Raw genomic sequence first — 57,671 nt, 5'->3', positions numbered from 1 at the left:
TGGTGGTGGAAGGTTTGACGTGCCGTTTCGGCACAAAAGCCGCGGTAGATGATGCGTCATTCTCAATCGCGCCCGGCAGCTTCGTCGGCGTGATCGGCCGCTCCGGCGCCGGCAAGTCGACGCTGCTGCGGATGATCAACCGTCTGGCTGAGCCTTCCGAAGGCCGCATCCTGTTCGAAGGCGTCGACGTCACCGCGCTGCGCGGCAAGGATTTGCGGCAGTGGCGCGCCCGCTCGGCGATGATCTTTCAGCAGTTCAATCTGGTCGGCCGGCTCGATGTGCTGACAAATGTGCTGATGGGGCGGCTCGCCGAAATCCCCTCCTGGCGTTCGCTGACGCAAACCTGGCCGGAACGGGACAAGGCGCTGGCGATGTCGGCGCTCGAGCAGTTCGACATGGCGTCGCTTGCAGCCCAGCGCGCCGACCAGCTCTCCGGAGGTCAACAGCAGCGGGTCGCGATCGCGCGAGCGCTGGTGCAGGAGCCGGATATCATTCTTGCCGACGAGCCGATCGCTTCGCTCGATCCACGCAACACGAGGATCGTGATGGATGCGCTGCTACGCATCAACAAGCATTTCGGCATCACCGTGATCTGCAATCTGCATTCGCTCGACCTGGCGCGAACCTATTGCGACCGCCTGATCGGCATGTCCGCGGGCCGCATCGTGTTCGACGGGGCGCCGGCGACGCTGACCGACCTCATCGCGCGCGAGCTTTACGATCTCGAAGCCAACGACGTCATGGGCGCGGCACCCGCTCATGCGCCTGGCGGTGCTGCCGTCCCCGAGCTGGGCACTGCGGCGGCGGCCTGAGCGTTTCTTCTGTAACGGGGCGGCCGCTTGCAAACCTGCAAACGGCCTAAAAAATGCGTAACACAACAAGAGGGCACACCATGATCAATCGTCGTATCGTTCTGGCCGGCGCAGCCGCGCTGGCGTTTTCGGCCTCCAGCGCTTCTGCGCAGGACTGGAAGGGCAAATATCCGGAATTGACCTTCGCCGTCGTGCCGGCGGAAAACGCCTCGGGCGTGACCGAGCGCTGGGCGCCTTTCGTCACCTATCTCTCCAAGGAGCTCGGCGTGAAGGTCACGCTGCGCATTGCCAACGATTACGCCGCCGTCATCGAAGGCCAGCGCTCCGGCAACATCCATATCGCCAGCTACGGGTCGGCGTCGTTCGCGCGCGCGCGGATGACCGGCGTCAAGACCGATGCGTTCGCCAACGACATCAATGCCGATGGCTCGACGGGTTACTACTCGGTCTTCTTCGTCAAGGCGTCGAGCCCGTACAAGAACATCGACCAGCTGAAGGGCAAGAATCTCGCTTTGGTCGATCCGAATTCGACGTCGGGCAACAACGTGCCGCGCTTCGAGCTCGACAAGCTGGGCATCTCCGATGCCGACACGTACTTTGGCAAGGTCGTGTTCAGCGGCAGCCATGAGAACGCCATACTGGCGCTCACGCAGGGCACCGTCGAGGTCGCCGCCAATCAATGGACCACCGACAACGACTCGACGCTGGCCCAGATGCTCACCAAGGGCATGCTGAAGAACGCCGACGGCACAGCGATGAAGAAGGAAGATTTCCGGATCGTCCATAAGTCCGCGCCCATTCTCAATGGGCCCTATGCCTATAATTCGGACCTTCCGGACGGCCTGAAGGCCGGCATCGCCAAGGCGTTCGCGGATGCACCGACCAAGGACAAGGCCGCGTTCGACCGTCTTTCCGACGGCCAGAAAAAGGCCTTCAACCCCGCCACGACAAAGGATTGGGACGGCATGATCGACCTGATCAAGTTCGTGGACAATCTTCGCAAGAAGAAGGCGTCCTGATCGATCGGCGGAGCGAGACCAGGCCGGGTCCATGCGACCCGGCCTTTTCCGTTCAGGACATAACCGGCACAGCAGCCTTTCATGACATCAGCCGTATCCATCCTTCCCGCCCAGCAACTCGCGGTGCTCAACGACGCTTATCGTGCGGCGGTGGCGCGCAAGCGGCTGCGGATGACGCTGGCAACGGCGGTATTCTTTGCGGTTCTCGTCATCGCCGCGATCGGCGCCGAGGTGAATCCGGTCACGTTCGTCAACAAGATCGGAAATTTCGCCAGCTACTTCGACCGCATCGGCACGCTGGAGAGCGGCGCGCGGGTCTGGTCCGATATCGGCGAGTGGTTCTGGGGCTGGAAAAAATGGCTGGCGCTGCTCGGCGAGACCGTCCTGATCAGTTATGTCGGTACCCTGGCCGGAGCGATCCTCGCTTTTGGGCTCAATTTTCTCGCCGCTGAAAATACCTCGCCGGCGCCGTGGCTGCGGTTTACGATTCGACGCCTGATGGAGTTCTGCCGTACCGTTCCGGACATCGTGTTCGCGCTGATCTTCGTGATTGCGTTCGGTCTCGGGCCGATGGCCGGGGTTATCGCCATCATGATCCATTCGGTTGGCGCGCTAGGAAAACTGTATTCCGAAATCGTCGAGAACATCGACATGAAGCCGGTCGAGGGGGTGCGATCGACCGGTGCGAGCTGGATATCGTGCATACGCTTTGCGGTCGTGCCGCAGGTCGCGGCGGGTTTTGCCAGCTACACGTTGCTGCGCTTTGAGATCAATGTGCGCGGCGCTTCGGTGATGGGTTTCGTCGGCGCCGGCGGCATTGGCCAGGAACTCGTCGTCGCCGTCAGGAAATTCTTTTATTCCGACGTCAGCGCGATCCTGCTGATGATCATTGTCACCGTGTTCCTGATCGATATCGGCACCGGATGGGCGCGCGGGCGGCTGTTCGGCAAGGAGGCACGGTCATGACACGGTTGCTGGCACCGGACTCCGGGGATTTGCGCGGCCGCTATCCCGAAGTCTTCGACCGGCCGGCTTCCTCCCGTCTCGCGATCCCCGCGATGCTGCTCGCTGCATTCGGGATCTTCGTGTTCGGGCTGGTCGAGCTGGAGTTTTCGCCGGCGCGGATGCTGGCCGGGTTGAGCCAGCTCGGCTGGATCACGATGATGATGATCCCGCCCGATCCCGGCGGTTCGCTCCCGGTCTATCTCGTTGCGCTCGGTGAAACCCTGTCGATCGCGATGCTGGGTACGACCCTTGCCGCGTTGCTCGCGCTGCCGGTCAGTCTGCTCGCTGCAAGGAATATCGTTCCGTCGGGTATCTTCCGCTTCCCGGTTCGACGCTTTCTCGATTCGATCCGCGGCGTCGACACGCTGATCTGGGCGCTGGTCTGGATCAACGTCGTCGGCCTCGGGCCCTTCGCCGGCGTGCTGGCGATTGCGGTGGCGGACTTTGGTGCGTTCGGCAAATTGTTCTCCGAAGCGATCGAGGCCGCCGACAAGAAGCAGGTCGAGGGCATCCGGGCCTCCGGCGGCAATGCGCTGCACGAAATACGGTTTGGGCTGATGCCGCAAGTGCTGCCCGTGATCGCAGGGCAGGTGCTCTATTTCATCGAGTCGAACACCCGCTCGGCGACCATCATCGGCATCGTCGGCGCCGGCGGCATTGGATTGCAGCTGGCCGAGCAGATCCGGGTGCTGGAATGGCAGAAGGTGTCGTTCCTGATCCTGATGATCCTGGTCGCGGTGGCCGCGATCGACTGGATTTCCAGCAAGCTGCGGTTTGCGATTATAGGCAAGCGCGCGGTGGCTTGATGGCGGTGCGTAGGGTGGGCAAAGGCGCTCTTGCGCCGTGCCCACCATTCTTGTCTCGGATGCTGAGAGGTGGGCACGCTTCGCTTTGCCCACCCTACAAGCTAACCGGTCAATCGCTCTCCACCAGGAACTCGACGCGTTCGGCGGCAAAGCGCGAGCGCTTGGTCACGATCGGCGTGCCGTCGGGATCGACGTCGGTGCTGTCGACCACCAACACCGGACGGCCCAGCGCAAGATCAAGCCGTGCGGCGTCGCTGGCGTCGGCTATGGCGGCAGTGATCCGGGTGGAAGACCTGCGGTAATCGCGGATGCCGTAATGTGCGACCAGCTTGGTCATCGAGCGCACGCTGGCGAAGACCTGTCCCGCGTCAGGGAAGCGCTCGGCGGAGAGCCATGAGGTGCTGACGCAGATTGGCGTCCGGTCGGCCAGCCGCAGCGCTTCGATCCGGACCAAGGGTGCGCCCGTCTTCAGTCCGAGTTCCCGCGCCAGTTCACGTGTAGCGACATCGTCGGACGCTTCGATCAACTGGCCACGCGGTTCGTGGCCGCCGGCGCCGACGATTTCGGAAAACCGCGTCCGCGAGCGCAGTGGATAGGCGAGGCGCTGGGTCTCGACATAAGTGCCGCTGCCGCGCTCGGCGCGCACCAGCCCGCGTTCGGCGAGCGTCGCCAGCGCCCGGCGCACGGTATGGCGGTTGACCCGATAGGTCTCGGCGATCTCCATCTCGCCCGGCAGCTTTTCACCCGCGGCGAAGCGGCCCTCGGCAATGCCGCGCTCGATCCCGTCGGCGACTTGCCGCCACAACGCCACACCGGTGGCCGCATCCTGCATGCTCATGGTGTGAATATATCCGGGACGGTCATCCGAAAAAACAACCCTGTTGTCACCAAACAGTCATGGCGTTTGATTATGAAGTTGTCTATTAGCATAGACAACTTGATTCCGGCAAGGTGGATATGACGGCAACCGAGAACGACAAGCAGGCGCAGCGCAAGGCAGTCATGGCGGTGCTGGCGCACTCCGATCCATCAGAGATATCCTGCCGTCTGGCAGCGATCACGCTGCCTGATCACGAAAATCTGCGCGAGCCGGAGAACGGCCTCGTGATGGTGCGCGGCCGTATCGGCGGCGACGGCTCCGCCTTCAACCTCGGCGAGGCCACGGTATCGCGTGCGGCGGTGCGGCTTTCGACCGGCGAAGTTGGCTTCGGCTACACGCTCGGCCGCGACCGGGAAAAAGCGCGGATGATCGCGCTGTGCGACGCCATGGTGCAGTCGGATGAGTTCGCCGGCCTCGTCGAGACAAAGGTGATCGCGCCGCTGCGCGCGGCAATGACCGCCACGCGGAACCGCAAGGCGGCGGAAGCCGCGGCGACGCGGGTCGATTTCTACACCTTGGTGCGGGGTGAGGGCTGATGACGACGGTTGCCGAACTGCCCGCAGGATTTGCCGACAAGGTGTTGTCGGCGCAATCGACCTTCCGCTCGGTGATGGATGCGATGGCGCGTCCCGGCAGCGTGCAGCGCATTGCGGCCGTCGCCGGCACGCCCGCCGCCATGATGCGCGGCACCGCGGCCATTGCGCTGACCCTGTTCGACCATGATACGCCGATCTGGCTCGACAGCCGGATGTCGGCAACGACGGACGTTGCCAAATGGCTCAAATTCCACACCAGCGCGCCTGTGATCGCGGATTCTTCGATCAGCAGCTTTGCCCTGATCGGCGGCCCCCGCGAGCTTCCGGCGCTCGATCGGTTTGCGTTCGGCAGCAATGAATACCCGGATCGTTCGACGACATTGATCCTGCAGGTCGACAGCCTGATGCAGGGGCCCGCCCTCGAACTGCGGGGCTCCGGCATCGACGGCACTGCGATCCTGCAGGCCGCGATCCAGCCGCACGATCTGTTCGAACGGCTCGCAGTCAACGTGGCGCTGTTTCCGCGCGGCATCGATGTCGTGCTGGTCCATGACGATGCGATTGTCGCGATACCGCGCACCACGCGGCTGGTCGCGAGGGGAGGCTAGTTATGTACGTTGCCGTCAAGGGAGGCGAACGCGCCATCGAGAACGCCCATCGGCTGCTGGCGCATGAGCGGCGCGGCGACCGTGACGTTCCCGAGGTCTCGCTGTCGCAGATCTCCGAGCAGTTGTCGCTCGGCGTCGACCGCGTCATGACCGAGGGCTCGCTGTACGATCGCGAGCTCGCGGCGCTCGCGATCAAGCAGGCGCGCGGCGACATGATCGAGGCGATCTTCCTGGTCCGCGCGTTCCGCGCCACCCTGCCGCGCTTCGGCGCCACCGAGCCGGTGGATACCGGCGCGATGCAGGTGCGGCGGCGGATTTCCTCGACCTTCAAGGACATTCCGGGCGGACAAATTCTCGGGCCGACGTTCGATTATACCCATCGTTTGCTGGACCCACAGCTTGCCGAGGGGTTTTCTCCGGAAACGCCGGAGATGAGCGAAGCCTCGCTCGCGGCGACGCCGCGCGTGACCGACATTCTTGGCCGGGACGGCCTGATCGAGCCGTCGCCGGCAGCGGATCCGGAGACGCCGGTCGGCGACCTCACGCGCGAGCCGCTCAGCTTCCCGGCGGACCGTGACCTGCGCCTGCAGAACCTGGCGCGCGCCGACGAAGGCTTTCTGCTGGCGCTTGGCTATTCCTCGCAGCGCGGTTACGGCCGCAACCATCCGTTTGCCGGCGAAATCCGCTTCGGCGAAGTCGAGATCGAATTCATGGCCGAGGACGTCGGCTTCGCCGTGCCGCTCGGCGAGATCGCGATGACCGAATGCCAGATGGTCAACCAGTTCAAGGGCTCGGCCACCGAAGCCCCGTGTTTTACGCGCGGCTATGGGCTGGCGTTCGGGCAGAGCGAGCGCAAAACCATGTCGATGGCGCTGGTCGACCGCACGCTGCGCGCCCGCGAACTCGGCGAGGAAGTGATCGCCCCGGCCCAGGACGAAGAGTTCGTGATGTCGCATTCGGACAATGTGCAGGCGACCGGCTTCGTCGAACATCTCAAGCTGCCGCATTACGTCGACTTCCAGTCCGAACTCGGCCTGCTGCGCAAATTGCGCAAGGAGTTCGCGGAAGCCACGGAAGCGCCGCCGATGCAGGAGGCCGCGGAATGAACGCGCCGACGTATAATTTCGCCTATCTGGACGAACAGACCAAGCGGATGATCCGCCGCGCGATCCTGAAAGCGATCGCGATCCCCGGCTATCAGGTGCCGTTTGCCAGCCGTGAGATGCCGATGCCCTATGGCTGGGGTACCGGCGGCGTGCAGGTGACGGCGGCGATCCTCGGTCCCGACGACGTGCTGAAGGTCATCGACCAGGGGTCTGACGACACCACCAACGCGATCTCGATCCGCAAATTCTTCGGCAAGACCGCCGGCGTTGCGACCACGACCGCAACCGCGGACGCCACCGTGATCCAGACAAGGCACCGGATTCCCGAAGCGCCGCTGCATGGCGGGCAGGTGTTGGTCTATCAGGTGCCGATCCCCGAGCCTCTGCGCTTCCTCGAGCCGCGCGAGACCGAGACCAGGCGCATGCATGCGCTCGGCGAGTACGGCCTGATGCATGTCAAGCTGTACGAAGACATCGCGCGCTTCGGGCATATTGCGACGTCCTATGCCTATCCGGTGAAGGTGAACGCGCGTTACGTGATGGACCCGTCGCCGACGCCGAAATTCGACAATCCCAAGATGGACAATTGCCCGGCGCTGCAATTGTTCGGGGCCGGGCGCGAGAAGCGGATCTACGCGATCCCGCCACATACCACCGTGGTCTCGCTCGATTTCGAGGATCATCCCTTCACGCGCTACCGGTTCGACGCGCCCTGTGCGCTGTGTGGGGCCGGAGATTCCTATCTCGATGAGATCGTCACCGACGACAAGGGCGGCCGGATGTTCGTCTGTTCCGATACCGATTATTGCGAGAGCCGCCAGTTGGCCGGGCATCGCGGCAGCGAAAGCGCGGCGCCGCACAAGGAGAGGGCGCATGGCTGAGCAAACCCTCGACGATCAACCACTGCTGGTCGCCGAAAACCTCGGCAAGACCTATGGCCGGCTGATCGCCTGCCGCGACGTGTCCTTTGCGCTCTATCCTGGCGAGGTGCTGGCTGTGGTCGGCGAGTCCGGGTCGGGCAAGTCGACGCTCTTACAACTGTTGTCGGCGCAACTGGCGCCGACCGCGGGCAGCGTCTCGTACCGGATGCGCGATGGCGTGCTGCGCGATCTGGCGGCGCTTGGCGAGGCCGAACGGCGCCTCCTGTTCCGCACCGACTGGGGCTTTGTGCATCAGGATCCCGCGCAGGGCCTGCGGATGGCGGTCTCGGCGGGGGCCAATGTCGGCGAGCGGCTGATGGCGGTGGGCTGGAATCACTACGGCCGCATCCGCGACACCGCGTCGTCCTGGCTGGAGCGGGTCGAGATCGACACCGATCGTATCGACGATGCGCCGCGGACCTACTCCGGCGGCATGCGGCAGCGGTTGCAGATCGCGCGCAACCTCGTCACCGAGCCGCGGCTGGTGTTCATGGACGAGCCGACCGGCGGCCTCGACGTATCGGTGCAGGCGCGGCTGCTCGACCTGATGCGCAACCTCGTCAGTGAACTCGGCCTTGCGGCCATCGTCGTCACCCACGATCTTGCGGTCGCGCGGCTGCTGTCGCATCGGGTGATGGTGATGAAGGGCGGCCGGGTCATCGAAACCGGATTGACCGATCAGGTGCTCGACGACCCCCGCGAGCCCTACACCCAGTTGCTCGTCTCCTCGATTTTGCCGGCATGAGTTAGGCCAATGACCGCGATGATCGACATAACCAACGCCGAAAAAACCTTCACCATGCATCTGCAGGGCGGGGTCGAACTGCCCGTCGTGCGCGGGGTCTCGTTTCAAGTCGCGCCCGGCGAATGCGTGGTGCTGTCGGGCCCGTCAGGCGCCGGCAAATCCTCGATCCTGAAGATGATCTTCGGTAATTATCGCTGCGACGGCGGGCGGATCGGCATCCGCCACCAGGGCGCCGTGATCGATCTTGCCACCGCCGAACCGCGGCAGGTGCTGAGCGTGCGCCGGTCCACCATCGGCTATGTCAGCCAGTTCTTGCGGGCGGTGCCGCGCGTGGCGACCATCGACGTGGTGGCGGAGCCCCTGATCGTGAACGGGATCGCCCGTGCGGAGGCGCGGGAGCAGGCCGGCACGCTGTTGCGCCGGCTGAATATCCCCGAACGGCTATGGGCGCTGCCGCCCTCGACGTTCTCGGGCGGCGAGCAGCAGCGCGTCAATATCGCCCGCGGCTTCATATCCGATCTGCCGATCCTGCTGCTGGACGAGCCGACGGCATCGCTCGACGCCGCCAATCGCGCCGTCGTGGTTGAATTGATCGATCAGAAGAAACATCAGGGGGTGGCGATGGTCGCGATCGTCCATGACGACGAGATCCGCCATTTGATCGCGGACCGGATCGTCGATGTGACGTCGTTTGCCTCGGCGGCATAGGGAAGAGAAGTGAGATGAGCGCAACGAAGCACGAAACCATTTTGGGCAATGCCGGCATCGTCCTCGCCGATCGCGTGATCGCGCGCGGCTGGGTCGCCATTGCTGACGGCCGCATCGCCGAATTCGGCGAGGGCGATGCCCCCGGGCGAGCGGAGGATGCCACCGGCGATCTCATCATGCCCGGCCTGATCGAGCTGCACACCGACCATCTCGAAGCGCACTACGTGCCGCGGCCAAAGGTGTTCTGGGATCCGATCGCCGCAGTCGTCTCTTATGACGGACAGTTGGCGACTTCTGGGATCACCACCGTACTGGACTCGCTGCGGGTATGGCGCGAGGACGGCGCCGAGGAGGTCGATGGCAGGGCAGGCGTGCTCGCGAAGGCGATCACAACGGCGCGTGAGGAAAACCTGCTGCGCGTCGATCACTTCCTGCATCTGCGCTGCGAAATCCCGATGCCGAGCGTCGTCGAGGAAGCCAAGGAGCTGATCGACCGGCCGGACATCCGGCTGATGTCGCTGATGGACCACACGCCGGGGCAGCGCCAGTTCCGCGATGAAGGAAAGCTGCGCGACTATTACCGCGGCAAGAACGGCGGCAAGACCGACGCCGAGCTCGACGTGCTGTTCGAGCGGCGCTTTGTGTACCAGAAGACCTATGCCGCGGCCAATATGCGCGAGATCGTGGCCCTCGCGCATCAATACGCGATACCGCTCGCCAGCCATGACGACACGACGGAGGAAAACGTCATCGACGCCGTGCGCGACGGCGTCGCGGTGGCCGAGTTTCCGACCACGATGGAAGCCGCACGCGGCTTGCACCAGGCCGGCATCGGCATCCTGATGGGCGCGCCGAACGTGGTGCGTGGTGGTTCGCACTCCGGCAACATCGCCGCCGTCGATCTCGCGCGCGAGGGATTATTGGACATTCTGTCGTCCGACTACATTCCCTCGAGCCTGTTGATGGCCGCCTTGCAATTGCCGCGGCATGTTCCTGCCATTGATCTCGCCTCTGCCGTCCGCACCGTCACCAAGGCGCCGGCCGAGGCGGTGGGACTTACGGACCGCGGCGAAATCGCGATCGGCAAACGCGCCGATCTGATCAGGGTGCATGTGGCGCGCGACATCCCGGTGGTGCGCAGCGTCTGGCGGGAAGGGCAGCGTGTGGCATGACCGACATACTCACGACATCAACGGGCCATGCGGACGCGATCGGACCGGGCCGGCTCATCCTGGTGGTCGGGCCGAGCGGCGCCGGCAAGGATACGCTGCTTGGGCTTGCCAAGGCGGCCTGCGCCGATGATGGCACCATCGCATTCCCGCGCCGCGTGATCACGCGGCAGGCCTCGGCTTCCGAGGACAATGAAGAGGTCAGCGCCGGCACGTTCGAGGCGGCGCTGGCGCGCGACGAATATGCCATGCACTGGGAAGCGCACGGCCACCGCTACGCGATATCGCGCGCCATCGACGACGAAATCCGCGCCGGGCACAGCGTTGTCGCCAATGTTTCGCGCACCATCATTTCAGCGATGCGCCGCGCCTATGCCGACGTCACGGTGATCTCGATCACCGCGCCGCCGAACGTTCGGGCGGAGCGCCTGGCGATGCGGAGCCGCAGCAGCGACGGCAGGATCGAGCACCGGCTGAGCCGGACGGTGGACGAGGCCGCGCCTGACGTCACCATCGTCAACACCGGCAGCGCCGAGTTTCACGCGCGTCAGCTGGTGCGGGCGATCAAGGGCGAGAAGTGGGACGAATAAACGGGGGGGACGTAAATGTCTGTTGTCACGACGATCGAACAACTCGAGGCTCTCTACGGTTTTCCCGGTGAGGCCTCCATAGTCAAGGTTACCGATCGCGTCACGCCGTCCTATCGGACACTGATGGATCAATCGCCCTTCGTGGCGTTGGCGACCTGCGGGCCGGAGGGCCTGGATTGTTCGCCCCGCGGCGATCTGCCCGGCTTCGTGCGCATTCACGATGAGAAGACCCTGATGATGCCGGATCGCCGCGGTAACAACCGCTGCGATTCCCTGCGCAACATCGTGCGCGACCCACGGGTGGCGCTGCTGTTCCTGATTCCGGGCTCGGGCAGCACGCTGCGCGTCAACGGCCGCGCGCATGTTTCCGCCGAGCCCGAGCTGCTGGCGTCGTTCAAGATGGACGGCAAGGCGCCGCGCACCGTCATCGTTATGACCGTGGACGAGATCTATTTCCAGTGTGCCCGCGCCATCGTCCGCGCCGATCTCTGGAATCCCGACAAGCGCGTCGATCCAAAGACCTTGCCGACGCCAGGCGATATTCTGGCGGAGATGAGCGACAACACCGTGGGCGGCGAGAAATACGACCGTGAATGGCCGGAGCGCGCGCGGCAGACGATGTGGTGAAGGCCGGTTAGGGGACGCCGTTCGCTTTCCGGTTTTATAGCTACGCCTCCACTCCGGCAGGTCGGTTTCTCTTCGCTGATTTCCGCACATGCGTTGCTGCGTTGTGTGGGGATATCGGCCGCCATCCTCATCTATTTGGGGGAAGCCGCCCGGCTTGACCGGCCCCACGATTATCGTGACACTTCGGATTGCCAGTCTCCGCGGGGGCGGAGGTGGCATTTCCAATAGGGAGGTTTTGATGGTTCGTTTTTCAGCTATCGTTGCAATTGCGTTTGCGTTCGCTGTTTTCGTCGGGGGATCGCTTGCGCAGGCCCAGAAGGCCTCAGACCCAAAGAGCCAGCCCGGTAGCGGCCAGTGCCGGCTTTCAAACGGACAAAAATGCTGATCTGATTCGACCAGCCAGCGCGTAGCGCAGGTGGTTCTGGGCTCGCCGGCCATGCCGGTGAGCCCATTTTCGTGCCGGCTACTACCCTTGATTCGCGGCCGCGGGGCCCTGATTTGTGGCGCTGTTGATGAAAGCGTTGAACCGCAGGGCGCCCTCGGCAAATCTCTTCAGAAACTCGGCCGTGCTCGCCTCGGTTTCGGGCAAGACATTGTCCACAAGCCCGCCACCCGCAACGGACCCAAGTTCCTCAACGCTCATTTCGCAGTTCTTGCTGGTCATTGTCTCGCACCATCTTTGCGATGTCTCGGCAGGCTCCGATCATGGCGGATCGCGATCAACGGAGATGTGACGTAAATCACGAACGAAGGAGGCCGCCGGAGTGGTAGCTCCTTTCACGTTTCTTGCCCGGTTGAGTGTTCTGAATGGGTCCGCAGGACGGGCACTAGATTCCGTGGCTATGTCGTATCTTCAGAATCTGAACTGACGTCGGAAGCTCGATCAGAAAATCCTTGTCGCGCTCCAGGTGATGAATGCTGGATGGGTCTCCACCGGTGAACCTGCTCATCGATTCCAGGCTCTCCCAATACGAGATGGTGACAAACTCGGTCTCGTTTTGTCTGTCCTCCCTGAACGTCTGGACGGCAAGGGCCTTCTCGATCAGCGGCTTGATGCCGACCTCGTAATTATAGGCCTCGTACTCGTCCGCCACATCTGGAGTGGTCCTCCCGCGCCAAACGCGGGCGATCTGAGGTTTGGTCATGTTGGGCCTCCGTTCGGAGAACCCGCTTCTGGATTAACCGTTCCAACACCTCAATGGGCACCGAATCCCCCTTTGTTTATTGAGGGCCTGCCATCCAGGCACATTACCGGTTGTTCAGAATTCCGCCGACGAAACAAGCTTGAAACAATCGTGAAACCAAATCGCCATGAACCCCTCGAAATCTTAGGCCGACTAACTATCGAACAGGAGATGATGACGATGATTAAAGTTGGCTCGAAGGAAGAAGTTGCCCTGCTGCTCGCATTGTTTGGCGTGCTCGATCTGCCGGTACAGGCGCCGAAGAAGCGCAAGTGACACTGCTGGTCGCCCCACTGTTGTTTGTGTTGCTGGGCGTAGGGGCTGTCAAAGCCAAAAAGGCAGGCCTCTCCGGCTGGGAGGTCTTCCTCATGGTGGCCGTCGGCAGCCTGTGCATTCTCGTGGTGACGTTGGGAATCCTGATGTGGGGATTTCGCAACTTCGGTTAATTGCTGGTGCGGGATGGGCCAAGCTCCATCCTGATGCAGGCGCGACCCGATCGATTCTGTTTGGACAGTCCCAAACCACCGTGCTGGCAGCACCCCACTGCGAACATCAGTTCTGGTTCGCCCATCACCCTTAGACAATTTTCCCGGCAAGGTCGCAGCGCGCAACGCCTGTGGCCCATGCCCCGCGTTTTTCGAAACGCGCCAACCCCACTTGCCCCATCGGGAATGGCGAGGCTTTTTCGTCGGCGCAAATGCGAATGCTATCGTTCCCGAGGGGCGCCTGTGGGTTGCCGGACTGTCGGCTATGTGCCCCAGCCTGCTGACCTATTCGGTCCAAATGCGCTCTCCGCACTGCTTGCATTCAAACATATGAATGACAACTCCGCTTTCAGATTCCATGATCGTTTTGAGAAGCGAGAGTCTTCCTGCGCAGAAGCGGCAGTCATGGTTTGATAGATCCCGAGCCGTGGCAATCTTCTCAGCTCGAAATAGCTCCATGACGCCCCCTTCCCACGTAGGGTAGGATACGGAGTTCCGGTTTCGTGAGGCGTAAATGGGCAACAAGTGTTGCCCTTGGCGACAAAGTTAAAGACGAAGGTCAGTTGTCCACAGCAATCCATCGGCGCGCGCCGCCGTTGCTGAGGCGGGCCCTTGCGCTTGTCGATGGTGCACGGGCTGGCTACCCCCTCGCTGCCCAAATGACACTGCTGGTCGCTCACCGTTGTTTGCGTTGCTGGGCGACGGAGCCGTTGAAGCCAGAAGGGCAGGTCTCTCCGGCTGGGAGGTCGTCCTCGTGGTCGCGGTCGGCAGGCTGTGCATTCTCGTGATGACGTTGGGAATCCTGACGTGGGGATTCCGCAACTTCGGTTCGTTACAGGCGTGGGATGGGGCCAAGAGCCATCCTGATGCAGGCGCGACCCGCTCGATATTCATTGCAATCTAAGATCGATCAATCTGGACGCCTTATCGATCGCGTTTCCGTATCGCAACATGAGACAGCTTTATTGATTCCTGGATCGATTCCAATTCTTTTGGGCGGATCGCAAATCGCCGACAGAGAATGTGGATGACACCAGCTTACGACCCATGGACCGCGGCACGCGGCGCTGAAATCATCGCGGAGCATTCCCACCTCGAGGGCGCGACGCTGGTGATCCTGCATGCGCTGCAGGAAGCATTCGGGTACGTGCCGGAGCCGGCGATCCCGATGGTGGCATCGGCGCTCAACCTGTCGCGCGCCGAGGTTCACGGCGTATTTACCTTTTACCATGATTTCCGTCGCGAGCCTGCCGGCCGGCATGTTCTGAAACTCTGCCGCGCCGAAGCCTGCCAGGCCGCCGGCGGCGACGTGCTCGCCGCGCGCGCCGAGGCGAAACTCGGGATTGCGCTGGGCCATACCACCGCCGACGAGCGCGTCACGCTGGAGCCGATCTACTGCCTTGGCCTGTGCGCTACCGCGCCGTCGGCGATGCTGGATGGCCGCGTGGTTGGCCGGCTTGACGAAGCGCGCATCGATGCGCTGGTCGCGGAGGCACAGCGATGACGCTTCGCATTTACGTTTCACGCGATGCCGGCGCGGTCGCGGTCGGTGCCGATGACGTGGCGGAGATGGTGGAGCGCGCCGCCACCAGCCGCGGCATGGCGATCGAAATCGTCAGGACCGGCTCGCGCGGGCTGTATTGGCTCGAGCCGATGGTCGAGGTCGCCACCGCGCAGGGCCGTGTCGCCTTTGGGCCGGTGACGGAGGCCGATGTAGCCTCGGTGCTCGATGCGATGGCGGCAGACGCTCCGCATGCCCTGCGGCTCGGCATCGCCGACGAAATACCCTGGCTGAAGCGGCAGACCCGTTTGACGTTTGCGCGCTGCGGCGTGATCGATCCACGCTCGGTCGAGGATTATCGCGCTCACGACGGCTACAAGGGGCTCGAGCGGGCACTGACGCTTGGTTCCGAGGGGATCCTCGCCGACGTCACGACCTCGGGATTGCGCGGCCGTGGTGGCGCGGGTTTCCCGACCGGCATCAAATGGAAGACGGTGGCGCAGGCCAGCGCCGACCGCAAATTCATCGTCTGCAACGCCGACGAAGGCGACAGCGGAACGTTTGCCGACCGCATGATCATGGAGGGCGATCCCTTCGTCGTGATTGAGGGCATGACGATCGCGGGTGTCGCGGTCGGCGCCACCTATGGCTACATCTACATCCGCTCGGAATATCCGCATGCGGTCGAGGCGATGAATGCGGCGATCGAGGCCGCCAGGCGCGCCGGCTATCTCGGTGCGCGCGTCGGGGGCTCTGGCCACAGCTTCGACCTCGAAGTCCGCGTCGGCGCCGGCGCCTATGTCTGCGGCGAGGAAACCTCGCTGCTGGAAAGCCTCGAAGGCCGCCGTGGCATCGTGCGCGCCAAGCCGCCATTGCCGGCGCACAAGGGCCTGTTCGGCAAGCCGACCGTGATCAACAACGTGCTGTCATTTGCGGCAATTCCCTTCATCCTGGCCGGTGGCGCCAAGGCCTACGCTGATTTCGGCATGGGCCGCTCGCGCGGTACGATGCCGATCCAGCTCGCCGGCAACATCAAGCACGGCGGATTGTTCGAGGTCGCTTTCGGCATCACCCTCGGCGAACTAATCGACGACGTCGGCGGAGGCACCGCGAGTGGCCGCCCGGTGCGCGCCGTGCAGGTCGGTGGACCTCTCGGCGCGTATTTTCCCCGCGAACTGTTCGACACGCCGTTCGATTACGAAGCCTTTGCGGCACGCGACGGCCTGATCGGCCACGGCGGCATCGTGGTGTTCGATGACAGCGTGGACATGTCCAAACAGGCGCGCTTTGCGATGGAGTTCTGCGCCGTCGAATCCTGCGGCAAGTGCACGCCGTGCCGGATCGGCTCCACGCGCGGCGTCGAGACGATCGACAAAATCAGGTCCGGCGAGCGTGTGGCGGAAAACATCGCTGTGGTCGAGGATCTCTGCAACACCATGAAGTTCGGCTCGCTCTGCGCGCTGGGCGGTTTCACGCCGTATCCCGTCATGAGCGCGTTGAAGCATTTCCGGGAAGATTTCGGCCCGGCACCGGCCCGATTGCAGGCCGCGGAATAGGAGAGGGCGCAATGTCATTGATCCATGAAACCGACTTTGGAACACCGCGCTCCAGATCCGAGACGATGGTCACGCTGACCATCGACGGCAACAGCGTCACCGTGCCCGAGGGCACCTCGATCATGCGCGCGGCGATGGAAGCCGGCACGCAGATCCCGAAACTCTGCGCCACCGACATGGTCGACGCCTTCGGCTCCTGCCGCCTGTGCCTGATCGAGATCGATGGCCGCGCCGGCACGCCGGCATCCTGCACCACGCCTGTCATGAATGGCCTTGTGGTCCACACCCAGACCGAGCGGCTGAAGAAGCTCCGCAAGGGCGTGATGGAGCTCTACATCTCCGACCATCCGCTGGATTGCCTGACCTGCGCCGCCAATGGCGATTGCGAATTGCAGGACATGGCCGGCGCCGTCGGCCTGCGCGACGTGCGCTACGGCTATGAAGGCGAGAACCATGTTTTCGCCAAGTCGCATGGCTGCGACAACGACGACTGGATGCCGAAGGACGAGTCCAACCCGTACTTCACCTACGATCCGTCGAAGTGCATCGTCTGCTCGCGCTGCGTCCGGGCCTGCGAGGAAGTGCAGGGCACCTTCGCGCTGACGATCTCCGGCCGCGGCTTCGACAGCCGGGTGTCGCCCGGCATGAGCGAAAGTTTCCTAGGCTCCGAATGCGTGTCCTGCGGCGCCTGCGTGCAGGCTTGCCCGACCGCGACGCTTACGGAAAAATCGGTGATCGAGATCGGCCAGCCGGAGCATTCGGTCGTGACCACCTGTGCCTATTGTGGCGTCGGCTGCACCTTCAAGGCGGAAATGCGCGGCGAGGAAGTCGTGCGCATGGTGCCGTACAAGGACGGCAAGGCGAACCGCGGTCATTCCTGCGTCAAGGGCCGCTTCGCCTGGGGCTACACCACCCACAAGGAACGCATTCTCAAGCCGATGATCCGAGAAAGCATTGACGATCCCTGGCAGGAGGTGTCGTGGGATGAGGCTTTCAGCTTTGCTGCCGCCAAGTTCAAGGGCATTCAGCAGAAGTATGGTCGCGACGCCGTCGGCGGTATCACCTCGTCCCGCTGCACCAATGAAGATGTGTACGTCGTGCAGAAGCTGATCCGCGGCGGTTTCGGTAACAACAATGTCGACACTTGTGCCCGCGTCTGCCATTCGCCCACCGGTTACGGCCTGTCGACGACATTCGGCACGTCCGCGGGCACGCAGGATTTCGACTCGGTCGAACATACCGACGTGATCATTGTGATCGGCGCCAATCCGGCGGCTGCGCATCCCGTCTTCGCCTCGCGCATGAAGAAGCGGCTGCGTCAGGGTGCGAAGCTGATCGTGATCGATCCCAGGCGCACCGAAATGGTCGAGGCTCCCCATCTCAAGGCGGCGCACCATCTGCCGCTGATGCCCGGCACCAACGTCGCCGTGCTGACCGCGCTGGCGCACGTCATCGTGACCGAAGGACTCGCCGATGAAGCCTTTGTGCGCGAGCGTTGCGACTGGAGCGAGTTCGAGGACTGGGCCGCCTTCGTTGCCCTGCCGAAGAACTCCCCGGAAGCAACCGCGATCATGACCGGCGTCGACCCCAAGGAATTGCGCGCCGCGGCACGGCTGTTCGCCACCGGCGGCAATGGCGCGATCTATTACGGGCTCGGCGTCACCGAGCACAGCCAGGGCTCCACCACCGTGATCGCCATTGCCAATCTCGCGATGGTGACCGGCAATATCGGCCGGCCCGGCGTCGGCGTGAACCCGCTGCGCGGCCAGAACAACGTGCAGGGTTCCTGCGACATGGGTTCATTCCCGCACGAATTGCCGGGCTATCGTCATATCTCCGGCGAGGCGGTGCGCGACCAGTTCGAGGCGATGTGGAACGTCAAGCTCAATCCCGAACCGGGCCTGCGCATTCCCAACATGTTCGATGCCGCGATCGAAGGCACCTTCATGGGCCTTTACGTGCAGGGCGAGGACATCCTGCAGTCCGACCCCAACACCAAGCATGTGGTGGCGGCGCTGTCGTCGATGGAATGCGTTATCGTGCATGATCTCTTCCTCAACGAGACCGGGAACTACGCCCATGTGTTCCTGCCGGGATCGACCTTCCTCGAGAAGGACGGCACCTTCACCAATGCCGAGCGGCGCATCCAGCGCGTTCGCAAGGTGATGACGCCGCGCAACGGCCTCGCCGACTGGGAAGTCACCCTCGGCCTCGCCAAGGCGATGGGCTATGAGATGCACTATGATCACCCCTCGCAGATCATGGACGAGATCGCGGCACTGACGCCGACCTTCGCCGGCGTATCCTACGCCAGGCTCGAAGAACTCGGTTCGGTCCAGTGGCCCTGCAACGAGGAGGCGCCGGAGGGCACGCCGGTCATGCATATCGACGGCTTCGTTCGCGGCAAGGGCAAGTTCGTCATCACCGAATACATTCCGACCGACGAGCGCACCGGGCCGCGTTTCCCGCTGCTGCTGACCACCGGCCGCATCCTCAGCCAGTACAATGTCGGTGCGCAGACGCGCCGCACGGACAACGTCGTCTGGCACAGCGAAGACCTGCTTGAAATTCATCCGCACGACGCCGAGCAGCGCGGCGTGCGCGACGGCGACTGGGTGCGGCTCAAGAGCCGCGCCGGCGAGACCACATTGCGGGCGGAGATTACCGACCGCGTGGCACCGGGCGTGGTCTACACCACCTTCCATCACCCGGACACGCAGGCCAACGTCATCACGACGGACTATTCGGACTGGGCGACCAATTGTCCTGAATACAAGGTTACGGCGGTGCAGATCTCGCCGTCGAACGGTCCGTCGGACTGGCAAAAGGCCTATGACGAGCAGGCCCGTCACTCGCGTCGTATTGCGCCTGTCGTGGAAGCCGCGGAGTGACCATGCACGACCCGGTTCGCATGCTGGATCGTCTGGTCTGGCGCGACATTGGCCAGACCGATGGCGCGAGGATCGTGCCGGTGGAAACCGCGCTTGCGCTAACCTATAATGGCGGCACTTACGCCGTCATGATGGGGACGCCGCAGGATCTTGCGGATTTCGCCATTGGCTTCAGCCTCAGCGAGGGGATCGTTCGATCGCCTCGGGAGATCGAATCCCTCGACATCGTCTCCCTCGACGACGGCATCGAGCTGCGAATGTGGCTGGCGCAATCGAAAGCGGACCAGCTCAGCGAACGGCGGCGGCATATTGCAGGGCCCACCGGCTGTGGATTGTGCGGCATCGATTCCATCGCGGAGGCGGTCCGGCCGGCGGCCGTCGTCGCGCAAGGCCGATCATTCTCGCCACAACAGGTCATGGCGGCGATGCAGAGCTTGCCGCCCTTGCAGAAGATCAATGTCGAGACCCGCGCGGTCCATGCCGCGGCGTTCTGGACGCCCGCACGCGGCAATGTTGCACTGCGTGAGGATGTCGGCCGGCACAACGCGCTCGACAAGCTGGCGGGGGCGCTGGCGCAGGAGGGGACTTCCCCTGGCGAAGGCATGGTGCTGCTGACCAGCCGCGTCTCGGTCGAGATGGTGCAGAAGGCCGCGGCGATGGGCGCGCCGCTGATGGTTGCCGTCTCCGCGCCGACGGCGTTGGCGGTACGGACGGCGGATGCCGCCGGCATCACGCTTGCCGCCATTGCCCGTAGCGACGGGTTCGAAGTCTTCACCCACCCCGGCCGGATCAGCGCCGGCGTCGCCGCTGAGGGAGCCGCCCATGTCGCCTGACCGGCTGATCTACATGGCCAATCAGATTGGAAAGTTTTTCCAGAGCCAGGGCCACGACAAGGCGGTGCCGGGCATTGCCGATCATATCAGGAAGTTCTGGGATCCGAGGATGCGTAGCGCGATCCTGGCCCATCTCGACACTGGAGGGACAGGACTGGATCCGGACGTGATGAAGGCGATCGAGGCGCTGAAGACAACGCGATCCTGACTGGCTTCGCCCCCCTTTGGGTAACCGGTACTTATTCTGCTTTGTGATGAAGGACACCACCTGTACGTGCCGGACCGGCACGGCTAAGGTGTAAAAAAAGCAGGAGGCCGGGGGGAATTCTTTGCGGGGGGAAGCGGCACGGAAAAGCCAGGAGAAGCTGGGCGATCCCGAATTTGGACCGTGGCTCGCGCAGGCGTCGATCCTGGTGGTCGATGACGAACCCGGCATGCGCAACTTTCTGGTGCGCACGCTCGGACCGCTTTGCAAACGCATCGAGGAGGCCGCCGATACCGAAGAGGCGTCGCGCAAGCTCGATGCCAACTACTTCGACGTCGTCATTCTCGACAATGTGATGCCGGGCCGTCATGGGGTCGATTGGCTGACCGAGCAGCGCGCGATCGGGTTCTTCGCCGATGCGATCCTGATGACGGCCTTCGCCGATCTCGAAACGGCGATCCGCGCCCTGCAGGCCGGCGCCGTCGACTTCGTGCTGAAGCCGTTCCGCTCCAACCAGATACTGAACGCGGTCGCACGATGCCTGCAGCGAAACAGGCTGCAGCGCGAAAACTACGTACTGCGCTACGAGCTCAGGTCGGCTTCGGATCACATGCTGCTGCGCGACCGGCTGCTCGGCGAGTCGCCGGCGATCCGGCGCGTGCGCGAGACGCTGGCCCGCGTCGCGCCGTTGCCCACCTCGGTGCTGCTGACCGGCCAGTCGGGCACCGGCAAGGAAGTCGCGGCGCGTTCGCTCCACTCACTCTCGGACCGGGCTGACAAGCCCTTCGTACCGGTCAATTGTGCGGCAATTCCGCCTGACATGATGGAGAGCGAGTTCTTCGGTCATCTGGAAGGCGCCTTCACCGGTGCCAAGGGAAGCCGCGCCGGGCTGTTCACCCACGCGCAGGGCGGAACGCTGTTTCTCGACGAGGTCGGCGAACTGCCGCTGGCGATGCAGAGCAAGCTGCTGCGTGTACTGGAGGATCGCCGCGTGCGTCCGGTCGGCTCCGAGCGCGAGGTCCCGGTCGATCTGCGGTTCATCTTCGCAACCAATGCGGAACTGGAGAAGGAGGTAGAGAAGGGACGTTTCCGGGCCGATCTCTTCTTCCGGATCAACGTCATGCAGATCCGTCTGCCGCCGTTGAAGGATCGCGAAGACGACGTGCAAACGCTGGCCACGGTTTTCATGCGCAAGCTTTCGCAGCAACTGGGCATGCCGCAGGTTATGATCGGCGATTCCGTGAGGGCGTCGCTTGCCAGGTATGATTGGCCGGGCAATGTGCGCGAGTTGCGCAATGTCATCGAGCGTACGTTGATCCTCGGACAGTTCCCCGACGATTTTGGCGGCAACGCCGTCGAAACGCCCGGCACCGACAGCCTCGCCGAAATGGAGCGGCGCCATATCCTGGCCGTGCTGAGGGAGACCGGCGGCAACAAGGACGAGGCGGCGCGAAGGCTCGGCATTTCACGCAAGACAATCGATCGCAAATTCGCCCTGTCGAATGCTTAAGCGCCCCGAAACCCCGTTGTCACCCGTTCGGGGACGCTCGGTCCGCTTCCGCCTTCTCGCCATCGCCCTGCTGCCGATGCTGGTTATCTTGCCGCTGCTGCTTGGCGTTGCCGTCGTCAGATGGAACGAGAAATTCAACGCGGCGCTGATCTCGAAGGTCAACGGCGATCTCACCATCGCCCATCAGTACCTGGCTCGAATCCTCGAATACACCAGCGAGCACCTGCAGGCGCTCGGTCTCTCCGCCCGCTTTCGTGACGTCGTCGCAGCGGAGAGCAGTGCAGACCTCGACGCGCTGCTCGAGGACAGGCGAAAGGCACTGGGTCTCGATTTTCTCTACCTTGCGGATGGCGACGGGAAGATCATGGCGTCGGCGCCCAAAATTCCCTTGCCGTCGATCCGGCACGATTGGCCGGTTGTCGTATCGGCATTGAAGGGTACGCCGTCAATCGCGATCGACATATTTGCCAATAGCGAACTCGGCGACATCGCGCGCGGACTTGCGGAGAGGGCGAGGCTCGAACTCGTACCGACCCCGAACGCGGTCCCGACCGACCGGGACGCGGAAACCCGCGGCATGGTGGTCCATTCGGCCAGCCCGGTTTCTCTGAACGGTCGGCAGCAGGCGGCGCTCGTCGGTGGGCTGCTGCTGAACCAGAACCTCGTGTTCATCGATACCATCAACGACCTGGTTTATCGCGCTGCGAGCTTGCCTGCGGGAAGTCAGGGAACGGCCACGCTGTTCCTGGACGACGTGCGGATTACCACCAATGTGCGCCTGTTCGAGGACCGGCGCGCGCTCGGCACTCGGGTGTCGGGCGCCGTGCGGTCGACGGTGCTGGACCAGGGCAAAACCTGGCTCGACAGCGCCTTCGTCGTCAACGACTGGTACATCTCGGCCTACGAGCCGATCATCGACAGCTACGGCAAGCGGGTCGGGATGCTCTATGTCGGCTTTCTCGAAGCCCCGTTCATCAAGGCCCGATATACCACGCTTGCAATCATTCTGATCGCGTTTCTGGCCATCACGGCGGCGATCGTGCCGATTTTCCTTCGCTGGGCGCGCGCGATCTTCAAACCGCTGGAGCGGATGACGGATACGATCGACAAGGTCGAGAGCGGCGATCTCGGCGCGCGCACCGATCTTCCCGTCGTCAACGACGAGATCGGGGTGGTGGCGTCGCATCTCGACAGTCTGTTGAGCCGGCTGCAGGTAAGGGACCGTCAGCTTCGGGAATGGAACGAAGAACTCAACGCACGGGTCGACGAGCGCACCCGGGAGCTCCAGCTCGCGAACCGGCAGCTCGAAGCCACGACCAAGCAATTGATCGTGTCCGAAAAGCTCGCCACGATCGGCGAGGTCACCGCGGGTGTCGCGCACGAGATCAACAATCCGATCGCGGTGATGCAGGGCAATCTCGACGTCATCCGCGACGTGATGGGCGAGAAGGCCAATCTCGCGCGAACCGAATTCAATCTGCTCGACGAGCAGATTCACCGCATCAGCCAGATCGTGAGCCGGTTGCTGCAGTTCGCCAAGCCGGAGGAATATGCCGGCTACGTCGAGCGCCACGCCGCGGACAATGTCATCTCGGATTCGCTGCCGCTGGTCCGCCACCTCTTGAACAAGGCCAGGATCATCGTGGTCAGGGACGACCGTTCCACCCGGCTCGTGCTGATGAACCGGACGGAACTGCAGCAGGTCATCGTCAATCTCATCGTCAACGCCATCCATGCCATGCCTGACGGCGGCATGCTGACGCTCCGGACATCAGACACGGATCTCGATGACAGGCCGGGCCTCGCCATCGAAATCATAGACACCGGGGTTGGGATGGCCCCGGAAGTGATGCAGAGGGTCTTCGACCCCTTCTTCACGACCAAGCGGCGCGAAGGAACCGGACTTGGGCTTTCCATCAGCCAGACGCTGGTAACGCGGCAGGGCGGCAAGATCTCGGTCGAGAGCGAGCCCGGGAAGGGGACCGCATTCACGGTCTGGCTGCCGGAATCTAACTGAAGCCCGACGGACAATTTGTCCGCTCAGTCAGGACATTATGTCCCGATTGCCGTGATCGACTCTCCTAACTGTCTGAATTTGCTTGGTCGTCCGATTGGCACGGCAGTTGCTCCTAAGAAGAAAAGCCGGGGGCGTGTGCAACGCACCCTGAGCTGCAAAATCTTGGGGGGATCTGCATGTCGTTACAAAAACAATCAACAAGCTAGCGGGCGAGTAAGGCGCGGTCTCGTGCCCGATCTGGCTGGTTATCCGCTCCGCGCACTTGCGGTGGCGCCAGGCCAGCGAGCCGTTGAACCTAGTCCATCGTCGTACTCAGCAGTTTTCGCCGATCGCGAGTTCGCGATCAGCTTCGCCTGCGCGCCGCGATAGCAGCGCAGGCGGAGCACCAATTTGCCAGGCATTGAGGACTCCAGTAGATGGCGATCGAAGTAGAACCAGACACTTTTCCAAAGCTGCTGCTTCGCCATTCAAAGCTGCGCGGCGAGCGTCCGGCGCTAAGGGAAAAGAAGCGCGGCATCTGGCGTACCGTGACTTGGCGCGAACTGGCTGACGAGGCGGCCGCGCTGGCGGCGGCACTGTCGGCGCGCGGCTTGCAACGCGGCGCGCACGTCGCGTTTGTGGGCGACAACCGGCCGCGCCTCTATACGGCAATGTGCGCGGCGCATTGGCTGGGCGCGGTTGCGGTGCCGCTCTATCAGGATGCGACGGCCGACGAAATGGTCGCTCCGGTGCAGAGCGCCGAAATCACCCACATCTTCGCCGAGAACCAGGAACAGGTCGACAAGCTGCTGGAGATTCTGCCCCGCTGCCCAACGGTTCGCAGCATCGTCTACGACAAGGACCGGGGCATGCGCCATTACGACCGGCCTGAGCTTGTCAGCTACGATACCCTCTTGAAGCAGGGCCGGGAGCTTGCCGCCGCGAAGGGGAGCGACCTGCAGGCAGAGGCCAGGCGGGGCAGCGGCCAGGATGCGGCCTTCCTGTTCCTCACCTCGGGCACCACCGGTCCCGCCAAAGGCGTTGTCCTCACCCATGGAGCGCTGATCGGCCGTGCTCTGGTGGCCGCCGCAACCGAGAGCCTGACCGACACCGATGTAGCCATGGCCTATCTGCCGCCGGGCTGGATCGGCCAGAATCTTTTCAGCTACGTCCAGCCGATGGTCGTGGGCTACTGCGTTTGCTGTCCCGAATCGTCGGACACGATGCTCGCCGACATGCGCGAGATGGGCCCGACCTATTTCCTGGCGACACCTCGCGTGCTCGAAGCCCTGCTTACGCAGGTAACGATGCGCATGGAAGATGCGGGTGGCCTCAACCGGCGCCTGTACCGGAGTGGAATGGCCGCAGCCCACCGTATTGCTGCGTGCGCTTCGACCGGCGAGGCGGCATCCCTTGGCGACCGCCTCACGAAGTCCGTGTGCGATCTCTTGATCTATGGCCCGCTGCGCGACGTCCTCGGACTGAGCAAAGTGCGCGTGGCGTTCACCGCCGGCGATGCGATCGCTCCTGATCTTGTGACCTTCTTTCGCACCCTCGGCATCAACCTGAAACAGCTCTACGGCTCGACCGAGACCGGGTTCTTTGTGGCGATGCAGCGCGACGGACAGGTCAAGCCGGATACGGTGGGGCCGGCAGCCGACGGCGTCGAACTGAAGTTCACCGCTCAGCGTGAAATCCTGGTGCGTTCACCCGGGATGTTCAGCGAGTACTACCGCGATCCGGACTCCACGAAGCGGGCCAGGGATGCCGAAGGCTGGTTTCACACCGGTGACGCCGGCTATCTGGACGATGACGGGCATCTGCGGATCATCGATCGCGTCAAGCATATCGGTGCCCTGAACGACGGCACCCCCTATGCGCCCCGGCTGCTCGAAAACAGGCTCAAGTTCGTCTCCTACGTCAAGGACGCCGTGGTTTTCGGCGACGGGCGTGACATGGTCTGTGCGCTCATCGACATCGACATGGCCGCGGTCGGCAGATGGGCCGACAAGCGGAGCATTTCCTATACCGGGCACGCCGATCTCGCGTCGCAGAACGAGGTGTACGGGCTGATCGCCGACAGCATCGCCAGGGTCAATGCCGACCTGGCGCAGGACGATGCGCTGTCGAAGGCGCAGATCCACCGCTTTCTGATTCTGCACGGCGAGCTCAGCGCCGATGACGGTGTGCTGACCCGCACCGGCAAGCTGCGCCGCACCGTCATCGCCGAGCGCTACCGGCCGCTGGTGGACGCCATGTATGGGGGGCACGCGACGGTGAGCGTCGATGTCGCGGGTGGCCATACGGGCGCGGCAACAACCGACATGAAAATCCGCGACGCGAAAGTTCTCGCGGGCACGAAGATCAGGAGCGCAGCTTGAGCACGTCCACCGTTTTGCAGTCGTCGCAGCGTGCTTTCGCGGTCGGCGCACCGATTCTGGAGCTTGACTCGATCTCGCTGAGGTTCGGCGGCGTCAAGGCGCTGACCAACATCAGCTTCAATGTGCTCGAGCATGAGGTGCGGGCGATCATCGGTCCGAACGGCGCCGGCAAGAGCTCGATGCTCAATGTCATCAATGGCGTCTACGTCCCCCAGGAGGGCACCATCACGCTCCGGGGCGAGCGTCTCGCGGGGATGACGCCGACCGAAGCGGCCAACCTCGGTATCAGCAGGACCTTTCAGAACATCGCCCTGTTCAAGGGAATGTCGGTTCTGGACAACATCATGGCGGGGCGCGTCCTGCGTGCGCATGCCACCTTCATGGAAGTGGCCCTGCAATTGCCCCGTGCCCGGCGCCAGGAAGCCGAAAGCCGGGAAGCCGCCGAGGAGATCATCGAATTCCTCGAGATCGAGCACATTCGCAAGACCCCCGTATCGCGTCTGCCCTACGGCTTGCAGAAGCGCGTGGAATTGGGACGCGCGCTTGCTGCGGAGCCCAAGATCCTGCTGCTCGACGAACCGATGGCCGGCATGAACATCGAGGAGAAGCAGGACATGTGCCGCTTCATTCTCGACGTCAACGATCACTACGGCACCACCATGGTGCTGATCGAGCACGACATGGGCGTGGTGATGGACATCTCCGACCGCGTCGTCGTGCTCGATTACGGCAAGAAGATCGGTGACGGCACGCCCGACGAGGTGCGGTCCAACCAGGATGTCATCGACGCATATCTCGGCGTCGCACACTGAGGAACCGCAATGTTCGATATTTCGTTTTTCATCGAGGTTCTGGTCGGCGGGTTGCTGTCGGGGATCATGTATTCGCTGGTCGCCCTCGGTTTCGTGCTCATCTACAAGGCCTCGTCGGTCTTCAACTTCGCGCAGGGATCGATGGTGTTCTTCGCCGTCCTGACCTTCGTCGGTGTCATGGAGAAGGGGTTACCGTTCTGGGCGGCGCTGCCGGTCGCCATCGGTGTGATGGTGCTTGTCGGCATGGCTACCGAGCGGTTCGTACTGCGCCCGCTGGTCAGTCAGAACGAAGACACCTTGCTGATGGCGACAATCGGGCTTTCGTTCGTCATCGAGGGTGTCGCGCAGCTTGTTTGGGGCGTGGACGTGAGAAACCTCGATCTCGGTATCCGCGACGAACCGATCAACTGGGTGATGGACAAGACCGGCATGCTGATCAGCCAGCTCGACATCACGGCCGGCATCGTCGCGTCCGTGATGGTGGCTTCGCTGGCGCTGCTGTTTTCGCGTACCAAAGTCGGCCGCGGCTTGCGTGCGGTTGCAGATGATCATACGGCGGCGCTCTCGATCGGCATTCCGCTCAAGCACATCTGGATGCTCGTATGGGCGACGGCCGGCGTCGTCGCGCTGGTCGCGGGCATGTTGTGGGGCGCGCGCAGCGGCGTGCAGTTTGCGCTGGTATGGGTGGCGCTGAAGGCGTTGCCCGTCCTGATTATCGGCGGATTCACTTCCGTGCCCGGTGTCATCGTTGCCGGCCTTCTGGTCGGCGCTTCGGAAAAGATTGTCGAGGTCTATTTCGGGCCGATGTTCGGCGGCGGCGTTGAAGTCTGGTTTCCGTACGTTTTGGCTGTTCTGTTCCTGCTGGTGCGGCCGGAAGGCTTGTTCGGCGAAAAAATCATTCGACGCGTCTAACGACCCGGCCAACCAAGGATACAAGCATGTTCTACAGAGAAGCCGGCCAGTTCCGCACCAGCTACGCGCAGGACTCGCAGATCCTGCCGCTGCGGCAGGACCGCATCGGCATGGCGATCCTGTTGGTTGCCGCCGCACTGATCCCTTTCGTGGCCAATGCTTATTGGCTCAGCGCGATCCTGATCCCGTGGCTGATACTGTCTCTGGTGGCGCTCGGTCAGAACATCCTGATGGGCTATGCGGGTCAGCTCTCGCTCGGCTCCGCCGGCTTCATGGCCGTCGGCGCCTTCGCTTGCTACAATTTCATACTGCGCGTGCCCGGCATTCCGTTCGTCGCTGCGGTCGTGCTGTCGGGTATCTGCGCCGCGCTCGTCGGCATCGCCTTCGGCCTGCCCAGCTTGCGCATCCGCGGCCTGTATCTCGCCGTGGCGACCCTCGCGTCGCAGTTCTTCATCGTATGGTCGCTCGACAAATTCGCGTGGTTCAAAAACTACGATCCGGCAGGCGTCATCACCGCCCAGAAGATCATGATACTGGGCCACGACTTCTCCAGTCCGCGAGAGAAGTACTGGGTGGTTCTGGTGTTCGTGCTGGTCCTGGCGCTGCTTGCCAAAAACATGGCCCGTGGCAGCGTGGGGCGCGGCTGGATGGCAGTGCGCGACATGGACGTTGCCGCGGAGGTGACGGGACTTTCGCTGCTGCGCACCAAGCTGCAGGCCTTTGCGATCAGTTCATTCTACTGCGGCGTCGGCGGCGCGCTGTTTGCATTCGCGTATCTGCAAACGGTGGAGCCTTCCGCGTTCACGATCGAGCTGTCGTTCCGAATCCTGTTCATGGTCATCATCGGTGGCCTCGGTACCATCATGGGCTCGTTCCTGGGGGCCGGCTTCATTCTGCTGATGCCGATCTTTCTCAACGTGTTCTTCCACGCCGTGTTCGGCAAATCAGTCGATGCGAGCATCGCCTCGGCGCTCGAACAGATCATCTTCGGGGTCATGATCATCGCGTTCCTGATTTACGAGCCGCTGGGGCTTGCGCGGCTCTGGCAGCTCACAAAGGAGCGGCTGCGCCTGTGGCCGTTCAAGCACTAGATCGATTCGACGGATCAACAAGAAGAAACGGTACACGTCAAACGTATCGCAACATCGGGAGGAACTAGGATGCTTAGCAAGAAGATACTTCGCCGGGGATTGTCCGGGGGCGCGGCCGCGGGTGCCATCCTGGCAGCGGCAATCGTGTCCACGCCAGCGATGGCTCAGCAACCGGAACAATATTTTCCGGTGGCAAGCATGCGCGTCGGTCCCTACAACGCCATGGGCACCGGTATTTTCGGCGGGGTTATCGACTATCTGAACTACGTTAACATCAAGCACGGCGGCGTGAACGGCGTGAAGCTCGTCTACGAAGAGTGCGAGACGGAATACAACGCGGCCCGCAGTGTCGAATGTTACCAGCGCCTCTTGAACAGAGGCGATCAGAAGATGCTGCTGTGGGATCCCTATGGCACGCCACTGGCCTATGCGGTGATCGGCCGTGTAGCGGCCGATAACGTGGTGCTGGCGCAGGCCGGGTACGGCCGCACCGACGCCGCCGACGGTCGCGTTTGGCCGTGGGTATTCGGCGCGACCGCCAATTACTGGTCGCAGATCGCCATGAAGCTGAACTTCATCCAGCAGAAGGAAGGCGGCATCGAGAAGATGAAGGGCAAGACGATCGTGCACCTTCACATCGACACAGCCTACGGCCGCGAACCGCTCCCGGCGATGCGCCAGATCGCGAAGGTCTGGGGCGTCAACCTGATCGAAATCCCGATTGCTCCTCCGGGCCTCGAGCAGCAGTCGCAATGGCTGCAGATCCGCCAGGCGAAGGCCGACTGGGTTACGTTCTGGGGCGCCGGCGCCGGCATGAGCGGCACGGCCCTCACGACCGCGGCCCGCGTCGGCTTCCCGCGTAACAAGATCATCTTCGTCACCTTCGGCGGCGCCGAAGAAGACATGATCGCCGGCGGCCCACAGGCAAAGGACACCAACGTTGTCGCGATGGTCTTGCCGGGCAAGCAGTTCCCGCTGATCGCCGACATTGAGAAGGTCCTGTACAGCGAAGGCGCTGGCAAAGGCAATATGCAGAACCCGGCCCGCGTCGGCACGATTTACTACAATCGCGGGGTCATCGCGGCGGTCAACTACGTCGAGGCGCTGCGTAATGCGCAGAAGATCCACAACAAGGTGGGCAAGCCGGTCAACGGTGCGGAATTCCGCGATGGCTACGAAGCGCTCGATTACACGAGCGAGGCGAAGCGCAAGGAGCTCGGTATCGACGGCATGCTTCCGCCCTACAAGCTGACCTGCCGTAATCACGAGGGGGCCGGCACGTTCCACATGATGCAGTGGGACGGAGCCAAGTTCCAGATCGTGACCAAGGACTGGATGGGAGCGAACGATCCGAAGATGATCCGCGCGCTGATCGAAGAGTCCGCGGAAAAGTACGCCAAGGAAAACAACATCACCTTGCGCGACTGCCCGAACTGATCGGCTGAAGATGACTTTGGAAGAAAGACTTGGGATGGGAGGGCCGTGCCCTCCCATCCTTCAACTCCGCGAAGTTTTCACCGAGGTAAATCGCCATGAACGTCGCTTTGAAATCCGCTGCCGATCGTCCCGCCGCCACTGGCGCCGGCCCGATCCTTGCGGTGAAAAACATCGAGGTGATCTACAATCAGGTGATCCTCGTGCTGCGGGGGGTTTCTCTCGAGGTGCCGCAAGGCAAGATCGTGGCGTTGCTTGGCGGCAACGGCGCCGGCAAGAGCACGACGCTGAAATCGATCTCGACGCTATTGGCATCGGAGCGAGGTGCGGTGACCAAGGGATCGATCGAATTCCGCGGTCAGCGAACCGACCAGCTCACGCCCGGCGAACTGGTCGGTATGGGTATGGTGCAGGTGATGGAGGGACGGCGCTGCTTCGGCCATCTGACGGCCGAGGAAAACCTGATTACCGGCGCCTATGCGCGGTCGATCAGCAGGGCGCAGCTGCGCGAGGACCTTGACCGGATCTATGCTTACTTTCCGCGGCTCAAGGTGCGCCGGACCAGTCTTGCGGGTTACACGTCGGGCGGCGAGCAGCAGATGATCGCGATCGGCCGCGCGATGATGGCGAAGCCGAGCATGCTGCTGCTCGATGAGCCGTCGATGGGCCTGGCGCCGCAGATCGTGGCCGAGATCTTCGAGATCGTTCGCGACCTCAACCAGAAGGAAGGCGTCAGCATCCTGCTGGCCGAGCAGAACACCAACGTCGCCCTGAAATACGCCGACTACGGCTACATCCTGGAAAGCGGCCGTATCATGATGGACGGCCCGGCCAGGGCTTTGGCGGAGAACAAGGACGTCAAGGAGTTCTATCTCGGGATGTCTTCGGATGGCCGCAAGAGCTTTCGCGACATGAAGTCCTACCGCCGCCGCAAGCGCTGGGTTTAACCGCGTCGCGGATGCAGATGATCAATGGCCAGCGGTCGGTGGTCTTGCGCGCTCGGGCGGCATCCGCAGCGAACCGCCGGAATTCAAGTTTTGGCCGATTTCATGGTGAGCGCGGAGGGACTCGAACCCTCGACCCCATGATTAAAAGTCACGTGCTCTACCGCCTGAGCTACGCGCTCACTCGACGCGCTGTGTAGGGGGCGGACCCCTGCGGGTCAATAGCACCGGCGCCAGAAAATGATGGGCTGTGCGATCCAAATTCCTGAGGTTCGGCTTGCGGTTAGTTCGGCTTCTTCAAGCAGGCTGCGCCGATCGATTCACCGTCCGTTAATTGGCTTCCCGGCGAATCTCGGATGCGACCGGCTGGGAGGGGCGCGCGACCGTCGGCAGCCGGACCGGCCGGATCCCGATCAGTTCCGCCGTCCGCACCGCGCTGTTGCGCCAGAAGGCGAACGAGTTGGTGCGGGAATTTTCCAACAGCGCGATCGCGACCGCAGCCAGGAACGGCAGGCTTTGCAACACCAGCACGGCAGCGAACACGTAGATTTCGTGCACCTGCTTGTACCCGTTCGTGACGACCAGCACGGCAGCGCCAATCAGCAGCAGCACGCCGATCACGGCTTCCCAGAACGCCTGGAATTCGATCGACATCCGCGACAGGCCGCCCTTGGAGGTGCGGGCAAAGGCGAGGTGCTCGGTTATCAGGCCCTGGGCAACGGCGCGCGACACGGTCCATTGCACGCTCATCGCCGCGATCATGGCGCCCAGCATCTGGCCGGCCTTGATCTTCACGCGCAGGCGATAGAGCGCGATGAAATGCACCAGCGAGACGACGAACGAGGCGATGATCGGAAATGTCAGGATCTTGTCGGGAACGGCGATGTCGGCAAACGCCACGATCGGAACCCAGATCAGATTGAGGATCGCAACCACCACGCCAAGGCTCTCGGCGCCGAGCCAGTTCAGCCAGCCGAGCGAGAATTCCCGGCGTTGATCGGGGGTAAGCCGGCTTGCGCCGGGCAGGAAGCGCCGCCAGTGCTTCTTGACGATCTGGAAGCCGCCATAGGCCCAGCGATGGCGCTGCTTCTTGAACGCTTCATAGGTGTCGGGCAGCAGGCCCTCGCCATAGCGGACGTTGGTGTAATGCGTCAGCCAGCCCTGTTGCTGGATGGTCAGCCCGAGATCGGTGTCCTCGCAGATGGTGTCGCTGGACCAGCCGCCAGCCATATCCATCGCGGAACGGCGGATCAGGCACATCGTGCCGTGCACGATGATCGCGTTGAACTCGTTGCGCTGGACCATGCCGATGTCGAAGAAGCCGGCATACTCGCCGTTCATGATGTAGTGCATCAGCGAGAGGTCGCCGTCGCGATGCTCCTGCGGCGCCTGCACCAGGCCGACGCGCGGGTCCGCGAACACAGGGACGAGGTCCTTCAGCCAGTCCGGATGCACGACATAGTCGGCGTCGATGATGCCGATGATTTCGGCGTCCGCCGCGGTGCGCTCCATCGCGATGCGAAGCGCGCCGGCCTTGAAGCCCTGCACCTTCTCGGCGTTGATGAACTTGAATCGTTCACCGAGCGTACGGCAATGATCCTGGATCGGCTGCCAGAATGCCGGGTCGGGCGTGTTATTGATGATGCAGACGCATTCGAAGTTCGGATAGTCGAGCCGCGACACCGCATCGAGCGTCTGCTTCAGCATCTCGACCGGCTCGAAATAGGCGGGAATGTGGATCGACACCTTCGGGAAGGCGACGTTCTCGCCGATGGTGGCGGGCGCCAGCGGCGCGCTCTTGGTAATCAGCCGGCGTGGGCCGCGGCCGAAGGCGACCGCCGCAATCTCCTCGATTCGCGCCATCGCGATCAGGACCAGCGGCACCAGCAGGATCAGGCCCAACGTCAGCGCGAAGGCCGAGCCGAATACGAAATAGTGCCCATCCCAATAGGCAAACACGGTGGCCGTCCAGGCGCCGACGCCGTTTGCCGCGGCCGACAAGATAACGGCCTGCATGACTGTCGGGCGGTCGAGGCGCAGGATCGGCAGCGATAGCAGGATGCCAACGAGAACGGCGATCAGCGCGAGCTTCCAGTAGTTCTCGTTTACGATCGGGCCGGTCCAGGCGAATTTCGGTTCGCGCGACGCGTTCAAAATGCCCCAATAGGGGCCGACGCCGCCTTCGAAGAATTTCCAGGGCTGATCGATCGCCTCGACGATGTTGTAATCCATGCCGATCGCGTCGGCCCGGGCGACGAAGTTGCGCAGCACGGAAGCCTGCTGGAACGGGCCCGGCTCGGCATTCCTCAAATTATAGCCCGCGCTCGGCCAGCCGAATTCGGCGATGACGATCCGCTTGCCCGGGAATTTCTCGCGCAGTAGCTGGTAGAGGTAGACCGCCTGGTCGACGGCCTGCTTGTCCGTGAAGTTTTCCCAATAGGGCAGCACGTGGGCGGCAATGAAGTCGACGGACGAGGCCAGTTCCGGATTGTCGCGCCAGATGTTCCAGATCTCGCCCGTGGTAACGGGAACATTGACCGATTTCTTGACCCGCTTGATGAGGTCGATCAGGTCCTCGACCTTTTGCTCGCCGCGGTAAATCACTTCGTTGCCGACGACGACGCCAATGACATTGCTGTTGCGCTTGGCGAGGCTGATCGCCGCGTCGATTTCGCGTTCGTTGCGGTCGGAATTCTTGTCGATCCAGGCGCCGACCGTGACCTTGAGGCCGAATTCGGCAGCGATCGGCGGAACCAGTTCTACGCCGCCAGTCGAGGAATACAGGCGGATCGCCCGCGTCATCGTCGACAGCTTCTTCAGGTCGGCGCGGATTTTCTCGACTTGCGGAATATTGTCGACGTCGGGATGCGCAGATCCCTCAAACGGCGCGTAGGAGACACTCGGCAAAATGCCGCGGAAATCGGGCGCCGGCTGCTTTTCCTGGAACAGACCCCACAACGCAGCGTGAGCTGCAGTCACAAACAGCAGAACGGCGACGACGGCGCGCATCGGTGGTTAAACCATAACGGGGCCTGCATGGGGGAAAGCGAACCCGTCCCCTAGGTTCGACCGGCACGGCGGCGAGATTAAGGATAATCCTGCCGCACGAATTCACAACTGATATGACGCCATGGCGTTTTAAGGGCGCGGACTTGAACAAACGCTGAATAATCCCGTTCGTTCCGTGCGAGCGTTGCCGTTGGTCCGACTGGCGATTTACTTCGCCGGTGCGGGGCTGGCGCTGGGGGCCGGCGAGGGGGATGCGGCTGGCGCTGGCGCCGCATTGCCGGCGGCCGCCGGCGCGGCCGGGCTGGCGGCAGCTGCAGCCGCCTGGGGCTGGGCCCCCGGATTGATCCAGCAAGCGTGGATACGGCTCGACAGGGTTTCGGCGACCTTGGGGTCGATCTGGCCGCCAAACCGGGTCAGGCAACGGAAGGTGGCCTGAACGTGGCCGCCGGGGCAGCCGAACCGGTCATAGAGGTCGAGGTGCCGGAACGCGGTATCGAGGTCGTCGAGCCACATCAGGCGGACGACGCGGCGGCCGAGCCAGACGCATTCCGGGTTTCCGGCCGGACCGTTGATGGCCTGCGTGGCCTCGACGAATTCGTCGGTCTTGCGCTGGTTGTCCCGGTTCACGTCGGCCGCATTGGCCGCCGGGGGCTTGCCGGGCTGGTCCGGGGCGGGGGTGCCGCTCTGGGCCAAAACCCCGCCTGATCCGATCAGGAGGACAAGGCCTGCAACGGCGAGGTGGCGCAAAACCGCACTTTTGAGATCAGGCCCACTTCGACGCATACATTCCCCGACTTGTTACATGGCCGCTGAATTACCGAAAAGGCAATTCCCACGGCTCGTGATGGCTTGGCTAGTTGCCGTCCAAATAGGTCTCCATTGCGGCGGAGACGCTGCCAGATTCCCATGACGGTTATTTCGGAATTTGTCCAGCAAAGTCACAACTTTATCGTCACGTGGTAAAATCGTCGCAGGGAAGAGGTGGAGGAGGACTTTGATCTGCCCTTTGGACTAGCACTGGACCAGCTCTTTGGATGAGCTGTTTGGATTAGGTCTATCCTCCTGATAGATCACTCTTGGCAGAACGCCGGTGACCGGCTAATCGACGGTCCCCGCCCGGAGGATGGAACCGATTTCTTCTCGTACGCCGCTGGCGCTTCTCCTGACATCGCTAGGTATGATCGCGGCTTTGTGGTGGTGGCTGGCCACCCCGATCACGCTCGTGCGCGCCCCGATCGATCCCAACGCTAAATTGCAATGCGTTTCCTATGCGCCGTTCCGGGGCGAGCAGACGCCGCTGGTGCCGACCACCCATATCGATGCCGAACAGATCACCCAGGATCTGACGCAACTCGCCAAGATCACCGATTGCGTGCGCACCTATTCGATTGAGAACGGGCTCGACCAGGTTCCGGCCATCGCCGCCAAGGTCGGGCTCAAGGTCATTCAGGGCATCTGGCTCAGCAGCAACCGGATCAAGAACTATTCGCAGATCGCTATCGCGGTCGGCCTGACCAAGGAATATCCGGGGGTCATTACCGCGCTGGTGGTCGGCAACGAAGTGCTGCTGCGCGGCGAGATGACGACGTCGGATCTCGCGGCCTACATCCGCGCGGTCAAGCCGCAGGTCACCATTCCCGTCACCTATGCCGATGTATGGGAATTCTGGCTGCGCAACCGTGAGATCTACGACGCCGTCGACTTCGTCACGATTCATATCCTGCCGTATTGGGAAGACATGCCGGTGCGCGCAAAGTTTGCCGCCTCCCATGTCGATTCGATCCGCAAGCGGATGGCGGTCGCCTTTCCGGGCAAGGAGATCCTGATCGGCGAGACCGGTTGGCCCAGCGCCGGGCGGATGCGCGAGGGCGCGCTGCCGTCGCGCACCAACCAGGCGCGCGTGGTTTCCGAAATTCTCGACCTCGCCAAGCGCGAAGGCTTTCGCGTCAACCTGATCGAGGCCTACGACCAGCCGTGGAAGCGCCAGCTCGAGGGCACCGTCGGCGGCTATTGGGGCCTGATCGACGCGGCGCAGCGGGCGGTGAAGTATCCGCCCGGTGAGTCCATCAGCAATTTTCCGTTCTGGAAGCTGCAGATGGGATGCGGCATGGCGCTCAGCTTTTTCGTGTTCCTCGCGGGCTGGCTGACGTTGCGACGGCGGCCCTGGCAGCCGCGGCTGGCCGCCTGGCTCGCGGTCGGCACCTCGGCGACGATTTCCGGCATGCTGCTCGGCGTCGCCGCCGACAAGATGTTCTATGAGAGCTACGGCACCGGCGGCTGGCTGCAATGGGGCGCGCTGCTGGCGGCCGCGATCGCATCGCCGATGCTCTGCGCCAACGCTGCGATGTCGGGACGGCCGCTGCCGACCTTCCTCGAATTGCTCGGCCCGCGCGATGGCCGGACCGGATCGGTGCTGTCCGTGCTGCTCGGCCTGACGCTGGTTGTCGCCACGGTGATCGGCGCGGAGACCGCGCTCGGTTTTGCGTTCGATCCGCGCTATCGCGATTTTCCGTTCGCTTCGCTGACCATGGCCGTGGTGCCGTTTGCCGCCTTGATGCTGGTCAACCGGCCGAAGGAGGGCACGCGCCCGATCGCCGAATCGGCCTTTGCCGGACTGCTCGTGGTGGCCACGCTCTATATCGCGTTCAACGAAGGCCCGCAGAACTGGCAGGCGATGTGGACGTGCGCGATCTACTTCCTGCTCGCGCTTACGCTGTGGCGGGCGCGGGCCGCGCAAACCCCAAAATAAGCAGCCCGATCGCGATCCCCGACAGCACGACATTATAGAGCACGATCCCGAGCCCGGCTGCGATCAGCCCGCCGGTCAGCAGCACGATCGACGGCCGCATCACGTGAAGCACCGCGATGATCAGGGCGACGATGCCGAACACCGAATTCTTGAACAGGGTGGTGGCGAGCGTGCGGGCCTTGCAGATCATCGTCTGCAGGCCGGCGTCGCACGCCAGCGCGACGGTCGAGAACTCGACCGCGAGATAGCGCAGATAGAGCGCGTAGCCGACGGTGATGAAGCCGACCACCAACAGGAACTGCACCTGATAGGGCGTCAGCCGGAACGGAGTTTTTTTCACAGCGGCATTTTCTCGAGCTTGGATGGATGGATGGCGGGGCGAATATGGTCGGGAATGGCCGCCGGGACAAGCCACCACAGGACATTAAGGGGTAGCAAAAACAGATCAGAGTCTGGCCGCAACCCCTTGTATTGCAATGAAATATCTATTGGCCCCGCTTGCCGAACCAGGACGAGACCGCGGTCGTTGCCGACGTTTCCGGCTTCTTTGCCGGGTCCTCCACGACGACGGCCGCTCGTTTCGCCACCGCACCCCGCCGGCGCGGTGCGGGTTTTGCGCCGGGCGCTGGCGCCGGGTTGTCGCCGGTCAGCGACAGCCGTTGGCCGTCGAAGATCGCCGTCTCGCAGTTCCGCTTGTTTTCGGTCAGGACGGCGCAGATCCGGGCGGCAGCTCCGGCGTCGTTGATGGGACCGGCCACCAGCCGAAGCTGCATGCCGAGCCCGTTGGTGCTTTCCTTGATCACGATGATCGGGCGGAGCGCGGCAAGCGGCGCGTTCGATCTCGATTTCAACAGCCCGCGCCACAGCGCGCGCAGGCCGGGGACCGAATTGGCGGTACCGAGATCGACCCCGAATTGAGTCCGTTGGATTGCAACCTTCGGACCGGTTTCCTCGTCGGTCTCGGCGTCCGTGCCAGGAGCGGCCGCCATCACTTCCGGGATCGGGCTCGCGATCACCGAACTCAGGGGCTTGCTGGGTTCGACCAGTTTGGTGGCGGACGGATCGGGCGGCGCCATGAACGACTGCGAGGCGACCAGCGGCGTAGCCGGCGTCGCAGCGTCGGCCTTCACAGCTTCGATCTTCACGGTATCGATTTTCGCCGTATCGGACTTAACCGCTTCAGGCTTTACCGCCTCAGCTTTGGCCAATTCAGGTTTGGCGGCTTCAGACCTTATCGGGTCGGTCTTCTTTGCTTCGATCTTCGGCAGCTCGGTCTTGATGGTTTCCCTGGCGGTCTCCTTGCCAAGGTCTTTAGCCGGATCCTTGGCAACGGATGAAACCGCCGCCGGGCCGGGTTCGGCAGCAATTGGATTGGCAACGGGTTTGTCAGGCGTTGCCGCAGCCGTCTGCGTCGTCACCGGCGCGACGGTGGGGGCGGGAGTTTGCGCGGCCTGGATAGCCTGGGGCTCGGCCGGCGAAGCCGCAGCGGGCGATGCCGCGGCGGAATTCTGGCGTGCGATGGACCCGGTCACGGAGTCCAGCCCGCGTTCCAGGCCGGTGACGCGGGCATAGAGCCGGTCGCGATCGCTGTTGAGCGTATCGATGGCCGCGGCGAGCCGCCGCGCCTCGCGTTCCGTTTGATTGGCAACATTCTGGATCTGCTGCGCTCGCTGGCTGAGATCGGTCGCGGCCATCTGGTCGCGCTTCCATCCAAACTGGGTCTGGTTGGCCATCACGGCGACGACGACCGCGGCCACCGCACCGACGCCCCACGATCCGAGCCGCCACAGCGCGCGGCGGTCGAGATCCTCTTCCTCGGCCAGAAAGCCGCTCAGCACGCCGCCGGTATCGTCCGTCTCGAGGCCGCCAGCGCGATGGTCGGAATTCCTGGCCAAACGTCCTTGGCCCTCCCGAGGCCTGCCGAATCACAGGTCAAACATTAACAGGAATTCTGCCATGATCTTGAATCCGGAACTTTGCGGGACGGCGAATCGGGTTTCCACTCACAGCGAAAACACCTAAAGACGGCGCCGTTGCCTTTGGCCTGATATTTGAGGACTTCTCATGACTGCTCGATCCAGCCTGACGGTGGTGCTCGCGGCCGGCGAGGGGACGCGGATGCGCTCCTCGCTGCCCAAGGTGCTGCACCCCGTCGCCGGCCAGTCGCTGCTGGCGCATGTGCTGAATGCCGCCCCGAAAGGCGCGGGCGCCTCGGTCGCCGTCGTGATCGGACCGGACCACAAGGCGGTCGCCGACGAGGTTGCGCGGATACGCCCCGATGCCGCGACCTTCATCCAGCGCGAACGGCTCGGCACCGCGCATGCGGTGCTGGCGGCCCGCGAGGCGCTGGTGCGTGGCGCCGACGACCTGATCGTCGCCTTCGGCGATACGCCTTTGATATCGGCCGAGACCTTTGCGCGAATGCGCGCGCCGCTGGAGACGGGCGCAGCCCTCGCCGTGCTCGGTTTTCGCGCCGCCGACCCGACCGGTTACGGCCGCTTGCTGATCGAAGGCGATCACCTGGTGGCGATCCGCGAGCATGCGGATGCCAGCGCCGAGGAGCGCAAGGTGACGCTGTGCAATGCCGGGGTGATGGCGTTCGACGGCAAGAAGGCGCTCTCGATCCTCGAGCGGATCGGCAATGCCAACAGCAAGGGCGAGTATTACCTCGTCGATGCGGTAACTCTCGTCAGGGACATGGGATTGGAGGCCGTCGTGATTGAAACCAGCGAGGATGAAGTCCGCGGAATCAATACCAAAGCTCAGCTCGCCGAAGCCGAAGCGGTCATGCAGGCGCGGCTGCGCAAGGCAGCGCTCGACGCCGGCGTGACGCTGATCGCGCCGGAAACCGTGCATCTTGCCGCCGACACCACCTTCGGCAACGACGTCACCATCGAGCCGTTCGTGGTGATCGGTCCCGGCGTCACCATCGCCGACGGCGCGGTGATCCATTCGTTCTCGCACATCGTGCAGGCCTCGATCGGCAAGAAGGCGTCCGTCGGCCCGTATGCGCGGCTGCGGCCTGGCACCTCGCTCGGCGATGGCGCGCGGATCGGCAATTTCGTCGAGACCAAGGCCGCTCACCTCGAAGCCGGCGTCAAGGTCAACCATCTCTCCTACATCGGCGACGCCCATGTCGGCGCCAATTCCAACATCGGCGCCGGCACCATCACCTGCAACTATGACGGCTTCTTCAAGCACAAGACCACGATCGGCGAGGGCGCTTTCATCGGCACCAATTCGTCGCTGGTGGCGCCGGTGAAAATCGGCAAGGGCGCCTATATCGGTTCGGGCTCGGTCATCACCAAGGACGTGCCCGACGATGCGCTGGCCGTCGAGCGCAGCCCGCAGAACAACCGCGACGGCGGCGCGGCGCGCTACCGCGAGATGAAGCTGCGGGCGAAGGCGAAGAAGGAAGGTTGAGGGCGAGGACACGAGCTCTCTCCACGTCATTGCGAGCGCAGCGAAGCAATCCATATTTCCGCTTGCTGAGGCATGGATTGCATCGCTGCGCTCGCAATGACGGGGGATCGTGCGACTCCACACGCAGCTGTCGTCCTCCGCGAAAGCGGGGGACCCAGTACGCCGCGGCTTCTCGGTTCAATCATTGCGGTCTCTGGAATACTGGGTCCCCGCCTTCGCGGGGACGACAATTGTGGGTGTGACACACCTCGACGTTCTCGCGACGCATTGCGCCCGAGCTTTGCCTAGAAATTCTCCGCCCTCTCCAATCAGAGGGCGCAGGGAATGCCGGATGCGCGCTGCACCCGCGGTCTCGTGTGCGATTGTGCTAAGAAAGCTGCACACGAGCATACAGGGCAGCGGAGAGCATCCGACATTCCCTGCGCAATGGCTTTACGGCTTATAACGCGCTCTCCCCGGTGAGACGGCCTCTATTGCCACCGTCGCCTCGCAGATCGCTCCGCAAGACTTGACGCCGTTACGGGCGCCAGGACCACACGCTTTCGCCGTACGCTTCAGCCGCGACCGTCCATCGCAACTGTTACGTCCACCGCAGCCCGCCCCTCGTCGTGACGACGGCCGACGCCCCTCTGAGTGGGACGGGATAACGCAAACTCGTAGAGATGATTTGCCCGACGGCGAAAGCGAAATATTTTTTGTTTCGGGGCTTGACACGATTTCCGTAAATCAGAAGTGATTTGCCCGTCGGGTTGTTTTGTCGCAGTCAGCGTCCGTGCGGCAGATCACGGAAGTCTTGTGTTGCAGTATTGGTGCGAGGCGTCGGGGGTGCCCGGGTATCGGACGTCTCGATCTTCTTGGGATGGACGGAGCAGGGAGGCGGCTAGGATTGATTGCCGGGGATCGAGGCTAGGGATCGCTCCGGACGTCTCACGCCCTCGCCCTTCTGCGGGAATAGGGCAAAGAAAAAGGCTCCCAAAACGGGAGCCTTGTTCGTCTGGAGGGGCGGACTTGCCTAATTCTGCCAAGACCTCGATCCGGAGGACAGGGCTGCATTCTTCGACACCCAATATCGGATCATGCCCATTAGATCGCGGGGAGAATATCCGAGGGTCTTGCAAGCCCGCAGACACGCATCAACGCTCTTGGTCTTCATGTAATAAGCTTTGACGCGTTTAGCTCCTGAGGATCGCAGATCCGGACGAGGAGTCATGACGACCTTATGTTTCGTAGCCATCGGTTGTTCCCTTCCATGAATGAGGCTCGCATTTTAGACCATTTGCTCACGAAATGGGGAGCACTCAGAGTCATTGTTAGGGGATCGTGGATGGGAGCTCTGGGAGAGAGTTGATTGTCGGGATTGAGGATTGGGGGAGGCGGAGTAGCGCATGCTACCGTGGAGGATCGGCGGAGGGGCCAATCACCGCCATTAACGAAAGTATATTGCGACTGCAAGTTGCAACGATGCGCGCGGTATGATCTGCTTGGAGTTTGAGACTTTCAACAGGGGTGGACTTAAATCACTCCGCACTGTTTGGAGGGCGGGCGGGGGCGTCAGCGGATTTCGTGTGGACAAGCGTGTTATTCGCTAGCATCCGCAGAAATTGCAATACTCCCCGGAGGCAAACGATTCGGGGCGAACCAGTTGCTACAGATTACGTCACCAAAGATCATCCCGACTGCAACATTTCTGAAGGGAGATGTGTTGGCGGTCTTGGAAACGCTACCGAAGGCAAAATACGACCTGATCGTCACGTCTCCGCCGTACAATATCGGAAAAATATACGAGCGTTCTACAAAGCTGACATTCGAAGAATACGTCGAATGGCTCGATAAGATCATCGGCAAGTTAGTCGACGCGGTTCAGGAACACGGAAGTATCTGTTGGCAGATTGGGACGTTCATCAAGAACGGCGAGGTCTTCCCAATCGACATTTACACATACGACAGCTTCAAACGGCGAGGTATGAAGCTGCGGAACAGAATTGTCTGGCGTTTCAATTTCGGGCTCCATTCGAAGAGGCGATTGTCTGGAAGGTATGAGACGATCCTCTGGTTCACAAAGTCCGATGACTATCGCTTCAACCTCGACGCAGTGCGCGTGCCGCAACTTTATCCTGGCAAAAGGCACGCCAAGAGCCGGGCGAAACAATCCGGACAGCCGAGCGGAAATCCGCTAGGCAAAAATCCATCAGACTACTGGGAATTCTCAGCCGAAAAACATCTCCAGCGCGATCCAGTCTGGGACATTCCAAATGTAAAAGCCAATCATCCTGAGAAGACAATCCATCCTTGTCAATTTCCGGTCGAGCTTGTCGAGCGATGCGTTCTCGCATTCACCGACCCGGGCGACACGGTATTGGACCCCTTTATGGGAACGGGAACGACGGCCATTGCTGCGATGATGCACAATCGCCATGCTGTCGGCATTGATAAGGATAACGCCTTCATCAAGATCGCTCGCAGGCGAGTAAAGCAACTATCCGATGGAACGCTAAAAGTCCGTCTCAGCGGAAAGAAGACGCATCAGCCAAAGCAGAGCAACAAAGTCGCGCGAGTGCCCAACGAATGGAAATCTCTCCCAAAGCGCGAGCTTTGATGTCATGGTCAAAATCGCAAAAAAGAAGAAGAAAAAGAAAAAGGTAAAACTTTCAGCGGCCGAGCGAGAGCAACGTCGGCTCAAACAGACGCATTTTCGCGAGGTGCGTTCGATCTTCACAACGTGTGAGTTTGAACGGGTTCCTTCCGCGTCGGACAAGGAGATCGAGTATCAAGGTACGAAGAGCGATTTCGATGACATATTTCTCCTTGAGAATATTGTCATCGTCAGCGAGTGCACCGTTTTAACGAGCGGCATCTCGGACCATCTGAAAAAGAAGAAGGTTCTTTACGACAAGATCAACGACGACATTCCCGCATTCTTGGCTTACATGGATGCAAAGTTTCCAGAATTTAAGGCGGCAAAAAACCCAAAGTATCAGCCCCACCATTTTCAATTAGTGATCGTTTATTGCTCGCGATATCCGATTACAAGCGAATTGAAGGCCGAGGTGCCCGGCGTCACATATCTTGACTATCACATCGTTCAATATTTCAAATCGATCACGGACCGGGTCAAAAAATCTGCGCGATATGAGCTCTTCAAATTTCTAGGCCTTTCGCAAAATCAAATCGGAGCGAACTCTATCTCGCCCGTGATGTCCACGGTCTACCATAAGGGCTCGGTCCTGCCGGAGGGGCAATCTCATTTTCCTCCGGGGTACAAAGTAGTTTCCTTTTACGTTGCGCCAGCAGTACTCTTGGAGCGCTGTTACGTCTTGCGAAAAGACGGATGGGGCGATGAGGACGGGCTGTATCAAAGAATGATCAGCCGAGCGAAGATTGAGGCCATCCGAAAATATTTGCTCGGCGAGAAGCGCGTATTCATTAATAACATCATTGTCACCCTGCCCAGCAATACACAGCTAACGAATGACGAGGGTCAAACCATTGATCCTTCGAAAATCACGCAGACGCAGCCGGGAACTATTCAGCTTCCATCCGAATATAATTCGATCGGCTTGATTGATGGTCAGCATCGAGTGTTTTCATACCATGAGGGCGGCAAAGACGAAGCCGCAATTAGCCTCCTAAGAATTCAACAGAATTTGTTGGTAACCGGCGTCATCTATCCGCAGGGCATTTCAAAAACAGATCGCGCGAAATTTGAGGCGACTCTGTTTTTAGAAATCAACGCAACGCAAACCAATGCACGATCTGAGCTGAAGCAGGCGATCGGTGTCCTCCTCAAGCCCTTCTCGCAAGACTCAATCGCCAGGCAGATTGTAAACTTCCTCAATGATAAGAGTGCGCTGGGTGGACATTTCGAACGATATTTCTTTGACAAAGGAAAAATCAAAACGACAACCATTGTCAGTTACGGCGTGAAGCCACTGATCAAGCTGAGTGGCGTGGACACGCTGTTCAAGGCTTGGAAGGACCCTAACAAGCAGACATTGATCGATGATCCAAATGAACAATTGGCGCAAGCTTACATTCAGTTCTGTTCGAACGAGATCAATACTTTCATTTCTGCAATAAAGTCGAATGTGGACGCTAACCGCTGGACGGCCGATCAGAAGGTGACGGGCCGGATGCTAACGACGACAACCATAAATGGATTTATAGTTTGCCTTCGATTGCTTATCGAACATCAGAAGCTGCACGCATTTGAGTGGTACAGAACGAAATTCAACGCCAAAGACCTCAACAAATTTCAGTTCTCAAAGTACAAATCGAGTCAGTATGGAAGCCTCGGACAAGACCTTTACGATGCTTATTTTAAGTAATGGCTTTTTGCAGACTAGTCCGTGACTTCCTGATGTGCAGGAGCGCGCGCTCTGGGCTCGGCGACAGCAGGCTTGCTACTTTGCTTGCGCCTCGGCTGCTTCGTGGGTTGGGAGGCCGATGCCTTAGAAACCTCACCTTCGCCACGAGGTCAGGCACCCGCTTTGGATCGCTTCGTGAGATATCTTGGACACATAAGAACGCGAGAGCTTTCCCAATGACGGAAAGCCACTCTGGATCAAGCTCATTGGGCAAGAATCACCTTTACCGTTCTGGTGGTGCGAGTCACCTGCGACAATCGCTCATATGAAATACAATGAGTTTCAGCCGGCAGGAGTTAATAAAATCGGGTTATCCCGTACCGCACGGCGCAATCCACAGACCGCGAGGTATCAGGAGCCAGGATCTTTCTGGGCTGCTTCCTGTCGTCGTTTGGTTCGGGCGGTCAGGTTTGCCCGTTGCCGGGGGTTCTGAACGTACTGGACGGTTCTGTAGGGGTCCAATGTCCACCAATCCGGGGTCAGCGTAACCTTCTTTTGCGCACGGTACCGGGAGGGCATATTCCCGATCTGGGTAAAAACGATCCGGGTCATGATTGCCGAAAATCTGGCGAACATTTCGTCGATCGTATCGCTTTCTTCAACCCGCGTCTTTCCATCGCTCACCAACTTGGCAACTTCGTCGAACCATTCGTCGTCAGCGATGTGAACGGTCGATTTAACCGACAACGCGACCGCATCGAGAATTCGGCAGCATTGCTTGCGCCACTCGGCCATCGACGCAGACATTTTGACTTTCATGAACTCGTCGTTGCCAAACAGCTCTTCGATGACGCCTTTCATTGCATAGAAGTGGGACAGGCCATGCCTGATGCCCGCTTCTTCGCGCGTTAGCTTGCGTCTTGGTTTCGGCTTGATAGATATGGGCTCAACGATCGTTCGGGTTATGACGATTTTGGCAGCCATGATTCTCAACCTTGGGAAGCTAGATTATACTCCTGGTTGAGATGGTAAGAAGAGCGCGCGTATGGCTATTATCTAAACGGCGCACCGTTTCTGTGACCACGCTTCCCAAGCGCGCTTGAGCAGCTAGAGGTTCTGGTCGTCGATGAACAACCAGTGCCATTTACCTGCGAGTCATACGCGCGGCGGGCCGGCCAGGGCGCCAGCCTATTCACTTCGTTAAGCTTTCCGCTTAAGACTGTCTCAATCCGCAATAATTATTGAGTAGGTGGGCGGCGGCGTTTCCCGTTAAGGGAACGTGGCGTTGCTTCGGCAAATTTTCGACGATTTGGGGATATTAAACCGCATGTGCGGCATTGTCGGCATTCTCGGACACGCTCCGGTCGCGGAGCAGTTGGTGGATTCGCTCAAACGCCTGGAATATCGCGGCTATGATTCGGCCGGCGTCGCCACGCTGGAAGGCGACCATCTGGCGCGGCGCCGCGCCGAGGGCAAACTGAAAAACCTCGAAAAGCGGCTGGAGGCCGAACCGCTCGCCGGCCACACCGGGATCGGGCATACCCGCTGGGCCACCCATGGCCGGCCGACCGAAAACAACGCGCACCCGCATGCGACCGAACGTGTCGCCGTGGTCCATAACGGCATCATCGAGAATTTTCGCGAACTCCGCGAGGCGCTGGAGAAAAAGGGCGCGGTCTTCAAGACCGAAACCGATACCGAGATCGTGCTGCATCTGGTCGACAATCTGCTCGGCCAGGGCGTCGGTCCCGTGGAAGCGGTGAAGGCGGCGCTCTCGCAGCTGCGCGGCGCGTTCGCGCTCGGCTTCATCTTCGCCGGCGACAATGATCTGATGATCGGCGCCCGCAACGGCCCGCCGCTGGCGATCGGTCACGGCGACGGCGAAATGTATCTGGGGTCGGACGCGATTGCGCTGGGGCCGCTGACCAATACTGTCAGCTATCTCGAGGACGGCGACTGGGTGGTGCTGACGCGCAAGGGCGCCACCATCTACGACAAGGACAATGCGATCGTCCATCGCGACGCGATCAAACACACGGCGTCGAGTTCGCTGGTCGACAAGGCGAACTACCGCCACTTCATGGCCAAGGAAATCCACGAGCAGCCCGAAGTCGTCGGCCATACGCTGGCGCGTTACGTCGACATGGTGACCGACCGCGTGATGCTGCCGGTGACGCTGCCGTTCGATTTCAGGGGTGTGCAGCGCATCGCGATCGTCGCTTGCGGCACCGCGAGCTATGCCGGCCATATCGCCAAATACTGGTTCGAGCGGCTCGCCCGCGTGCCGGTCGAGGTCGATGTCGCCTCGGAATTCCGCTACCGCGAGGCGCCGCTGCGCAAGGGCGATCTGGCGATCTTCATCTCGCAATCGGGCGAGACCGCCGACACGCTGGCGGCGCTGCGCTATGCCAAATCGCAAGGCGTGCACACACTGTCCGTGGTCAACGTGGCAACTTCCACGATCGCGCGCGAGAGCGAAACCGTGCTGCAGACGCTGGCGGGGCCGGAGATCGGCGTCGCCTCGACCAAGGCGTTCACCTGCCAGCTGATGGTACTGGCGGCGCTCGCCGTCGCCGCCGGCAAGGCGCGCGGCGAATTGTCCGACGAGGACGAGACCAAGCTGGTCCATGGCCTCGTCGAAGTTCCCCGCCTGATGGCCGCGGCGCTGACGACCGAACCGCAGATTGAAAAACTCGCGCGCGACATCGCCAAATGCCGCGACGTGCTCTATCTCGGCCGCGGCACCAGCTATCCGCTGGCGTTGGAAGGCGCGCTGAAGCTGAAGGAAATCTCCTACATCCACGCCGAGGGCTATGCCGCCGGCGAGCTCAAGCACGGCCCGATCGCGCTGATCGACGAGAACATGCCGGTCGTGGTGATCGCGCCGCATGACCGGGTGTTCGAAAAGACCGTCTCCAACATGCAGGAGGTCGCCGCCCGCGGCGGCAACATCATCCTGATGACGGATGCCAAGGGGGCTGCGGAAGCGACCATCGAATCCCTGGTCACCATCGTGCTGCCTGACATGGCTGCGACCTTTACGCCCATGGTCTATGCGGTCCCGGTGCAGCTTTTGGCCTACCATACCGCCGTGGTGATGGGCACCGACGTCGATCAGCCGCGAAATCTGGCCAAATCGGTCACGGTCGAATAGCCGCAGGGGCATGCTTGCCGGCATCTCGGGCCTTCAAAAACCTGCTAGGATGGCTTAGCTGGAACAAGACCGGCTGCCCCCGCGACCTGGAACCGCAATGAATCCCCAAGATCTGCCCCCGTCCGACCCGGCCGACGTCCCGCCGGAAGCCCCTCGCGGGCTAATGGCCCGTTTCCGCAACTATTTCCTCACCGGCCTCGTGGTCGCCGGACCGATCGCGATTACTTTTTACCTGACCTGGTGGTTCGTCACCTGGGTCGACGGCCTGGTGCGGCCGTTCGTGCCCATTACCTACCGGCCGGAAACCTATCTGCCGTTCGGGCTGCCGGGTTCCGGGCTGGTCATCGCCGTGGTGGCGCTGACGCTGCTCGGCTTCCTGACCGCGAACCTGATCGGGCGAACGCTGGTCGATCTTGGCGAACGACTGCTCGGCCGCATTCCGGCGGTGCGCGCGATCTATCGCGGCGTCAAGCAGGTGTTCGAGACCTTGTTCTCGGGGAAGGGGTCGAGCTTCCGCCGCGTCGGCCTGGTCGAGTTTCCCTCGCCGGGGATGTGGTCGATCGTGCTGATCTCGCAATCGCCGAGCGTGGAGATCTCCAGTCGCCTTCCCAGCAATGACGAGCACATTTCGGTGTTCCTGCCGTGCGCGCCGAACCCGACCACGGGGTTCTTCTTCTACGTGCCGAAGAGCAAGATCCTCGAAATCGACATGAGCGCCGAAGACGCCGCAACCCTGATCATGTCCTGCGGCGTGGTGCAGCCGGGCTCCGATCCGCAAAAGAAGATCGCGGCACTGGCCGCGACCGCGCAGGCCGCGCAAGCAGCGCGTGCCGCCAACGCCGCGAATGCAGGCACGCTGCAGCCGGCGAAGGTGGAGTAGGGCACCGCGCCAAGCCCACAGTCCTCATCCTGAGGAGCGGCCTCTTGGCCGCGTCTCGAAGGATGGGCGGCGGCACCGTGGCCTCGTGGTTCGAGACGCCGCTTCGCGGCTCCTCACCATGAGGAGAACAGCTACCCCGCCCCGATCAGCGGTATCGCTTCATCCCGCTCGTACAAATACAGCAAGCACCGCAGCGCTTCGCCGCGGTCGCCTTTGAGCTTCGGATTGTCCTTCATGATCCGCAGCGCTTCGTCGCGGGCCTGGGTGATGAGCTGGCCGTGGACTTCGGAGCGCGCGATGCGGTAGCCGGGCAGGCCGCTTTGCCGGATGCCGAGCACGTCGCCTTCGCCGCGCAGTTTCAGGTCTTCCTCGGCGATCCGAAAACCGTCCGACGTTTCGCGGATCACTTTCAGCCGCGCGGTAGACATCTCGTTGAGCGGCTCCTTGTAGAGCAACAGGCAGGTGGAGGCTTCCGAACCGCGGCCGATGCGGCCGCGCAATTGATGCAATTGGGCGAGGCCAAAGCGCTCGGCATTTTCGATCACCATGATCGACGCGGCGGGGACGTCGACGCCGACTTCGACCACGGTGGTCGCGACCAGAAGACCGATCTCGTGGGCGGCGAACTGCGCCATCACGCGGTCCTTTTCAGTGCCCTTCATCTGGCCGTGGACGAGCCCGACGCGGTCCCCAAAACGTTGCTGCAGCCGCTCGAAGCGCTCGGTGGCGTTGGTGAGGTGCTCGATGCCCTCGGCCTCGGATTCCTCCACCAGCGGACAGATCCAGTAGACCAGCTTGCCGGCCTTGAGCGCGCGGCCGACGCCGTCGATGACTTCGTCGAGCCGGCTGTTGGGGACGGTGCGGGTATCGATCGGCTGCCGGCCGGCCGGCTTTTCGCGCAGTTCCGAGACGTCCATGTCGCCGAAATAGGTCAGCACCAGCGTGCGCGGGATCGGCGTCGCGCTCAGCACCAGCACATCGACAGCGTCGCCCTTGTTGGTGAGCGCGAGGCGTTCGCGCACGCCAAAACGATGCTGCTCGTCGACCACGGCGAGCGCCAGCGACTTGAAGATCACGTCGTCCTGGATCAGCGCGTGGGTGCCGACCAGGAAATCGATCTCGCCGGCTTCCAGCTGCGCCAGGATTTCCCGCCGCTCCTTGCCCTTTTCGCGCCCCGTGAGGATCGCCACCCGCATCCCAGCGCGCTCTGCGAGCGGCGTGATGGTCTTGATGTGCTGGCGCGCCAAAATTTCGGTCGGCGCCATCAGCGCGGCCTGCTTGCCGGCCTCGGTTACGGCGGCGGCCGCGAGCAGGGCGACCACCGTCTTGCCGGATCCGACGTCGCCCTGTAGCAGCCGCAGCATCCGCACCGGCTGGCGCAGATCCTCGGTGATGGCGGCGACCGCGTCGCGCTGCGACGCCGTCAGCGCATAAGGCAAAGCGTCGATGATCCTGCTGCGCAGCTGGCCGTCGCCGGCATGGCGGTCGCCGGCCGGCCGGCGCAGTTGCGCGCGCACCAGCGCCAGCGCCAGTTGACCCGCCAAAAGTTCATCGAAGGCGAGTCGCGACCAGAACGGGCCATCGGGGAGGATGTCCGTCAGCTCGACCGGGATATGGATCCGGGTGAACGCTTCCCGGATGGGCGGGAAGTGGCAGCGGCGGACGACTTCCGGACTGATCCATTCGGGCAGTTCAGGGAGTTTCTGCAGCGCCTGGGCCACCGCGCGGCGCAGCGAACCGAGGGCGAGGCCTTCGGTCAGGGGATAGACCGGATCGATGCCGGTCAGCTTCGCGAACGCCGCTTCATCGACGATGTTGGTGGGGTGCACGATCTGGGGAATCCCGTCGTACATCTGCAAGGTGCCCGACACGTAGCGCTTCTCGCCTACGGGAAGCAGTTTTTCGACATAACCGGGTTTGGCGCGGAAGAACGTCAGCACCACGTCGCCGGTGTCGTCGCTGGCGTAGACGAGGTAGGGCGCGCGCGAATTGCGCGGCGGTGGCGGCCGATGGCGATCGACGGTGACCTCCAGTGTCACCACGGTTCCCTGCACGGCTTCACGGATTTTTGGCCGCGCGCGGCGATCGATCACGCTGGCCGGCAGATGCAGCAGCAGATCGACCAGCCGCGGCGTCTCGCTGCGGCCGAGCAGATAACGCAGCAACTTGTCCTGCTTCGGCCCGACGCCAGCAAGCGTCGTGACCGGAGCAAACAGCGGATTGAGCAGAGGAGGGCGCATTTACTGGTCCGTCATGCGCGGGCTTGACCCGCGCATCCATCATTCTTTGAAATGAATCTTACGAAGCAGATGGATTGCCGGGTCAAGCCCGGCAATGACGAATTCTTCGAGCATGAAGGGCTGACGTTCTCCCGAACGGACCCCGCCTGGCACGTCCACGGCTTTTTTGGTGTCGGACTACGATGCCTGAAACGCGCTGCCCTTGAACCGCTTGACCGGGCTGCCGCGCTCGAGGCGATCATGCGCGGCGTGCGCATCATTCCGGGCCGTGATCGCTTCGAGCTCGCCCTGCAGCCTGATCAGTGCCGCAATCCGCTCCAAACCCAGCGCCTTGTTCCGATGCTGCGAGCGTTCCTCACGCGCCACGACGGAAAGTCCAGTTGCGATGTGGATGGCACGCGCGGCGCTCTCGGTCTTGTTCTGATGCTGGCCGCCGGGGCCGCCGGCCCGGAAGGCTTCAAAGCGAACGTCGTGCGCGGCCAGCGCTTTCGGCGCTTCGGGCGGCGCCGGAAGTTCGAAAACGCCAATGAACCAGTTTTTGCGCTTGTGATGCGGCCGCAGCGGGCTTTGCGCCACCCACTGGATCGAACCGATCCAAGGCCGTGCGAAGGCCGCGGCGGCGTCGCCGTGGATCACCGTTATCGCCGACGCCGGACCATGCCCGTCCGGATTCGGCCCGTTCACGCAATCGGTATCAAGACCGAGCGCGGTCGCTTCGGCGGTGAGCGTCGCGAACGCCTTTGCGAGCGCGATCCGGCATTCCGCCGGACCGCGTCCGCTGGTGAGGAGAAGCCGGATCATCGGCGATCCTCCTTCCAGGATTTTTCGCGCTTGCCGCTGCTCAGCGCGACGCTGGATTGCGCCTTCTTGAACGTCACCAGCGGCCGGAACGTCGCCACCACGCGCGCCAGGCCGAACTCGACGAGGTCGGCGATCACGCGGTCGATGTTCTTGTAGGCCTCCGGCGCCTCTTCCACGAGCAGGCCGCGATCCCCGCAGACGACGATGCCGCCATAGGGATTGCGCTCCAGCCGTGCCACGTCGGATTTCTTGCCCCGCACGCGGCCGTGCATGGATGCGCGGTCGTATTTGCGCCCCGCACCATGCGCGAGCGAAGCGAGCGCCTCGGTCTGCATCGCCGCCAGCGGCTCCACCAGATAGGACAGCGTCCCCCGCGATCCCGGCACCGGCACCAGCCCGCGATCGGAAGCCGCCGCGCCCTTCCGGTGCAGCGCCATGACCTCGCCATCGGTCGAGCTCTGACGCTCGACCATGTTGTGGGCCAGATCGTTGACAGGACGCAGTTCCGCACGCGCAGCCACTGCGGCCCGCTCGGCGATGATACGACGGTTGAGCTTCGCCCATCGCACGGCGTGATCATGCGCGTCCATGTAAGATCCGCCGTCGTCACTCGCGGGATCGAGCGCTGCTTGCCCGTTCGACAGCACGCGCTCCAGGATCGAGTAACCGAGGCCCCGCGAGCCGGAATGGACCAGGACAAAGGCCTGATCCCGGTCCAATCCCGCCTGCGCGGCCGTCTCCGGCGCAAGGATTTCCTCGATGGCCTGGATCTCGCAGAAATGGTTGCCGCCGCCGATGCTGCCGAGCGAAGCATCGAACGGCGTGGCGTCAAGACCGGCGTCGGCCAGGACTCCGGCGACATCGCCGTCCCAGGGTTGATCGAGCGGGCTCAAGCGCTCGGCCAGCTGGTCGAGCCGCAGCTTGCGGGCTGCGATGTCGAGCGCAAACAACCCCATGCCGCAGCCGATGTCGGACCCAACCAGCTGCGGATGAATCCGGTCGGCCAGAATGGCGCAACCTACGGGACCATATTTGCCGGGATGCAGATCCGGCATCGCGGCGACCGCCCGGACTCCAGCCAGGCCAGCGACCTGTTCGAGTTGAAGCGTGGCATTGCCCTCGATCCAGGATTTGGACGAGGCGAAGACATGGATCGGCGCACGGCCGTCCATCTTGGGAGAAGTGCCCATTTGAAAGCTTTCAGAAAGATTTGGGTTAGTCGACGCGCACAGCGCAGCTCTCGCTGACTTGAGCGCGTGATTTCCCAAGCGGCGCGGCTGACGCACGCGCCCTTAGGCGATGCCCTCGACGGGGCGGCGAGACAACGTCATCGAGCCTTCTCCCTGTTGATCGTGCCAAAATCGGTCACTGATCGCGCAGACACATACCGGCGAAACGCAAAAGCTGCAAGTCCGCCGCGACCTCCTGTTGTCGCACGCCAGAGGCGCGAGGTTCACATGCATCAAGTTCACTTGAATTTTCACTTGGATTTTCATTTGGATTTGCGCTTGAAACGCTACTGACATTCGCTGCGGCCATGGCTATATCAAGCCCGCCCGGCACGTCCGGGCTTTTGGCGTTCGGATGGGAATGGGACAATGACGGGTTCGACACGATCGAGCGGTGGCCTCGATGACCGCCGCAAGCGGCTTTTGTTTCGCTGCTGGCATCGCGGCACCCGTGAGATGGATCTCATCCTTGGGCGCTTTGCCGATGCGGAGATCGCTGATCTGTCTGATGGCGACATGGCCGAACTGGAACGGCTGCTCGAGGTGCCCGATCCCGATCTCTATGCCGCGCTGACCGGCGAAAAGCCGCTCGATCCCGAATACGCCAGCGCGCTGTTCGATCGCATCAAGGCGCGTCGCGCCGTGGACCACGACGCATGAAGTCTCCAGTCAAGTCGCCCGCCGCGCTATTGGCCCCCGGCCGCGCGCTGACCTTTGCCAATGTCGCCGAGGGCGCGGAAGGGCTGGTCGTTGCTGACCTCGCACGCGCGGTCGCTGCCAAGCCGAAGCCGCCGGCGGTAAGCCTTGCGGTGGTGTGCCGCGACGGCCCCCGTATGCAGCAACTGGCGCGGGCGCTGGAATTCTTTGCGCCCGATCTGCCGGTCATGCAGTTTCCGGCCTGGGACTGTCAGCCCTATGACCGGGTATCGCCGCATGGCGGCGTCCTGGCGCAGCGCCTCACCACGCTGGCGCGGCTGTCGCGGCTTCAAGGCAGCGACAAGCCGCTGATCGTGCTGACCACGGTGAACGCCGTCGTCCAGCGCGTTCCGGCGCGCGAGGTGGTGGCGGCGCAGGCGCTGTCGGTCGCGCCCGGCCACGTCGTGCCGATGGACTCCATCGTCGCCTGGCTGGAGCATAATGGCTACAACCGCTCCTCGACCGTGCGCGAGCCCGGCGAATACGCCGTGCGCGGCGGCATTCTCGACCTCTTTCCGGCCGGGCTCGACCAGCCGGTGCGGTTCGATTTCTTCGGCGACAGTTTGGAATCGATCCGCACGTTCGACGCCGAAACCCAGCGCACGCTGCTCGACATGCGCGCGCTCGATCTGGTGCCGGTCTCCGAATTCCAGCTGGTCACCGAAACCATCCGCCGCTTCCGCATGGGCTATGTCGCGACCTTCGGCGCGCCTCAGCGCGACGATCTGCTCTATGAAGCAGTCAGCGAAGGCCGCCGTCATCCCGGCATGGAACACTGGCTGCCGCTGTTCCAGGAGCGGATGGACACGCTGTTCGACTATCTCGACGGCGCGCCGGTCGCGATCGAACCTCAGGGCGAGGACGCCGCGCGGGAACGCTTCAAGCAGATCGCGGACTATTACGAGGCAAGGCGCGAGGCGCTGGAGCATCCCGGGAGCGGCGCGATCTACAAGCCGCTGCCGCCCGATCGGCTGTATTTGACCGAAACGGAATGGACGACACGATTGGAAGAAGCCGCGCTGGCGCGGCTGACGCCGTTCGCGGTGCCCGACGGCAGTTCTGACGTGTTCGATGCCGGCGCCCGGCAGGGTCGCAACTTCACGCCGGAGCGTGCCGACAGCTCGGTCAACGTGTTCGAAGCCGTCGTCGCCCATGTGCTGGCGTTGCAGGCGCAGCGCAAGAAGGTGGTGGTCACGCTGTGGAGCGAAGGCTCTCGCGACCGCATGGGCAGCATGCTGCGCGACCACAAGCTGCTCAACCTCACCAGCGTCAACACCTGGCGCACGGTGCAGGCGACGCCACGCAACGAGGCCATGCTGGCGGTGGTCGGGATGGAATCCGGTTTCGAGACCGACGACGTCGCGGTCATCAGCGAACAGGATATTCTCGGCGACCGCCTGGTGCGGCCGCGCAAGGCGAGCCGCAAACTCGACAATTTCATCTCTGAAGTCACGAGCCTCGCCGCCGGCGACCTCGTGGTGCATGTCGAGCACGGCATCGGCCGTTTCATCGGGCTGCAGACGCTGGAGGTCTCCGGCGCGCCGCATGATTGCCTCGAGCTGCATTACGCGGCCGAGACAAAGCTGTTCCTCCCCGTCGAGAACATCGAGCTGCTGTCGCGCTACGGCTCCGACCACGCCAATGTCGAACTGGACCGGCTTGGCGGCGGCGGCTGGCAGGCACGCAAGGCAAAACTCAAGAACCGCATCCGCGAGATCGCGGGCGAACTGATCAAGATCGCGGCCGAACGGCATCTGCATGAAGCGCCGAAAATGCCGGTGCAGGCGCATGTCTATGACGAGTTCTGCGCACGCTTCCCCTATGAAGAGACCGAGGACCAGCTTGGCGCCATCACGTCCACGCTGAAGGACCTCGAAAGCGGCCGGCCAATGGACCGGCTGATCTGTGGCGACGTCGGCTTCGGCAAGACCGAGGTGGCGCTGCGCGCCGCCTTTGCGGTCGCGCTCGACGGCAAGCAGGTCGCCGTGGTGGTGCCGACCACGCTGCTGGCGCGGCAGCACAGCAAGACCTTTACCGAACGTTTTCGTGGCTTTCCCGTCAATGTCGCGCAAGCCTCGCGGCTGGTGGCGGCGAAGGAACTGACGCAGGTCAAGAAGGGACTTTCGGAAGGCAATGTCGACATCGTGGTCGGCACCCATGCGCTGCTCGGCAAGGCGATCAAGTTCAGGGATCTCGGCCTCCTGATCGTCGACGAGGAACAGCACTTCGGCGTCAGCCACAAGGAACGGCTGAAGCAATTGCGCGCACAGGTCCACGTGCTGACGTTGAGCGCGACGCCGATCCCACGCACGCTGCAGCTGGCGCTGACCGGCGTGCGCGATCTCTCGATCATTGCGTCACCGCCGGTGGATCGCCTCGCGGTGCGCACCTTCGTGGCGCCGCACGATCCGCTGATGATCCGCGAGGCGCTGCTGCGCGAGCGCTACCGCGGCGGGCAGGCGTTTTATGTCGTGCCGCGCATCGAGGACCTCGCCGGCGTAAAAGACTTCCTCGACAAGAACGTCCCGGAAATGAAGGTTGCGGTCGCGCATGGCCAGATGCCGCCGACCGTGATCGAAGACATCATGTCGGCGTTCTACGACGGCAAATACGACATCCTGCTCTCGACCACGATCATCGAATCCGGGCTCGACATTCCCTCTGCCAATACGCTGATCGTGCACCGTGCCGACATGTTCGGCCTGGCGCAGCTCTATCAGCTGCGCGGCCGGGTGGGGCGCTCGAAACTGCGCGCCTATGCGCTGTTCACGCTGCCGGCGCAGCAGAAGATCACCGGACAGGCCGAGCGGCGGCTCAAGGTGCTGCAATCGCTGGAGACACTGGGCGCCGGCTTCCAGCTTGCTTCCCACGATCTCGACATCCGCGGCGCCGGCAACCTGCTCGGCGAGGAACAGTCCGGTCACATCAAGGAAGTCGGCTTCGAGCTTTATCAATCGATGCTGGAAGAGGCGATCCTCAACCTCAAGGCCGGCGTGGTCGAGCCCGCGGCCGACCGCTGGTCGCCGCAGATCACCATCGGCATGCCCGTGCTGATTCCGGAGGATTACGTCAACGACCTCGCGGTGCGGCTGTCGCTGTACCGCCGGCTTGCCGATCTCGAGACCGACGAGGAGATCGACAATTTCGCCGCCGAAATGCGCGACCGTTTCGGCGTGCTGCCGGACGAGGTGCGCTATCTGTTCAAGGTCGCCGCGATCAAGGCCTATTGCCGAAGGGCCAATGTCGAGAAGGTCGATGCCGGACCGAAGGGCGCCGTCATCAGCTTCCGCGACAACAAGTTCGCGCAGCCGGACCGGCTGGTGTTCTTCATCCGCCAGCACGGCCAGGCCGCGAAAGTGCGGCCCGACATGAAGGTGGTGTTCCTGCAGGTATGGAAAACGCCGGAAGAACGGCTTATGGGCACGACCGAGATTTTGCGGCAGCTCGCCAATCTCGCGGAGAACAAGAAGGCGGCGTAGGCGCCCGTACCGTCTTCGTCATTGCCTGCGACAAACGCAAGGCGTTTGCGCAAGGGAGCACTTGCGACGAAGCAATCCACCCCTCCGTTATGCCGCGCTATAGATTGCTTCGCTTCGCTCGCAATGACGGAAGCGGCCTAAGACGCGGCGCGATGGGCCTCTTCGCCGAGGCGTGCGAGCAGCGCCTTTGCGGAATCCTTCGACTCCAGCGTCGCGACCGTCACGGTTGGTTCTGCGCGCGTGTCGCGCTTGCCATGGCTGGTGTGGCGCATGACGCTGGACAGCCGCCGCGCGATCGTGTGCGCGGTCTTGAGGTCGGTCTCGGCGAAGGCGACCACGACCGATCCGTCATCGCAAACGGCGCCAAAGTCCATCTGCCGCATCAGCCGGCTGATGATGCGCGCGCCGTCGAACTGGGCGCGGGGGTGCGCGGGATCGAAT

General features: G+C 62.6%; 48 protein-coding genes and 1 tRNA gene (2 of these 49 running past the window's edge). 35 read left to right on the top strand and 14 right to left on the bottom strand.

The genetic code is table 11. From position 1 onward, the window contains the following. The 4 genes from phnC to phnE (ABIE49_RS01140) all read left to right on the top strand — a co-directional run. Positions 1-812 carry the 3' portion of a phosphonate ABC transporter ATP-binding protein gene (gene phnC, locus ABIE49_RS01155; RefSeq protein WP_192736070.1) on the top strand. Its footprint begins 4 nt before the window's first position, so 812 of the gene's 816 nt are visible here — the last part of the coding sequence; its start codon lies off the left edge, out of view; it ends in the stop codon at positions 810-812. A gap of 80 nt (positions 813-892) precedes the next feature. After that, the gene (gene phnD / locus ABIE49_RS01150) at positions 893-1,831 is read left to right on the top strand and encodes a phosphonate ABC transporter substrate-binding protein (protein ID WP_192736069.1); all 939 of its coding nucleotides are present in this window, start codon (positions 893-895) and stop codon (positions 1,829-1,831) included. Positions 1,832-1,912: 81 nt separating this feature from the next. Beyond that, entirely contained in the window at positions 1,913-2,797 is an 885-nt protein-coding gene (gene phnE, locus ABIE49_RS01145) for a phosphonate ABC transporter, permease protein PhnE (RefSeq protein ID WP_192736068.1), read from the top strand. After that, positions 2,794-3,642 (top strand): phosphonate ABC transporter, permease protein PhnE, encoded by an 849-nt coding sequence (phnE, locus tag ABIE49_RS01140; protein WP_192736067.1) that lies wholly within the window; start codon positions 2,794-2,796, stop codon positions 3,640-3,642. The genes phnE (ABIE49_RS01145) and phnE (ABIE49_RS01140) overlap by 4 nt, the downstream gene beginning before the upstream one ends. Before the next feature lie 109 nt (positions 3,643-3,751). On the opposite strand, the gene phnF is transcribed toward phnE (ABIE49_RS01140), so the two are convergent. Continuing rightward, positions 3,752-4,480, bottom strand: coding sequence for a phosphonate metabolism transcriptional regulator PhnF (phnF, locus tag ABIE49_RS01135; RefSeq protein ID WP_192736066.1), 729 nt, complete (start codon positions 4,478-4,480; stop codon positions 3,752-3,754). 119 nt (positions 4,481-4,599) lie between these two features. On the opposite strand from phnF, the gene phnG reads away from it, so the two are divergent. The 9 genes from phnG to ABIE49_RS01090 are packed head-to-tail and all read left to right on the top strand — an operon-like array spanning position 4,600 to position 11,531. Next, the gene (phnG, locus tag ABIE49_RS01130) at positions 4,600-5,058 is read left to right on the top strand and encodes a phosphonate C-P lyase system protein PhnG (protein ID WP_192736065.1); all 459 of its coding nucleotides are present in this window, start codon (positions 4,600-4,602) and stop codon (positions 5,056-5,058) included. Then, on the top strand, positions 5,058-5,666 hold the full coding sequence (gene phnH / locus ABIE49_RS01125) for a phosphonate C-P lyase system protein PhnH (protein ID WP_192736064.1): 609 nt from the start codon (positions 5,058-5,060) through the stop codon (positions 5,664-5,666). The genes phnG and phnH overlap by 1 nt, the downstream gene beginning before the upstream one ends. Before the next feature lie 2 nt (positions 5,667-5,668). After that, the gene (locus ABIE49_RS01120) at positions 5,669-6,772 is read left to right on the top strand and encodes a carbon-phosphorus lyase complex subunit (RefSeq protein WP_192736063.1); all 1,104 of its coding nucleotides are present in this window, start codon (positions 5,669-5,671) and stop codon (positions 6,770-6,772) included. Then, positions 6,769-7,653, top strand: coding sequence for an alpha-D-ribose 1-methylphosphonate 5-phosphate C-P-lyase PhnJ (locus ABIE49_RS01115; RefSeq protein ID WP_192736062.1), 885 nt, complete (start codon positions 6,769-6,771; stop codon positions 7,651-7,653). Before ABIE49_RS01120 ends, ABIE49_RS01115 begins: the two co-directional genes overlap by 4 nt. Further along, on the top strand, positions 7,646-8,437 hold the full coding sequence (gene phnK, locus ABIE49_RS01110) for a phosphonate C-P lyase system protein PhnK (protein WP_192736061.1): 792 nt from the start codon (positions 7,646-7,648) through the stop codon (positions 8,435-8,437). Before ABIE49_RS01115 ends, phnK begins: the two co-directional genes overlap by 8 nt. Positions 8,438-8,446: 9 nt before the next feature. Then, positions 8,447-9,145, top strand: a complete 699-nt coding sequence (gene phnL, locus ABIE49_RS01105) for a phosphonate C-P lyase system protein PhnL (RefSeq protein ID WP_192736060.1) — start codon at positions 8,447-8,449, stop codon at positions 9,143-9,145. A 14-nt stretch (positions 9,146-9,159) separates the two neighbouring features. After that, positions 9,160-10,317 (top strand): alpha-D-ribose 1-methylphosphonate 5-triphosphate diphosphatase, encoded by a 1,158-nt coding sequence (locus ABIE49_RS01100; RefSeq protein ID WP_192736059.1) that lies wholly within the window; start codon positions 9,160-9,162, stop codon positions 10,315-10,317. Next, complete coding sequence (gene phnN, locus ABIE49_RS01095; protein WP_192736058.1) at positions 10,314-10,904, top strand: phosphonate metabolism protein/1,5-bisphosphokinase (PRPP-forming) PhnN; 591 nt, start codon at positions 10,314-10,316, stop codon at positions 10,902-10,904. The genes ABIE49_RS01100 and phnN overlap by 4 nt, the downstream gene beginning before the upstream one ends. A gap of 15 nt (positions 10,905-10,919) precedes the next feature. Continuing rightward, a complete protein-coding gene (locus ABIE49_RS01090) occupies positions 10,920-11,531 on the top strand; it encodes a pyridoxamine 5'-phosphate oxidase family protein (RefSeq protein ID WP_192736057.1) in 612 nt (203 codons plus the stop codon). Between the two features lie 466 nt (positions 11,532-11,997). Here ABIE49_RS01090 and ABIE49_RS01085 read toward each other — a convergent pair whose 3' ends face one another. Next, entirely contained in the window at positions 11,998-12,195 is a 198-nt protein-coding gene (locus ABIE49_RS01085) for a hypothetical protein (protein WP_192736056.1), read from the bottom strand. 163 nt (positions 12,196-12,358) lie between these two features. After that, positions 12,359-12,676 carry an antibiotic biosynthesis monooxygenase family protein gene (locus tag ABIE49_RS01080; protein WP_192736055.1) on the bottom strand — a complete coding sequence of 106 codons (318 nt, stop codon included), beginning with the start codon at positions 12,674-12,676 and terminating at the stop codon, positions 12,359-12,361. A 311-nt stretch (positions 12,677-12,987) separates the two neighbouring features. On the opposite strand from ABIE49_RS01080, the gene ABIE49_RS01075 reads away from it, so the two are divergent. From ABIE49_RS01075 to ABIE49_RS01010, 14 genes are all read left to right on the top strand, one after another. Next, the gene (locus ABIE49_RS01075) at positions 12,988-13,161 is read left to right on the top strand and encodes a hypothetical protein (RefSeq protein WP_192736054.1); all 174 of its coding nucleotides are present in this window, start codon (positions 12,988-12,990) and stop codon (positions 13,159-13,161) included. A 1,066-nt stretch (positions 13,162-14,227) separates the two neighbouring features. Next, the gene (locus ABIE49_RS01070) at positions 14,228-14,704 is read left to right on the top strand and encodes a formate dehydrogenase subunit gamma (RefSeq protein WP_192736053.1); all 477 of its coding nucleotides are present in this window, start codon (positions 14,228-14,230) and stop codon (positions 14,702-14,704) included. Next, positions 14,701-16,257, top strand: a complete 1,557-nt coding sequence (locus ABIE49_RS01065; RefSeq protein ID WP_192736052.1) for a formate dehydrogenase beta subunit — start codon at positions 14,701-14,703, stop codon at positions 16,255-16,257. Before ABIE49_RS01070 ends, ABIE49_RS01065 begins: the two co-directional genes overlap by 4 nt. An 11-nt stretch (positions 16,258-16,268) precedes the next feature. Next, positions 16,269-19,148 (top strand): formate dehydrogenase subunit alpha, encoded by a 2,880-nt coding sequence (gene fdhF / locus ABIE49_RS01060; RefSeq protein ID WP_192736051.1) that lies wholly within the window; start codon positions 16,269-16,271, stop codon positions 19,146-19,148. 2 nt (positions 19,149-19,150) lie between these two features. After that, complete coding sequence (gene fdhD, locus ABIE49_RS01055; protein WP_192736129.1) at positions 19,151-19,981, top strand: formate dehydrogenase accessory sulfurtransferase FdhD; 831 nt, start codon at positions 19,151-19,153, stop codon at positions 19,979-19,981. Then, entirely contained in the window at positions 19,971-20,189 is a 219-nt protein-coding gene (locus tag ABIE49_RS01050; protein ID WP_192736050.1) for a formate dehydrogenase subunit delta, read from the top strand. Before fdhD ends, ABIE49_RS01050 begins: the two co-directional genes overlap by 11 nt. A gap of 121 nt (positions 20,190-20,310) precedes the next feature. Continuing rightward, positions 20,311-21,696 (top strand): sigma-54-dependent transcriptional regulator, encoded by a 1,386-nt coding sequence (locus ABIE49_RS01045; RefSeq protein ID WP_192736049.1) that lies wholly within the window; start codon positions 20,311-20,313, stop codon positions 21,694-21,696. After that, positions 21,689-23,713 carry a sensor histidine kinase gene (locus ABIE49_RS01040; protein ID WP_192736048.1) on the top strand — a complete coding sequence of 675 codons (2,025 nt, stop codon included), beginning with the start codon at positions 21,689-21,691 and terminating at the stop codon, positions 23,711-23,713. Before ABIE49_RS01045 ends, ABIE49_RS01040 begins: the two co-directional genes overlap by 8 nt. 416 nt (positions 23,714-24,129) lie before the next feature. Further along, positions 24,130-26,073, top strand: a complete 1,944-nt coding sequence (locus ABIE49_RS01035; protein WP_192736047.1) for an AMP-binding protein — start codon at positions 24,130-24,132, stop codon at positions 26,071-26,073. Then, on the top strand, positions 26,070-26,885 hold the full coding sequence (locus ABIE49_RS01030; RefSeq protein ID WP_210337263.1) for an ABC transporter ATP-binding protein: 816 nt from the start codon (positions 26,070-26,072) through the stop codon (positions 26,883-26,885). The genes ABIE49_RS01035 and ABIE49_RS01030 overlap by 4 nt, the downstream gene beginning before the upstream one ends. A 9-nt stretch (positions 26,886-26,894) precedes the next feature. Continuing rightward, positions 26,895-27,797, top strand: coding sequence for a branched-chain amino acid ABC transporter permease (locus ABIE49_RS01025; protein ID WP_192736046.1), 903 nt, complete (start codon positions 26,895-26,897; stop codon positions 27,795-27,797). A gap of 26 nt (positions 27,798-27,823) precedes the next feature. Next, entirely contained in the window at positions 27,824-28,888 is a 1,065-nt protein-coding gene (locus tag ABIE49_RS01020; protein WP_192736045.1) for a branched-chain amino acid ABC transporter permease, read from the top strand. Positions 28,889-28,957: 69 nt separating this feature from the next. Further along, a complete protein-coding gene (locus ABIE49_RS01015) occupies positions 28,958-30,325 on the top strand; it encodes an ABC transporter substrate-binding protein (RefSeq protein WP_192736044.1) in 1,368 nt (455 codons plus the stop codon). 95 nt (positions 30,326-30,420) lie between these two features. Further along, positions 30,421-31,269: an ABC transporter ATP-binding protein gene (locus tag ABIE49_RS01010; RefSeq protein WP_192736043.1), complete on the top strand. Its 849-nt coding sequence runs from the start codon at positions 30,421-30,423 to the stop codon at positions 31,267-31,269. Positions 31,270-31,372: 103 nt separating this feature from the next. Here the strand turns inward: ABIE49_RS01010 and ABIE49_RS01005 are convergent. The 3 genes from ABIE49_RS01005 to ABIE49_RS00995 form a co-directional block, all read right to left on the bottom strand. Next, positions 31,373-31,448 (bottom strand) — tRNA-Lys (locus tag ABIE49_RS01005). A 148-nt stretch (positions 31,449-31,596) separates the two neighbouring features. Beyond that, positions 31,597-34,275 (bottom strand): glycosyltransferase, encoded by a 2,679-nt coding sequence (locus tag ABIE49_RS01000; RefSeq protein WP_192736042.1) that lies wholly within the window; start codon positions 34,273-34,275, stop codon positions 31,597-31,599. Between the two features lie 207 nt (positions 34,276-34,482). Continuing rightward, positions 34,483-35,058: a beta-1-3, beta-1-6-glucan biosynthesis protein gene (locus tag ABIE49_RS00995; RefSeq protein WP_192736041.1), complete on the bottom strand. Its 576-nt coding sequence runs from the start codon at positions 35,056-35,058 to the stop codon at positions 34,483-34,485. 340 nt (positions 35,059-35,398) lie between these two features. Between ABIE49_RS00995 and ABIE49_RS00990 the strand changes: the two genes are divergently transcribed. Then, the gene (locus ABIE49_RS00990) at positions 35,399-37,024 is read left to right on the top strand and encodes a glycoside hydrolase family 17 protein (protein ID WP_192736040.1); all 1,626 of its coding nucleotides are present in this window, start codon (positions 35,399-35,401) and stop codon (positions 37,022-37,024) included. On the opposite strand, the gene ABIE49_RS00985 is transcribed toward ABIE49_RS00990, so the two are convergent. Together ABIE49_RS00985 and ABIE49_RS00980 are read right to left on the bottom strand one after the other, a co-directional pair. After that, positions 36,984-37,364: a hypothetical protein gene (locus ABIE49_RS00985; RefSeq protein WP_192736039.1), complete on the bottom strand. Its 381-nt coding sequence runs from the start codon at positions 37,362-37,364 to the stop codon at positions 36,984-36,986. The genes ABIE49_RS00990 and ABIE49_RS00985 overlap by 41 nt on opposite strands. A gap of 145 nt (positions 37,365-37,509) precedes the next feature. After that, positions 37,510-38,919: a hypothetical protein gene (locus ABIE49_RS00980; protein WP_192736038.1), complete on the bottom strand. Its 1,410-nt coding sequence runs from the start codon at positions 38,917-38,919 to the stop codon at positions 37,510-37,512. Between the two features lie 169 nt (positions 38,920-39,088). On the opposite strand from ABIE49_RS00980, the gene glmU reads away from it, so the two are divergent. The 3 genes from glmU (at position 39,089) to ABIE49_RS00965 (ending at position 44,772) form a co-directional block, all read left to right on the top strand. Next, a complete protein-coding gene (gene glmU, locus ABIE49_RS00975; protein WP_192736037.1) occupies positions 39,089-40,447 on the top strand; it encodes a bifunctional UDP-N-acetylglucosamine diphosphorylase/glucosamine-1-phosphate N-acetyltransferase GlmU in 1,359 nt (452 codons plus the stop codon). A gap of 1,642 nt (positions 40,448-42,089) precedes the next feature. Continuing rightward, a complete protein-coding gene (locus ABIE49_RS00970; RefSeq protein ID WP_192736036.1) occupies positions 42,090-43,043 on the top strand; it encodes a DNA-methyltransferase in 954 nt (317 codons plus the stop codon). Positions 43,044-43,047: 4 nt separating this feature from the next. After that, the gene (locus tag ABIE49_RS00965; protein WP_192736035.1) at positions 43,048-44,772 is read left to right on the top strand and encodes a DGQHR domain-containing protein; all 1,725 of its coding nucleotides are present in this window, start codon (positions 43,048-43,050) and stop codon (positions 44,770-44,772) included. Between the two features lie 390 nt (positions 44,773-45,162). Here ABIE49_RS00965 and ABIE49_RS00960 read toward each other — a convergent pair whose 3' ends face one another. Beyond that, positions 45,163-45,735, bottom strand: a complete 573-nt coding sequence (locus ABIE49_RS00960; protein WP_192736034.1) for a hypothetical protein — start codon at positions 45,733-45,735, stop codon at positions 45,163-45,165. Positions 45,736-46,078: 343 nt separating this feature from the next. On the opposite strand from ABIE49_RS00960, the gene glmS reads away from it, so the two are divergent. Both glmS and ABIE49_RS00950 read left to right on the top strand, forming a co-directional pair. Then, the gene (glmS, locus tag ABIE49_RS00955; RefSeq protein WP_192736033.1) at positions 46,079-47,905 is read left to right on the top strand and encodes a glutamine--fructose-6-phosphate transaminase (isomerizing); all 1,827 of its coding nucleotides are present in this window, start codon (positions 46,079-46,081) and stop codon (positions 47,903-47,905) included. Between the two features lie 97 nt (positions 47,906-48,002). Beyond that, positions 48,003-48,785 (top strand): DUF502 domain-containing protein, encoded by a 783-nt coding sequence (locus ABIE49_RS00950; RefSeq protein WP_192736032.1) that lies wholly within the window; start codon positions 48,003-48,005, stop codon positions 48,783-48,785. A 131-nt stretch (positions 48,786-48,916) separates the two neighbouring features. Here the strand turns inward: ABIE49_RS00950 and recG are convergent, their stop codons facing one another. The 4 genes from recG to ABIE49_RS00930 form a co-directional block, all read right to left on the bottom strand. After that, positions 48,917-51,025, bottom strand: a complete 2,109-nt coding sequence (recG, locus tag ABIE49_RS00945; RefSeq protein ID WP_192736031.1) for an ATP-dependent DNA helicase RecG — start codon at positions 51,023-51,025, stop codon at positions 48,917-48,919. A 177-nt stretch (positions 51,026-51,202) separates the two neighbouring features. Further along, the gene (gene prfH / locus ABIE49_RS00940) at positions 51,203-51,826 is read right to left on the bottom strand and encodes a peptide chain release factor H (protein WP_192736030.1); all 624 of its coding nucleotides are present in this window, start codon (positions 51,824-51,826) and stop codon (positions 51,203-51,205) included. Next, on the bottom strand, positions 51,823-53,016 hold the full coding sequence (locus ABIE49_RS00935) for an RNA ligase RtcB family protein (protein WP_192736029.1): 1,194 nt from the start codon (positions 53,014-53,016) through the stop codon (positions 51,823-51,825). Before ABIE49_RS00935 ends, prfH begins: the two co-directional genes overlap by 4 nt. A 175-nt stretch (positions 53,017-53,191) precedes the next feature. Continuing rightward, positions 53,192-53,365 (bottom strand): hypothetical protein, encoded by a 174-nt coding sequence (locus tag ABIE49_RS00930; RefSeq protein WP_192736028.1) that lies wholly within the window; start codon positions 53,363-53,365, stop codon positions 53,192-53,194. Between the two features lie 59 nt (positions 53,366-53,424). Here ABIE49_RS00930 and ABIE49_RS00925 point away from each other — a divergent pair, with 59 nt between their 5' ends. Together ABIE49_RS00925 and mfd are read left to right on the top strand one after the other, a co-directional pair. After that, entirely contained in the window at positions 53,425-53,715 is a 291-nt protein-coding gene (locus ABIE49_RS00925; protein WP_192736027.1) for an FAD assembly factor SdhE, read from the top strand. Beyond that, entirely contained in the window at positions 53,712-57,230 is a 3,519-nt protein-coding gene (mfd, locus tag ABIE49_RS00920) for a transcription-repair coupling factor (RefSeq protein WP_192736026.1), read from the top strand. Before ABIE49_RS00925 ends, mfd begins: the two co-directional genes overlap by 4 nt. Before the next feature lie 137 nt (positions 57,231-57,367). Here mfd and ABIE49_RS00915 read toward each other — a convergent pair whose 3' ends face one another. Next, on the bottom strand, positions 57,368-57,671 hold the final stretch of the coding sequence (locus ABIE49_RS00915; RefSeq protein ID WP_192736025.1) for a GGDEF domain-containing protein. The gene runs 923 nt beyond the window's last position; the window shows 304 of its 1,227 coding nt (coding positions 924-1,227); its start codon lies beyond the right edge, outside the window; it ends in the stop codon at positions 57,368-57,370.

Source organism: Bradyrhizobium sp. OAE829, from assembly GCF_040546575.1.
Taxonomy (GTDB): domain Bacteria; phylum Pseudomonadota; class Alphaproteobacteria; order Rhizobiales; family Xanthobacteraceae; genus Bradyrhizobium.
This window is presented reverse-complemented; position numbering and strand designations above follow the sequence as displayed.

What these genes read in the sequence shown, in the direction of transcription:
- phnD (WP_192736069.1), top strand. Translation starts at nt 893, where the DNA reads ATGATCAATCGTCGTATCGTTCTGGCCGGCGCAGCCGCGCTGGCGTTT.
- phnE (WP_192736068.1), top strand. Translation starts at nt 1,913, where the DNA reads ATGACATCAGCCGTATCCATCCTTCCCGCCCAGCAACTCGCGGTGCTC.
- phnE (WP_192736067.1), top strand. Translation starts at nt 2,794, where the DNA reads ATGACACGGTTGCTGGCACCGGACTCCGGGGATTTGCGCGGCCGCTAT.
- phnF (WP_192736066.1), bottom strand. Translation starts at nt 4,480, where the DNA reads ATGAGCATGCAGGATGCGGCCACCGGTGTGGCGTTGTGGCGGCAAGTC.
- phnG (WP_192736065.1), top strand. Translation starts at nt 4,600, where the DNA reads ATGACGGCAACCGAGAACGACAAGCAGGCGCAGCGCAAGGCAGTCATG.
- phnH (WP_192736064.1), top strand. Translation starts at nt 5,058, where the DNA reads ATGACGACGGTTGCCGAACTGCCCGCAGGATTTGCCGACAAGGTGTTG.
- ABIE49_RS01120 (WP_192736063.1), top strand. Translation starts at nt 5,669, where the DNA reads ATGTACGTTGCCGTCAAGGGAGGCGAACGCGCCATCGAGAACGCCCAT.
- ABIE49_RS01115 (WP_192736062.1), top strand. Translation starts at nt 6,769, where the DNA reads ATGAACGCGCCGACGTATAATTTCGCCTATCTGGACGAACAGACCAAG.
- phnK (WP_192736061.1), top strand. Translation starts at nt 7,646, where the DNA reads ATGGCTGAGCAAACCCTCGACGATCAACCACTGCTGGTCGCCGAAAAC.
- phnL (WP_192736060.1), top strand. Translation starts at nt 8,447, where the DNA reads ATGACCGCGATGATCGACATAACCAACGCCGAAAAAACCTTCACCATG.
- ABIE49_RS01100 (WP_192736059.1), top strand. Translation starts at nt 9,160, where the DNA reads ATGAGCGCAACGAAGCACGAAACCATTTTGGGCAATGCCGGCATCGTC.
- phnN (WP_192736058.1), top strand. Translation starts at nt 10,314, where the DNA reads ATGACCGACATACTCACGACATCAACGGGCCATGCGGACGCGATCGGA.
- ABIE49_RS01090 (WP_192736057.1), top strand. Translation starts at nt 10,920, where the DNA reads ATGTCTGTTGTCACGACGATCGAACAACTCGAGGCTCTCTACGGTTTT.
- ABIE49_RS01085 (WP_192736056.1), bottom strand. Translation starts at nt 12,195, where the DNA reads ATGACCAGCAAGAACTGCGAAATGAGCGTTGAGGAACTTGGGTCCGTT.
- ABIE49_RS01080 (WP_192736055.1), bottom strand. Translation starts at nt 12,676, where the DNA reads ATGACCAAACCTCAGATCGCCCGCGTTTGGCGCGGGAGGACCACTCCA.
- ABIE49_RS01070 (WP_192736053.1), top strand. Translation starts at nt 14,228, where the DNA reads ATGACACCAGCTTACGACCCATGGACCGCGGCACGCGGCGCTGAAATC.
- ABIE49_RS01065 (WP_192736052.1), top strand. Translation starts at nt 14,701, where the DNA reads ATGACGCTTCGCATTTACGTTTCACGCGATGCCGGCGCGGTCGCGGTC.
- fdhF (WP_192736051.1), top strand. Translation starts at nt 16,269, where the DNA reads ATGTCATTGATCCATGAAACCGACTTTGGAACACCGCGCTCCAGATCC.
- fdhD (WP_192736129.1), top strand. Translation starts at nt 19,151, where the DNA reads ATGCACGACCCGGTTCGCATGCTGGATCGTCTGGTCTGGCGCGACATT.
- ABIE49_RS01050 (WP_192736050.1), top strand. Translation starts at nt 19,971, where the DNA reads ATGTCGCCTGACCGGCTGATCTACATGGCCAATCAGATTGGAAAGTTT.
- ABIE49_RS01040 (WP_192736048.1), top strand. Translation starts at nt 21,689, where the DNA reads ATGCTTAAGCGCCCCGAAACCCCGTTGTCACCCGTTCGGGGACGCTCG.
- ABIE49_RS01035 (WP_192736047.1), top strand. Translation starts at nt 24,130, where the DNA reads ATGGCGATCGAAGTAGAACCAGACACTTTTCCAAAGCTGCTGCTTCGC.
- ABIE49_RS01025 (WP_192736046.1), top strand. Translation starts at nt 26,895, where the DNA reads ATGTTCGATATTTCGTTTTTCATCGAGGTTCTGGTCGGCGGGTTGCTG.
- ABIE49_RS01020 (WP_192736045.1), top strand. Translation starts at nt 27,824, where the DNA reads ATGTTCTACAGAGAAGCCGGCCAGTTCCGCACCAGCTACGCGCAGGAC.
- ABIE49_RS01015 (WP_192736044.1), top strand. Translation starts at nt 28,958, where the DNA reads ATGCTTAGCAAGAAGATACTTCGCCGGGGATTGTCCGGGGGCGCGGCC.
- ABIE49_RS01010 (WP_192736043.1), top strand. Translation starts at nt 30,421, where the DNA reads ATGAACGTCGCTTTGAAATCCGCTGCCGATCGTCCCGCCGCCACTGGC.
- ABIE49_RS01000 (WP_192736042.1), bottom strand. Translation starts at nt 34,275, where the DNA reads ATGCGCGCCGTCGTCGCCGTTCTGCTGTTTGTGACTGCAGCTCACGCT.
- ABIE49_RS00995 (WP_192736041.1), bottom strand. Translation starts at nt 35,058, where the DNA reads ATGCGTCGAAGTGGGCCTGATCTCAAAAGTGCGGTTTTGCGCCACCTC.
- ABIE49_RS00990 (WP_192736040.1), top strand. Translation starts at nt 35,399, where the DNA reads ATGGAACCGATTTCTTCTCGTACGCCGCTGGCGCTTCTCCTGACATCG.
- glmU (WP_192736037.1), top strand. Translation starts at nt 39,089, where the DNA reads ATGACTGCTCGATCCAGCCTGACGGTGGTGCTCGCGGCCGGCGAGGGG.
- ABIE49_RS00965 (WP_192736035.1), top strand. Translation starts at nt 43,048, where the DNA reads ATGGTCAAAATCGCAAAAAAGAAGAAGAAAAAGAAAAAGGTAAAACTT.
- ABIE49_RS00960 (WP_192736034.1), bottom strand. Translation starts at nt 45,735, where the DNA reads ATGGCTGCCAAAATCGTCATAACCCGAACGATCGTTGAGCCCATATCT.
- glmS (WP_192736033.1), top strand. Translation starts at nt 46,079, where the DNA reads ATGTGCGGCATTGTCGGCATTCTCGGACACGCTCCGGTCGCGGAGCAG.
- ABIE49_RS00950 (WP_192736032.1), top strand. Translation starts at nt 48,003, where the DNA reads ATGAATCCCCAAGATCTGCCCCCGTCCGACCCGGCCGACGTCCCGCCG.
- recG (WP_192736031.1), bottom strand. Translation starts at nt 51,025, where the DNA reads ATGCGCCCTCCTCTGCTCAATCCGCTGTTTGCTCCGGTCACGACGCTT.
- prfH (WP_192736030.1), bottom strand. Translation starts at nt 51,826, where the DNA reads ATGATCCGGCTTCTCCTCACCAGCGGACGCGGTCCGGCGGAATGCCGG.
- ABIE49_RS00935 (WP_192736029.1), bottom strand. Translation starts at nt 53,016, where the DNA reads ATGGGCACTTCTCCCAAGATGGACGGCCGTGCGCCGATCCATGTCTTC.
- ABIE49_RS00930 (WP_192736028.1), bottom strand. Translation starts at nt 53,365, where the DNA reads ATGGCCGCAGCGAATGTCAGTAGCGTTTCAAGCGCAAATCCAAATGAA.
- ABIE49_RS00925 (WP_192736027.1), top strand. Translation starts at nt 53,425, where the DNA reads ATGACGGGTTCGACACGATCGAGCGGTGGCCTCGATGACCGCCGCAAG.
- mfd (WP_192736026.1), top strand. Translation starts at nt 53,712, where the DNA reads ATGAAGTCTCCAGTCAAGTCGCCCGCCGCGCTATTGGCCCCCGGCCGC.